The organism is Methylobacterium sp. Leaf102 (assembly GCF_001422425.1).
GTDB lineage: Bacteria > Pseudomonadota > Alphaproteobacteria > Rhizobiales > Beijerinckiaceae > Methylobacterium.
On record NZ_LMMX01000001.1, the window covers coordinates 228,039 to 282,700 of the forward strand.

Here is a 54,662-nt window from a genome sequence, read left to right on the forward strand (position 1 = left end):
GCCGGTATCGGCGTCAGGCGCCGCCGCGACGGCATTTCCCGTCGAGGTTCAGGTACTGGATACTCCGAAGTCCGGCTTCGAACCACGTCCCGGCGGACGTGGTGCCCTCGTATCCGTAAAGGAGGATGCGGATGGCATCGTCGGGCGAAACCAGATTCGGCGGGTCTCCCGCCTCGAAAGTCCAATTCCGTGACGGCTCGCTGTCCGCGCCAAAAGCGGTCCGCGTCCCGTCCGCCTCGATCTGGTTCACTTGGGCGAAGGCCGGAGCTTCGTTGGCGCGCGAGGTCGAGAAGGTGAACCCGACCTTCGGAGCGCGGCCGACGAAATTGTAGAATTCACAGTACAGCGTCGGCATCGCAGACGTCGTCGCGACGACACCGGGTGCTGGCTGGGGGTGGTCCAAGCCACGCAACAGGAGGGCGGCAAACCCGAAGGCCGCCAGGGCAGCCGCGCCCGATACGGCAAGGGTACGCTTCATGGCCTCGACCCCATCGCTGTGGGCGGAACCTACTCCGCCTCAGACGACGAAAGGGAGGATGGATACCCATCCTCCCCCATCCATGCCCCGACCGGCCGGAAGGCCGGGCGACCGAAAGAAAAGTTCGTTACTCGGCAGCTTCCTGCAGCGGCACGACGGTGACGAAGGCACGACCGCGCTTGGTCATGAACAGCACCCGGCCATCGGTCTTGGCGAACAGGGTATGATCCGTACCCATGCCCACATTGGTGCCGGGATGCCACTTGGTGCCGCGCTGGCGCACGATGATGTTGCCGGCGATGACGGCTTCCGAGCCGAACTTCTTCACGCCGAGGCGCTGGCCGGCGGAATCGCGGCCGTTGCGGGACGAGCCGCCTGCTTTTTTATGGGCCATTGTGGCTTACTCCGAAATCTCGAAAAACGATCCGACCGTCAGGCGCTGATGCCGGTGATGCGAACCACCGTGTGGTGCTGGCGGTGGCCCCGCTTGCGGCGCGAGTTCTGGCGGCGGCGCTTCTTGAAGGCGATGACCTTCGCGTCGCGGCCATGGCTGACGATCTCGCCGGTGACGCTGATGCCCGAGAGCAGCGGCGCGCCGATCTGAGTGGCGCCAGCGCCGTCGGCGAAAAGGAGCACGTCCCCGAAGGTCACGGTGGAGCCGGCTTCACCCTCGAGGGTGGCGATCGTGATGGTGTCGTTGGCGGCAACGCGATACTGCTTGCCGCCCGTCTTGATGACTGCGAACATCGTTCTCTTTCGTGTTCTCTGCCGGCCTCCCGCTCACCGTCAGGTGAACCTGGACCGTCTTCTTGTTCAGGTCATCCGCGACACCGGGTCGAGCCGGGCGCGAACGCGAAACGCGCGGACTTCGTCGAGGAAGCCGCGCATTGCGCTGGTGCATAGGCGCGATGGGGGTGATTTGTCAATGCGATGCCGGTTCGGGCAAGAGCCGCGTGCCACGAATTCAACGCTTGGTCAGCCCGCCCAGCACATTGCGAAGGATCGCATTCCCCACCTCCGTTCCAACCTTGCGCGCCATGGAACGGGCAGCGTTACCGATGACCTGTTCGGCGAGGGTTTGTGGAGGGCGGCGCCCCTTTGCAGCGGGTTTCGAGCCGAAGACGCTGCCGAGCAATCCACCGAGCATGCCCGTCAGACCGCCCTCGGCTTGCTGAGCCGCCTCTGCCGGCGCGGAATCTAAACCCTTGCGCTTGGCCAGGATCTCGTAGGCGCTCTCGTTGTCGACCGCCGCATCGTACTTCCCCCGCACGGGGCTGTTCGCCATGAGGCTCGCTCGCTCGGCCGGCGTGATGGGGCCGACGCGGCCCTGGGGCGGAGCGACGAGGGCCCGCTCGACGATGGAAGGCGTTCCCTTCGCTTCGAGGAAGCTCATCAAGGCCTCGCCGACGCCGAGTTCGGTGATGGCCTTGGCGACATCGAAACCCGGATTCTGGCGAAACGTCTCGGCCGCCGACTTCACCGCACGCTGGTCGCGCGGCGTGAAGGCACGCAATGCGTGCTGCACCCGGTTGCCGAGCTGACCGAGAACCGACTCGGGGACATCGAGGGGGTTCTGGGTGACGAAGTAGACGCCGACACCCTTGGAGCGGATCAGCCGCACCACCTGCTCGACGGCATCGAGAAGCGCTTTGGGCGCATCGTCGAACAGCAGGTGGGCCTCGTCGAAGAAGAAGACGAGCTTGGGCTTGTCGAGGTCTCCCACCTCGGGCAATTGCTCGAACAGCTCCGACAGCATCCACAACAGGAAGGCGGCGTAGAGCCGGGGCCGCTGCATGAGCTTGTCGGCGGCCAGGATGTTGACGATGCCGCGCCCTTCGCGGTCGGTCTTCATGAAATCGTTGAGGTCCAGGGCCGGCTCGCCGAAGAACTGGTCTGCACCCTGATTCTCCAGCATCAGCAGCTGACGCTGGATGGCCCCCACGCTCGCCGCCGAGACGTTGCCGTACTGGCCCGAGATCGCCTTCAGGTTCTCCGAGACGTAGAGCAGGAGGGCACGCAGATCCTTGAGGTCGAGGACTGGCCATTCGTTGTCGTCGGCAATCCGGAAGGCGATGTTGAGGACGCCCTCCTGGGTGTCGTTGAGTTCCAACAGGCGGGCGAGAACCAGGGGCCCCATCTCGATCACGGTCGCGCGGATCGGATGCCCCTGGTCGCCGAACAGATCCCAGAACACCACCGGGAAGCGGTCGGGCTCGTACGGAATACCAAGCTGCTCGGCACGTTCGACGAAATGAGGCTTCGCTTCCCCGGCGGCGGCGAGCCCGGACAAATCCCCCTTGATGTCGGCGGCGAAGACCGGGACCCCGGCATTCGAAAAGCCCTCGGCCATCACTTGCAGGGTCACGGTCTTGCCGGTGCCGGTGGCGCCCGCCACGAGGCCATGGCGGTTGGCGAGCCGCAGGGTGAGTGCCTCCGGCTTGGTGCCGCCCCCCTTCAGGAGACTCTTGCCCACGAGGATTGTGCCGTCGCCCTGCATGATCGCCCACTCCCCGATGCTGAGAAGCGGCGTGCCGCCTCGCTCAGGTGGGTTATGCGGCCTGGGCGCGGCATTTTCCAGCAACAGAGGCCTGACGCGGCTGCCACCCTTGATTTACCCGCGGCAAGGCCGGACAGACAAAATCCCGAATGCTCTGGAGCGACCCGAGATGGAAGAGTTGATTGCCCGCGTCACCACCGTGACGGGGCTGGACGCCGCGACCGCCCAGACGGCCATCGGCCACATCCTGGCCTTCCTCCAGAAGGAAGGGCCCGCCACCGAAGTCAGCCAGCTCCTCGCCACCCTTCCCGGTTCTGAGACCACCATTGCGGAGTCCAATGCGGGCGAAGGCGGCGGCGGTCTGATGGGCATGCTCGGTGGCATGATGGGCGGCGGCGTGATGGCGCTGGGTCAGAAACTCATGGCGGCCGGTGTCCCCATGGGCCAGATGCAGCCGCTCGGCCGGGAGCTGTTCGCCTACGGCCGCGAGAAGGCCGGCGAGGACGTCATGGGGCCCATCGTCGGCTCGATCCCTGGCCTGAACCAGTTCGTCTGACCATCCATTCGATCCACTTCGGCGGCTACGCACGTGCGGGCTGCCGGAGAGGTGTCGGCTAAGCGCCTCAACTCCCTCTCGCACTTGGCTAATCCGTGTCATAAAAGCGTGTGCGCCGCATGGTGTTGTGGCGTCCCGAAGGCGTGAGGTTCAGGGCTCCGGGGTGAGCCCGTCTCGCGATCCCGACAGGCGGATTCGACCATGGTTCCGAACTTCGCGCGAGAGGCATCCGCGGCGTGGCTCACCGGTTGGGAGACGCACGTTCATGCGCCCTTCACCCGAATGAAGCGCAAGCGCAGCGAAGCAGGCCTTTTGGGAGTGCCCACCCCACACGGGCGGGCGCTCATCCCGCCCGGTTCCGTACCGATCAAGTTCACGCCGCGCCTGAAGAAGCCGTTCCCGGCCCCAGGCCTCGATCCGAGCCTCGGACGCATCGGCAATCTCGAGGTTCGGCTGGCGACTTCCGTGTCCGAGATTCGCCGGGCGCAGCGCCTGCGCTACCGGGTGTTCTTCGAGGAGATGCAGGCGGTGGCCACCGGCCTGTCCCTGCTTTCGCGCCGGGATATCGATGCCTACGACACGGTCTGCGACCACCTCCTCGTCATCGATCACGCAGCCACGGACGAGACCCCGTTCCGGCGCCCCCGCCCGAAGGTGGTGGGCACCTACCGCCTCCTGCGCCAGGAGACGGCCGACCGGCATTTCGGCTTCTACACGGAGGCCGAGTACGACATCGCGCCCCTCCTCGCCGCGCATCCGGGCGAGCGCTTCCTCGAACTCGGCCGCTCCTGTGTCCTCAAGCCCTACCGGACCAAGCGCACGGTGGAACTGCTCTGGGCCGGAATCTGGGCCTACGTCCAACACCACCGCATCGATGCCATGCTCGGCTGCGCCAGCCTGGAGGGCATCGATCCGGACCGCCTCGCCCTCCCCTTGAGCTTCCTCCATCATCACGCCCGCGCGCCAGAAGGCTGGGGCGCCACGGCCCTGCCCGCACGTTACGTCGCCATGGACCGCCTCGCCCGCGAAGCCGTGGACCCGAAAGCCGCCCTTCAATCCCTGCCGCCCCTGATCAAGGGCTACCTCCGGGTCGGCGCGACCTTCGGCGACGGGGCCGTGGTCGATCATCAGTTCGGCACCACCGACGTATTCGTGGTCCTGCCGGTCTCGGCCATCGCCGCGCGCTACATCGATCATTTCGGCCCCACCGCGAACCGCAAGGCCGCGTAACGCGGCTTGCGGGAACCGCATCCCTCCGGCAACCCGGTCCCGCGGGCCGGAGGGGCGGGACGGATGCGGGGCTATCGATACGAGGCGCTCGACGGTGTGCGGGGTCTCGCCGCGCAGGCGGTGGTGCTCACCCACGCGGTGGAGATGGCGTTCCTGCCCACCCATGGGACAGGAGCGGCCATCACCGGCTGGATCGGCCGAGTCTCGGTGATGACCTTCTTCGCCCTCAGCGGTTTCGTCATCGCGACGAGTCTCGGCCGGATAGCCGGGCGGGATGGCCGCTTCCTCGTGCCCTACGCGGTCCACCGGGTGGCCCGCATCGCGCCCCCCTTGATCTTCGCCATCGCCCTCACCTTCGCGGTGGGCATCCTCGGCCGGGCCGGCCTCCCCCTCCTGACCCGGACGGGGGAGCCTTACACCATGGGCGTCCTCGCCTTCCTGCGGGGCATCACCCTGACGTTCGCCCCCAGCGACGCGACCTTCGTCATCGACAATCCGCTCTGGTCCCTGCGCCAGGAGGTCTACCTCTACGCGGTCGCCGCCTTCGCCACCCTGGCCATCGTCGGGCGTGGAGCCTGGCGCGCCACGGGGATCGTCCTCGCTTCGGGGCTCGTTCTCGTGACGGCCAATCGGTTCTTCTACCTGCAATCCCTGGCCCTGTTCGGGGCGGGCGTGGGCGCGGCCCGGCTCGGGGGACATCCCGGTCTACGCCGGCTGGCGGCGACACCGGTCGTTCTCCCCATCGCGGGGCTCGCGCTCGGCGCACCCCTGGCCTTCGCGGCGAACCCCGGCTTCGTCGATGCCATGAGCGCGTGGGGGCCGTTCCTCGCCTACCAGGCTGCACTGGGACTGCCCCTGGCCGTCGCTCTGCTCGGTCTGGCGACGAACGAGGCGCCCGCCGCACGGACTTTCGCGCGCTGGGAAGGCGCAGCCTCGTTCTCCTACACCCTCTACGTGGTGCACATGCCGATCCTGGTCCTGGTGTTCTCCGTTCGCGCCCACTTCGGCTGGGCGTCGGGTCGGACCGGCGATGTTGCGACCTTCGCGGCGGCGTGGCTCGTGGCCCAGGCTGTTGCGATCGCCGCCGCCCGTGCCGTGGAGCGTCCGAAGCCGGCACGGGCGGCCCTCTTCGGTGCTCTGTCGCGGCTCGGATGGGCGCAGCCCACCCAGGGCCGGGCCTGAAGTCTAAGGCGCGCGCGCATCCGCCACGAGGGCGGCCAGTCCCTCGCGGTAGGTCGGATAGGCGAGATCGACGCCGAGTTCCTCGCGGATCAGCCGGTTCCGCACGCGCTTGTTCTCGCCGTAGAAGCTGCGCGCCATCGGACTGAGATCCGCGGTCTCGAAATCGATCTCCGGCGGCAGGGGCAGGCCCGCGAGGCTGGCTGCGTGCTCGGTCACCACCTGTGGCGGGGTCGGTGCGTCGTCCGTGACGTTGTAGACCGCCCCGGCCCGGGGCCGGTCGAGGGAGGCGAGCAGCGTGGTCGCGATATCGTCCACATGGATGCGGTTGAACACCTGCCCGGCCTTGATGATCCGCTGCGACTTGCCCTCGCGCAACTTGACGATCGGGTTTCGGCCAGGCCCGTAGATGCCGGCCAGGCGGAACACCTGAACGGCCTTGTTGGACTCGCGCCCAAGGGTGAGCCAGGCCGCTTCCACGGCGAGGCGCCCGTGTGAGCGCTGGCTCGTCGGACGCGGCTCCGTCGTCTCGTCGATCCACGCACCCTGCTGGTCACCGTAGACGCCGATGGTCGAGAGGTAACCGATCCAGCCGATGCGACTCCTGCGAATGGCATCGCCGTAGCCAGCCAGAACCGTGTCGCCCTCCCGCCCGGGGGGAGCCGAGACGAGGAGCACATCGGTATCGGCGAGATCGGCGGCGATGCGGTCGTCGTCGCCGTCCGGCCCGAACGTCCGAAGTGCCACGCCGGCGAGGCCGGCCCCGGGCCGCGACGGATCGGTCACCGTGGCACGGACCTCGGCGAAGCGGCCCGAGGCCCGTTCGACGAACCGGCGAGCCGTGAAGCCGAGGCCGAAGACGAAGAGGTTCATGAGTCTCGTAGTTCCTGCGCGATCGATCCCGACGGGCCATTCTGAGTCAGGCCGTTCTGCCATTCAGCCCGGACCGCGTCATCCGTTTCCTGCCGACCGTGCTCCTCGAATGCGGCCCGCAGGGCGTCCGCGTCGAAGAGGCGGGTGGCGGCCCAGACCGCCATGCCGCGCACCAGGGGCGCGGGATCGCTGAGGCAGCGTACCACCTCGGGTGCGAGCGCGGCCGATCCGGAATTGCCGATGGCGATGAGGACGTTCCGCAGGAATCGGTCTCGGCCCGTGCGCTTGATCGGGGTCCCGGCGAACCGCGTCCTGAACCCTGCGTCGTCGAGCCGGGCCAGATCGGCGAGGGGGGGAGCCACTAGGTCGGCCCGCGCGGCGAGCCGCCCTTCCCCCGCGATCGCCGCGAACTTGTTCCAGGGACAGACCGCGAGGCAGTCGTCGCAGCCGAAGATGCGATTGCCGATGGCGGCGCGAAACGCGCGGGGAATCGGACCCTCATGCTCGATGGTAAGGTAGGAGATGCAGCGTCTGGCATCGAGCTGGTAGGGCGCCGGAAACGCGTTGGTCGGACAGATATCGAGGCAGCGCCGGCACGAGCCGCAATGGTCGGTCTCGGGCGCGTCCGCCGCGAGATCGGCCGAGGTGTAGATCGCTCCGAGCAGGAGCCAGTTGCCGTGGGCGCGCGAGACGAGGACCGTGTGCTTGCCCTGCCAGCCGAGGCCGGCGGCCTCGGCCAGGGGCTTCTCCATCACCGGCGCGGTGTCCACGAACACCTTCACGCGCACGTCGCCCTTGGCCGAGAGGTAGCCCCCGAGTTCCTTGAGCTTGCCCTTCATCACCTCGTGATAATCGCGCCGCTGCGCGTAGGCCGCGATGGTGCCCCTGTCGCGCCGGTCCAACGCCGCGAGGGGATTTTCCTCCGGCCCGTAGCTCATGCCGAGCATGATCACGCTGCGCACCCCCGGCCACAGGGTCGCCGGGTCGGCGCGCTGGTCGGCCCGGTCCACCATCCAGGCCATGTCGCCGTGATGGCCGGCGGCGAGCCATGTCGTCAGGCGCTCGACCAGGGCCGGCACCGCATCGGGCCGGGTCACGCGCACATCGTCGAAGCCGAGGTGCCGGGCGCGGGTCTCCACGGCCCGGCGCAGGTCGTCCCCCGCCAGAATCTTGCGCGGTGGACGGACTTTCGTCGGGCCGTCGGTCAGAAGTCCAGGTCCGCGTAGTGGTCGGCCGGCGCCATGCCCGGCACCCGGTCGGCCAGGAGCGTGCGGAAGCACGGGCGCGACTTCACCCGTGCGTACCAGTCCCGCGCCGTCTCGTCCTCGTCCCATGGTACGTCGCCGAGGTAATCCACGCAGGAAAGGTGGGCGGCCGCCGCCAAATCCGCATAGGTCAGATGGTCGCCCGCAATCCATTTGCGGCGGGACATGAGGTAGCCGATGTACTTCAGGTGATAGCGCACATTGGTGCGCGCCGCCCGGATGGCGTTCATGTCCGGGGGCCCGCCACCCGCGGCACTGTTCATGAAGCGCTTGAAGATCTTTTCCGTGACGAGGTAGCCCGTCACCTCCGCATCGAACTTGACCAGGAACCAGTCGAGGAGCCGGCGGACCTCGACGCGGGCCGCCGTGGTCTCGGGCAAGAGGCGCCGGCCGCTGAGGCCGAGCCCCCGCGTCTCGTCGAGATACTCGGCGATGATGCCGGCTCCCGGAATCGCCAGCCCCGATTGCTCCACCAGCACCGGCGTCGTGCCGGCCGGGTTGATGATCAGGAAGGCGTCGCGCCGCTCCCACGGGCGTTCCTCCAGCAGGGAGGGCTCCATCCCCATCTCGGCAAGCACGAGGCGGATGAAGCGCGAATGGGGGCAGAAGGGGGAGTGGTGAAGCGTCGCCATCGAGGCCGTTCGGACGGGGGAAGCTGCCGGGGACGAGCCGTATCGGGCCCCTCGCAGAGGGTCGCCCCTCCAGACATATTGCTCGATCGTTGCCGCCTCATTAACACGCTCGGCCAAAGGCGGTAACCATCCGTCAACCGTCATGGTCGATGGCTCGGATTAAATCCGAGGCCGTGCCCGGCGCGTGACCTGCGTGGCCACGCCGCGACACAATGCTCTACAACTTGAAGCGAGGCGATACGATGATGGATGCGATGAGCATCGCGAAGGCGGTCGTCCTCGCCGTGGTGGAAGGCGCGACGGAATTCATCCCCGTCTCGTCCACCGGGCACCAGCTCCTGGTCGGCCACTTCATCGGCTTCCAGTCGCCCAACAACACCTTCGAGGTGCTGATCCAGCTCGGTGCGATCCTGGCGATCCTGGCGGTCTATTTCGGGCGTCTGCTCGGCATCGCCAAAGCTCTCCCGAGCGATCCCAACGCCCGCCGCTTCGTGTTCGGCATCCTCCTCGCGTTCCTGCCGGCGGCCATCGTCGGCGGCCTTTTCTCCAAGTACATCAAGTACTACCTCTTCAATCCGTGGATCGTGTGCGCGACCCTCGTGGCGGGCGGCCTCGTCCTCCTCGTGCTCGACGAGACGGATCTCGAGGTGAAGAAGCGCGACGTGTTCGACTTCTCCCTGCCGATGGATTTCAAGATCGGCCTGTTCCAGTGCATCGCGATGATTCCCGGTGTGTCGCGCTCCGGCGCCACCATCGTGGGTGCGATGCTCATGGGTGCCGACAAGCGCTCCGCGACGGAATTCTCGTTCTACCTCGCGATCCCCACCATGGCCGGTGCCTTCGCCAAGGACCTGCTCGACAACTACAAGAACCTCTCCCGCGACGACACCGGCCTCATCGTCGTCGGCTTCATCGTCGCGTTCTTCTCCGCCCTGTTCGTGGTCCGTACGGTGCTCGACTACGTCTCCGCCCACGGCTTTCGCCTGTTCGCATGGTGGCGCATCATCGTCGGGTCCCTCGGCTTCTTCGGGTTGATCGTCTTCGGTTGAGGCGCGCCACGCCGGCGAGGACCGGAGGGCAATTCCGAGACCGGGCCGGCGTATTCGATATCCGGGATCGGGGGCGATTGCTTCGGCGTGCGCCACCGTGCAAGGGCTTTTCCGGACATTGATGCTGTGACCGGCCCTCTGCGGCCGGTGCCCCGATCGAAGGCCCGAACGATGGAAGACCGTCCCCTCGCCGACCTGTTTCCGCCTGCGACCCGCGAGCGCTGGCTCGGCCTCGTCGACGGCGTGCTGAAAGGCGGGGATTTCGAGAAGCGCCTCGTCTCGAAGACCGCCGACGGCATCCGGGTCGAACCCCTCTACGAACCGGCAGCCCCCGTAGCCCAGCCCATGCGGGCGCCCGGGCCCTGGCGCATCGCGCAACGGGTCGATCACCCGCAGGCGGAGCCTGCCCAGGCGCTGGCGCTCGCCGATCTCGAAGGCGGCGCCGATGCCCTGACCCTCGTCTTTTCAGGTGCCCCCTCGGCCAGGGGCTACGGACTGAGCGCCGCCACCGTCGAGGAACTGGACGCGGCGCTCGCCAGCGTGATGCTGCCCCTCATCGCCATTCGCCTCGATGCGGGCGGCCGGGGTGTCGAGGCCGCGACCCTGCTGAAGGGGGTGGCCGAGCGGCGGGGCGAGGCCCTGGCCGGCCTCGACCTCGATCTCGGTCTCGATCCCATCGGCACTTTCGCGGCGACGGGCCGCCTCGGCGCGGACTTCGCCAAGGACCTGTCGGATACGCTCGCGCGCTTCGACGAAGCGGGTTTCGACGGCCGGGTGGGCCTCGCCGATGGGCGCCCCTACCACGAGGCCGGCGCCAGCGAGGCGGTGGAACTCGCAGCCAGCCTCGCCACGGCGGTCGCCTACCTGCGCGCGCTCGAAACCGGCAGCCACGATCTCGCCCGTGCCCGCGACGCCATCGCGATCCTGTTGGTGGCCGATGCCGACGAGTTCCTGACCATCGCCAAATTCCGGGCCATGCGCCGGCTCTGGGCCCGGGTCGAGGCGGCCTGCGGGCTCGACCCCAAGCCCTTACGGCTGCACGCGGAAACGGCGTGGCGGATGATGAACCGCAACGATCCGTTCGTGAACATCCTCCGCACCTCCATGGCGGCGGGGTCGGCCGGCCTCGGCGGCGCCGACAGCGTCACCGCCCTGCCCTACACGGCGGCCCTCGGGCTCGCCGACGCCTTCGCGCGCCGGGTGGTGCGCAACAGCCAGATCGTCCTGATCGAGGAATCCAACCTCGCCCGGGTCGCCGATCCGGCGGCGGGGGCCGGCAGCTTCGAGACCCTGACGGACGAGCTGACCCGGACCGCCTGGAGCGCGTTCCAGGCCATCGAGGCCGAGGGCGGCATCGTCGCGAGCCTTCGCGCCGGCACCCTCCAGGCCCGGATCGCCGAGACCGCCGAGACCCGTACGCGGAACGTCGCCACCCGGCGTGAAGCCCTGACCGGGGCAAGCGAATTCCCGTTCCTGGCCGAGAAGCCGGTGACCGTTCTGGACGTCGCACCAGTGCCCGGAGAGGCCGTTCCGTTCGGCGCGGGCGAGACACTCACCTGCGCGCCCCTGCCCTCGCGCCGTCTGGCCGAGCCCTACGAGGCGCTTCGCGATGCGTCCGATGCGCACCTCGCCGCGACCGGCAAGCGACCGCGGGTGTTCCTCGCCAATCTCGGCGCGGTGGCGGTGTTCAATGCCCGTTCGACGTTTGCCGCCAATGCGTTCGCGGCCGGCGGCATCGAGGCGGTGAACGAGGACGGGTTCGAGGAGGCCGAGGCCGCGGCGCAGGCGTTCACGAAATCGGGGGCCCGCATCGCCTGCCTGTGCTCGTCGGACGCGGTCTACGCCGCCAGGGCGGTGGCGGTGGCGCAGGCCCTGAAGGCGGCCGGCGCCGAGCGGATCTACCTCGCGGGCAAGCCCGGGGAGCTGAACGACGCGCTGAAGGCGGCCGGCGTCCACGACTTCCTGTTCGCCGGCTGCGACCTGCTGGCCCTGCTCACGGAGGCGCAAGCTGCGGCACGCTGAAGACCAAGCTGTGGCGCGCTGACGACCAGACCGCGGTACGCCGAAGCCGCAACCGAACCGGCATCCGGGGCGTTCTACGAGCGTTGCCGTACTATCTCCGGAGCGGAAAACCATGCGCCTTCAACTTCTTACCGCTGCCCTACTGGTTCTGACGGGACCTGCGACGGCCGCCACCAAGAAGGTCCAGGTGCCGCATCGGTACGATGGCGCGTGGAGCATCGAGGTGGTCACCCTCGACGGGCCGTGCGACCGCGCCTACCGCTACGGCGTCCAGATCCGCCGGGGCGAGGCGACCTATGCGGGCGGCGAGTTCAGCATCAACGGCCGGGTCTCGGGCAACGGCTCCGTGCGTGCCGTGATCAGCCGGGGTTCGGACAAGGCCGACGTGGTGGGGCGGCTCGGGCGCCAGGGCACCGGTGGCGGAACCTGGAACACCACGGGTCTCATCGGCTGCAGCGGACGCTGGAACGCCGAGCGGCGCAGCTGACGCAGCGTGGAACGGCGCATCCCGCCCTGCGCCGGCGCGCGGACCGGTCCACCCCTGTGATGCGCCGGTCACACGACGGGCGCAAACCGCGCTGATCGGCATCCCGGCCCTGTTCCCGCCGAAATTCCCACGGAATACTCGTTCGGATTCGAAGCAGGGTTCGATCGGGGCGTGGCGCGATGAAGACTGGCTTGCTCGGGACGATTCGGCTGTTGGGCGCCATCGCGGTCCTGACGGGCTTCGGGTCCGAGGCCGGGGCCGCCCCCCGGAATCCGGCCCGACCGCACGCGGTGATGTCCCCCCTCGAAACCGCCGCGACGGCGTGCTTCGCCGAGACCATCCTGGCGAATCCCACCGCGATGAAGCATGCGCGGGCGGGGCGCTGGTACGAGGCCGCCGGGGTCATCGGCTTCCTGTGCCGGCCGGAGGTCGACGCCATGGTGCGGGCGCATGACGGACTCTACGGCCGCGGCAGCGGCGAGCGGTTCTTCCGCACCGCCTACACCCGCCACCTCGGCGAGCAGCTCGCCGGCCAACTCCAGCCGGTGCTGACGCGCCAGGATGTCGCCAGCGCCGAACCCGCCTTCGAGCGGGCGGAGGCCGCCCTGGATACGGCCGACATCCTCGCCGTGAGCCGGACGGCCGAATAGGACGCGGACCGGGGTTTTTCCTTCAGGTTCGTGCGATAGGGTACGGCATCGGTGCAGCGTTGCACGGATGGAGCGACCCTTCATGTTCGTGGCACGGTGGTCCGAACCGGATTTTCCCTCGGAGCCGATCCCGGCGGGGCCGTGGGGCGTATCCTCCACGGCGGCGGACCCCCTCGTCGGCCTGCTCGACACCCTGCGGGGTGCGGTGGGGGTCGCGTGCGCGGAGGTCCGCCTCGCCGGCGGGGTTCTGGTGCGCAGTGGGACCGGTCGGGCCGAGCCGCGACGGCTCGTGGACATTCCCCTCGGACCCGACGGGGACCTCGGCACCCTGAGCCTGTTCGATCCCAGCCTGCCCGGTCTGTCCGAGGCCCAGGGCGCGTGCCTGTCGGGCTACGCCCTCGCGGTGGCGCTCACCCTCGCGCGGCGGCAGGACACGGCGGCCCTGGCGCGGGTGAAGTCCGAGTGCGCCCTTCTCACCGCCATCGTCCGCGACCAGGGCGCGGCCCTGGCCGAATCGCGAAACACCTTCGAGGGCGCGGCGCGGGGCGCCCGGATCGGCGTGTGGGAGTGCCGCCTGTCCGACGAGCGCCTGACCTGGACGGACGGCGTCTACGACCTCTTCGAGATTCCGCGCGGCGACCGTCTCGACCGCGACGCCACCCTACGGTGCTACCCGCCGGGGTCCCTCGCGACGATGCAGGCGCTGCGGAGCCGGGCCATCGCCGAGGGCGGCGGCTTCCATCTCGACACCGAGATCGTCACGGCGCGGGGCCGGCGGCGCTGGATGCGCCTCACCGCCACGGTGGAGTGCGTGGACGGCGTGCCCGTGCGAATCTTCGGCATGAAGCAGGACATCACCGAGGAGAAGCGCGAGGCGGACCGCACCCGGCACCGCGCCGAGTTCGACGACCTGACCGGGCTTCCCAACCGCAGCGTGTTCCAGGCCGGCCTCGCCGCCCTCGACGGGCCCGGTACCGACGCGGTTGCCTTCGCGGCCCTGCTGCTCATCGACCTCGACGGGTTCAAGGCCGTCAACGACACCTTCGGGCACGCGCGGGGCGACACCTGTCTGACGGAGGCGGCCGCGCGCCTGCACGACGCCTGCCGGCCCGGCGACCTCGTGGCCCGGATCGGCGGCGACGAGTTCGCGGTCCTGCTCCACGGGCCCCTAGAAGCCGAGGGGTCCGAGGCCTGCGCCGACCGGATCATCGCCGCCCTCGGCACCCGGATCGAGGGCAACGGCCGCGTCGTCCACCTCGGGGCCTCCATCGGCATCGCCCGGACCGGCAGCTGCGGCGCGGCCGAACTGTTCGACCGGGCCGACGGGGCGCTCTACGCCGCCAAGGCCACGGGTGGGAACGCCCACCGGAGTTTTTTTCCACGGATGTCGGAGTCGGTCCCCGCCGGCTGACACCTCGGCGACGGGGCGGCCGTGGCGGTGCCATCGATCACGCGGATCGCCGGAAGGTGAGAGGCGGGGCCGGCTCCCCGGGGCACGCCGTCGAAGCCCGTCGGTCTCGCCCCGGAAGCCGTACATCAAGGAAGCCGCGGGGGACGTTCATCTCGGATCCGCCGACGGCCGGGCGGATTCTTGTCCCACCAGTTCGAGGACGGCATCGACCAACGGGTTGTGATGCGCCGTCGACCAGACCAGAGCGCTCGCCAGGCGCCCGTGCTCGCTCCTGGCGCAACGCTGGCTCTTGGCGCAGTGGCGGCTCAGGGGCAGCCTGCTCGCCGCCTTCTCGGTCCGGCTGATGTCCGAGGCGCGACGGGACGCGTCGGCCGAGCGACGACGCACGGAAACCCGCGCCACCCGGCCCCGATGCCCGGGGCGGGTGGCGCGGCGAAATTCCCTCGGGCACCCCCGAGGGGGTGGCGCCGGGCGGTCAGGCGTCGTCAGCGTCGAGGATGGTTTCGAGGTCGCCCGTCAGGGCTTCGAGCTGCTCGGGCGTGGCCACGATCTTGAACTTGGTGCCGTCCTCGGCCTCGACGGCGATCTCGACATGGTCGTCGACCTTGGCGGCGATGGCCTGCTTGAGCGTGTAGACTGCGGCTTTCTCGGTGGCGGCCATGTGATCTCCAGCTGGCGGGTGCGGGTGCGTGATTGGGTTCGCAGCAGGCAACGCGGCGGACACGGCGAGGAGCCTGCGACAGAACCTCCCGCGCCGTCACGGGAGGGCCGGACCGGCCTCCGACCCGATGGCCTCGGGACCGAGGACCGCCACGATCGTCCGGCAGGCCGGGTGGTCGGGTCCGGATGCGGCCAGGGGCGGCGCCGCCTGTTGCCAGACGAGGAAGTCGGTGCCGGTCCGGCTGCCGCCCATGGCGTAGAGGGCGGAGCGCCCGGCCCGCGCCCGCCGGCCCGCCACCACCACCTGCATCCGGTAGTATTGGCGCGGCGAGGGCACCGGCCCGGAGACCTGCGGGAGCGAGCGCAGCGCCGACGGCTTCACCGTCCCGATCAGGGCCGCGAGATCGAAGCGCCCGCCCTCGTTGTAGACCGTGAGGACGGGGGCCAGGGTCGCGGCGATCTCGGGCGTCATGGAGGGCAGGCGCTCGATCTCGTCGGGGCTGGCGAAGGGGGCGTTCTTCGGGCCTCGCGCCAGGCCGCGGGCGCGGTACTGCGGCGCCTCCGCTCCGCCGTTCGGCTCGGGCACGTCGTCGGCATCGCGGTAGTCGACGATCTCGGCGGCGAGGGCGAGCACCGTGGCGTCGGGGATTCCGAGGAGGCGGAAGGCCTCCTCCATGGCCGGGCGCGGCGTGGTGTTCACGTCGATGAGCCGGCCCTGGTCCTGCAGCGACAGCCACGCCGTCCGCCCCGGCGCGAGCCGGCAGACCACGACGGTCCCGTCCTCGGGCAGCGCCAGCCCGGCGGCCCGGTAGGTCCGCTGCATGGCGAGATCGTAGGCGAGGAACCGGGCGATCCCGTCGGCCACGCCCTGCAGGCGAAGGCTCGCCGCCCGCGCCTGGGTCAACGCCGTGCCGGAGCGGGCCTGCAGGATCGCGGTGGTGAGGATCGCGCTGACCACCGCGAGGAGAACCAGCACCGAGACGAGCACGAAGCCCGCCCGTCCGCCTTCGGCCCCGGAGCCGGCTCGCCGGACCTCCGCCGCTTCGCGCCGCGCCGTCACGGCCGGTCCCCGAACGCGACGAGGAGGAGCGGCCACCGGCGCCGGTCCCCCGGCGGGAACGCCACCGAGATCTCCATGAGGGTGGGCTGGCGCTCGTTCGGCCGCCAGGTCGCGTGCCAGGACGGGCGGGTTCCCTCGGCCTGGGCGCCGAAGTAGCGGATCTCGAAGCCGGCGACGCGCTCCAGCAGAACCTCCGTGCGGGCGCCGGCGCCGGGCGCGGCCTCCGACGGCGCGCGGGTTTCCACGAGATCGACGGTGCCGTCCGCGCGCGGACGCCCGCTCAGGGACACGGCGATCTCCTCGATCCGCTCCAGGGACGCGTCGGCGCCGATCACCGCGGTGAGCCCGTCGGGGCCGCCGCGCAGGGGGGGGCGACGGCCGTCGACGCGGCGCCGGGCAAGGCCCCCGAACGTCCGGCGCAGGTGATCGCGGACGGATTGCACGTCCTCGGCCCGGGCGGCCGTCGCGGCGGCGACGGAGGCCGAGCCGGCGATCCGCATGGTGTTGATCAGGAGAACGCCGATCAGCGACGCGAGGGCGAGGCAGACGATCATCTCGACCAGGGTGAAGCCGGCCCGGCGCGCATCGACCCATGCATCGGCGCTCTCGTCGGCGCGGGCGTCCGCGTCCATGTCAGCCATCGGGATCCCCCGTGACCACCGTCGCGAAGACCGGCTCGCCGTCGGGGCCGCCCCGGGTGACCCGGATGCGCCAGAGCGGCGGCGCGCGCACGAGGCCGAGGGCCGGGCGGGCATCGCTCACCGCGAGGGTCCAGGGTGCACCGTTGGAGAAGGCCCCCTGCGTCAGGCCGGGCGCGAGGCGCCCCTGCGACAGCCGCCGCAGGACGACGCCCTCGGCCTCGTCCACGGCGACCCGCACCGCATCGACGCGGCGGAGTCCCGCGACCAGCCCGGCCCCGGTCTCGAGGGCGACGAGGGTGGCGAGGGCCGTGACCGCGAAGGCGACGAGCACCTCCACGATGGTGAAGCCGGCCGCGTCCGCGTCGGCCTCGGGGCGATCGCCCGGCCGAGGCGTCCCGGTCGTCATCGGACCTCGTCGCGGCGCACGCGGCCGGTCAGGGCGCTGACCGTGACGACGAGGCGGGCGGCCCCGGTGTCGAGGACGATGCGGCCGCCCGTCGAGCTGCCGTCGGGCAGGAAGCGGATCTCGCCCGGCACCGCACGGTCCGGCCCGTCGGCCTCCACGCTCACCCGCAGGGCGGCGGCGCCGATGGGCGCCATGCCGGCCCGGGAGCTGAGGAAGCGGCCGGTCGGCGGTTCGAACACCAGGCGCCCGCTGCGGCCGGAGCGCAGGGCATCGGCCCGCAGCCGGCCGATCTCGGCCGCGATGGCGTCGGCGACGTGGAGGGCGCGCCGGTCGGCGCCGCCGCCCATGGAGCGGGCGGCCATGGTCACGGCGATGCCCATGATCGCGAGGATCACCAGCATCTCCACGAGGGTGAAGCCGTCCGTGCCCCGCGCCATGCCCCTCCCCTCGGTTTCCGCCCCGGTTCTCGCCCGTCGCGAACACGCGAACACGCGGACAGGGACGCCGTCCGGTGGACTGCGTCCCTGTCGATGATGATCCGACCCCGCCCGCCGGACCATCGTCGGGTCCGGCGGGCGGGGCAAGGCGGGCGCGGCCCGTTACTGGGTCACGGCCGTCGTGGCGAAGGTCTGGTTGCCCGCGCCGGTGCAGGCCCACAGGCCCGTGGTGGCGCCGACCTGCGTCGTCGCGCCGAGGACATCGAGGCAAAGATTCGCCGCGACCGACAGGTAGGCGCTCCCGTTCCCCTGTGCCCGCGTCGCCCAGGTCTGGTTCGCACCGCCGTGGCAACCCCACTGGTAGACCCGGCTGCCGTTGGCGAGGGGTGTCGCGAGGCTCGCATCGAGACACTTGCCGGTGGCGGCGTTGACGAGGGCCGACCCGCCGTTGACGGCTCTCGGCCTCCAGCTCTGCTCGGCCTTGCCGGAGCAGGGCTGCTGCGAGACGACGGCGCCGTCGCTCACATCCCCGGCCGGCACCGCGAGGCACAGGCCGGAATTGGCGACCCTCAGGGCACCGCCGCTGGTCTGGGTCCCGGTGGTCGGCGTGCCGCCTCCGGTCGTGCCACCGCCCGTCGTGCCGCCCGTCGCGGTCGTGGGACTGGTGAAGGTCTGGTTGCCGCCGCCGTTGCACGCCCACACCACCGTTCCGGCACCGGCCTGCGTGGTGGCGCCGAAGACGTCGAGGCAGAGGTTGGCCGCCACCGAGACGTAGGCGTTGCCGCCGCCCTGGGCCCGCGGGGTCCACGCCTGGTTCGTGCCGCCGTGGCAACCCCACTGGTGGACCCGGCTGCCGTTGACGAGGGGTGTCGACAGGCTCGCATCGAGGCACTTGCCGGTGGCGGCGTTGACGAATGCGGACCCGCCGTTGACGGCCTGGATCTTCCAGGTCTGCTCGGCCTTGCCGGAGCAGGGCTGCTGGGTGATGGGCGCGCCGTCACTGGCGTCACCGGCCGGGATGGCGAGACACAGGCCGGAATTCGCCGCCTTGAGCGGGCCGCCCCCACCGGTGCCGAGGCCCCCGGTTCCCCCGCCGGTGTCGGTGCCCGGATTGGCACCGGTGCCGCCGGTGCCGGTGCCAGTCCCCGTGCCGCCCCCGCCGGCCGTGGTGCCGCCGCCGGCCGTGCCGGTTCCCCCGGCGGTCGCCGGGGTGCCGACGATGGGTGCCGCGGATTGCGGCGGTGCGGCGACGGCGCCGAGGGCGACGATCACGCCCGGCGAGGGCACGCCCTTCTCGTCGATGGCGACGAGCTGATAGTAGCCCGGCGGCGCGATCGCCGTGTTGGGGGGTGTCTGCAGGGTGACGGTCCCGTTGGTCTGAGTGAAGCTCGCCGGGTAGCGGCGCTGCGTGGTGTTGAAGCTGTGCGTGACCTGGCTCAGGCCGATCAGCACCACCTGCGCGACCCCGTTCGGCGAGGCGAGTTCGAACTGCATCGCCTGGCCGTGCTGCAGGCGGTTGGTGCTCAGGCTGATGATCTGCGGCCGCGGCGCGAGGGCCGCCCGGCCGCCGACCGTGGTGAACAGGTAGGGCGGATAGAAGAATTCCGCGTTCTGGTTGTCGACGGGGCCCGGAGCGCCGCCGCCGGCGATGAGCAGGGCGCCGTTCTGCATCAGGATCGCGGTGGAGTGGTATCCGCGATAGACCGCCCCGGACGCGCCCACCGACCAGCGGCCGGTCTTCGGGTCCCAGAACTCGGAGGCCAGAACCACGTCGCCGCCGCCGCGGTCGTTCCACTTGCTGCCGCCCGTCACGGCCACGATCCCGTTGGGCAGGATCGTCGCGTTGGCCCAGGCGCGCCCGGTGCTCATGGGCGCAGCGTCGGTGGCCACGGGAGCCGCCCCGTTGATATCGATGAGGGAGGCGCGGCTGCTCGCGAGGAACCCGTTGCCGTTGTCGTAGCTGTTGCCGCCGACCTGGAGGATCTTGCCGGGCTCGTACATCACCGCCGTCGAGGAGGGGCCGACGTTCGGCGCATCCGCCGCCGTGCCGGCGTTCCGCTGCGCTTCGCGGAACGGCATGGTGGTGACGGCCCCGTTCCCCGCCGGATCGAGGGTCCACATCCGCTCGGAAGAGATGCCGAAGATCCGCCCGTTGGGGGCGACCCAGGCACGCGGATACCAGAAGCGGCCGAAATCGGGGCCGAACGCCTCGCGGCTCGTGGCGCCGAACAGGCTGCGCCAGGCCCCTCCATCGTAGACCTCCGGGGTCATGCCGGTCATCCAGCCGCGGTCGATGCTCCCCTGCGGATCGGCGTAACCGCCGAGATACGGGTACGAACCGCCCATGATGATCTGCTGCCCGTTCGGCAGGGTCAGCATGGTGGAATAGTAGCGATCGTTGGCGAGCCGCGCCCCGGCGGCCGTCACGGTGTTGGCCGTGATGTTGAGGATGGCGCTGCCCTTGTCGTTGCCGGCCTCGAAGATGCCGCCCGAGATCAGGAGCGAGCCGTCGGCCTGGAAGGCATCAGTGGCGCAGAAGCTGTTGACGCCGCCCGGCCCCCGCAGGGTGAGGTGGCTCTCCCGCGCGAGGCCGCGGTAGGGGTCCCAGATGTCGAAGGTCCGGCCGTCCTGCACGCCGGGATTGCCGCCGGCGGTGCCGAAGGAGACGACCTTGCCGCTCGGCAGCAGGCCGAGGTGGATCGCGTTCATCGGCCAGTCGCGCACGCCCGACCACATCCCGGCGGTCGGTGCGTTGTCGGGGATCGCCAGGCCGGCGAGGAGCGGGTCCGCCACCGGGTTGACGACGACGCCGAAGCGGGCCGCCTGCGCCGGTTGCAGCACGAAGCTCGCCAGGATGGTGGCGGAAAGGAGCGAGGTCCTGCGGGCGCAGGCCCGGTCTCGAACCGCGTCCAGGGTCGGTGTCGTCACGAAGATCTCCTCGGCAGGTTGGATGACGATGGGCGCCGGTCCCCGTCGCGGGGACCGGTGTCGCATCGGGGGGAACCGAACGGGCAGGACCCCGGCGCGCCGGGGCGGGAGCCGATCAGAAGGGGGCGGCGTCGGGGGCGACGCGCGGCGGGCGGCCGATGCCGTCCGCGAAGGTGTCGAGCAGGGCCGCATCGCGCAGGAGGCGGTCCCCGTCGACGCTGTCCCCCGCGTAGGTCATGGCGATCCGGCCGCGCCGGTCGAAGGCGAGGATCGTCGGGGGCGGTTCGGGCAGGGACGCGGCCGGGTAGTGCAGCCGGGCTGCCAGCGCCGCCGTTCCGGCCGCGTCGCCCGTGCGGAAGCGCAAGGGGGTTTCCCGGCCGACGAGGCCGTCCGCGAAGGCGCGCAGGCGTCCGGCGTCGTCGCCGGCCGGATCGGTGCCGATGGCCAGGAAGGCGACGCGGGTCCGCAGGGCCTCGGGGAGCGCGCGGGCGGCCTTGTCGAAGTCGCGGGTTCGGACGACGCACCCGATGGTGCAGCCGGCGCTGACGAAGGACACGAACACCACTCGGTCGTGCAGCGGGTTCTCGCCGTCGCGCGCGGTCCCCCGGGGCGGCAGATCGGCGGACCAGTTCAGCAGGGTCTCGAGGTCGCTGGGCGCGGGCTCGGCGCGAACGGAGCCGAGCGGCGTCGCCAGCGCAAGGGCGGCCAGGGCCGCCAGGACTCGAGCCGCCAGGACTCGGGCGTTCCGGACGCCCGCTCCGCGCGTCCGTCTGCTTTGGTCGCGCGCAGCGACGAAGTCGACGCCCGGCCGTCGAGTCGATGTTCCCAACCCTGCGGTGCGCGAGACATGGCCCAAGTCAGCGCAGTCGACGGCGGTGTTCGTGTGAACTCTAGTTGTGCGGAAAATCGAAACCATCGTTGCCTGCACCGAATAACGTGTCGCTCGTTCTCCTCTTAATTGACGGAGAGAAATGAAAAAACCGTGCCCCGCCTTGCTTGATCAAATGTAAAGACGCTCTTCCGCGTGGCTAGCGCACCCCATAGCTAACGCAACAAGTACAGGCCGACGCAGATCAGGGGGCTGTACGGGGGCTGTACGGGATCGAACGACGGGTGGGACGAAGCCGGCCCCGGCCAAACGAAAAGGGCCGGGGAAACCCCCAGCCCTTCCGGTCGATCGCTCTTAGAGAAAGGCCCGGACCGAACGGCGCTTCGCCCTTCGGTCCGAACCTGCGCCGATGTTACTGGCGCGGGCCCTGGGTGTTTCCGGCCGCACCGAGGCCAACGCCGGTGTTGGAGCTCGCACCGGTGCCGCCACCCATGTTGCCGGCGCCGCCCGCAGCCCCCGGGGCACCGCCGACGGTGCCGGTGGTGTCGCCCGTGGCCGAGCCCGTCGCGCGCTCGTTCATCTTCTCTCCGTTGCTCTTCACGCTCCCGGGATTGTTCATGTTGCCGGTGGCGCTTCCGCCGCCGGCCGGGGTCTGAGCGAACGCCGCTCCGGTGAGCGACAGGGCGAGGGTGGCGGCGAGGGCGAGTGTCGTCGTGCGCATGGTGCGTTCCATCCAATGTGTTCGTCTTGGATTGGCAACGCAGTCGGCGCAATGTCGTTCAATACGCCAAAAAAATAGTCTGCCGCTGCCAGTGTTCTGTGCGACCGGCAAACGTCTTTCTCGGTGAAAGATCGCGTTATGCGTGAGGAAACCTCGTTCCGCACGCACCGAACCGGCCACCCATCGCAGGGTCGCACCGGCGAAAGCTTGGCCGTACTGCTCCGCGCTCGGGGGAGCGGACGATGGTCAGACATCGGCCGGTTCCGGGAGCCTGGCCTCGACCGGCACGACGAGCCCGCCGACCACCGGCCCGAGCAGGGTCTCGACGGCGCCGTCGATCCGCGCCGCGATGCCGTCCGCCTGGAGGGCCGCCCGCACCAGGGCGCGGGCCTTCTGGAACGGAAGGTCGTGCACGAGCGCGACCCCGTCGGCCACGGCCTCGGCGGTCTCAGCATACCGCGCCAGTTCGGCGTGGAGGGGCAGGCGCGCGTCGAAGAGCGGGATCGGCAGGGTGAACATGAGCTTGTCGAAATCGCGGGCGCCCTGCTCGCCCCGGCTCTGGAGATGCGCGATCCGCCGACGCACCGCCTCGCTGTTGAGCAGGGCGAGGAGGTAGAGGCCCTCGGCCCGGCTCTCCACGGCCGCCCAGTAGAGCTTGTGATCGATGATCTCGTCACCGTCGAGGAGGCAGGCCGCCGGGCGGGTGCCGGCCTTCGCGAAGACCACCCGCAGGGGGGCGATGGGAAACTGGACGGTGAGCTTTCGGTTATGGTCCCATTGCTGCTTGAGGGTCATGGTGCCGGCGCTCTTCCCGGTCCATGCCGCTTCGGCCTCGCGCAGCCAGGCGGCGGCGCGCGGCGCGCCCGCTCCGGCCGCCTGACGCGCATCGAGGAGGACGCCGTCCGCCACCGGGATCACGCCCTCGGCCGGGTCCAGGGCGCGGAACGGGGCGATGGTCGCCCCGAGGTGGACGCGGCGGAGGTAGCGCGCCTCGATGGCGCCCTGCTGTCCCGGATGGTCGCGCCAGGGCATCTTTTCCAGGGACGAGCGGCGGCTCCGCACCAGGGGCGCGCCCGGATTGGCGCCGAGCCGGCCCACGGGCACGCGCTCGACGAGGCAGAGCACACGGGGGACCAGGGAAGCCCCCTGGCGGAAGCGGTCGCGGTAGGGCGAGACGGCGGCGAAGTTCGCCGCTTCCGGCGCCGGTGCGTCGCGCAGGACGAGGTGGCGGTCGGCCAGGGCCTCGGGCGCATCCTTCGACGGCAGGCGGCCGGCGAAGGCGGTGACCCGCGCCGGCGTCGCCCGGGCCCGGCCGTTGGTGACCTCGGCGAACAGCACGCAGGTGGGGACTCGGAAGACCGGCGCGACCGCCTGGTTGTCGAGCACCCAACCCTCCGTGAAGGCGACGGTGAGGCCGGTCCAGTCCCCGGTGCGGAAGGCGCGAAACTGGCCCCGGCTCAGGGCCGCCAGGGGCAGAACCATGGCGACGCGCCCGCCGGCCCGGTGTCCCGCCGGGCGGCGGGCATAGAGCTCGGCGGCGCGGGCGAAGAACAGGCCGGAGAGATCGGTCTGGGTGACGAGGCGGGCCTCGTCGGGCCCGACCCAGAGACCGAGGCGCCGGGCGGTGTCGCGGAACAGGCACTGCATCGGCCGGGCCATGTACCGATAGGACAGCCAGGGCGGGTTGCCGATGACCACGTCCACCCGCGCGCCGTCCGAGAGCGCCACGGGCCGGCTGAGGTTGCGCGCGACGAACCCCCAGACGTGGTCGCGCCCGGCCCGGCGCAGGCGGTCGTAGGTGACGTAGGTCGCCCGCAGGGTCTCGACCTGCCCGGGCGGCACGCCGAGGCCGGGCAGGCTCGCCACGAAGGCCTCGACCCGCCAGCCGGCCTCGCTCGCCGCGTGCAGGGCGGTGACCACCCGGTCGAACAGGGCCGGGTCGGCACACAGATCGAGGGGAAAGCGCAGGAGCGGCGCCCCCTTGCGGCCCTCGCGGGGATCGCGCGGCACCTCGACGACGAGGTCGCGCATCAGGCCGTCGCGGGTGACGTTCCATTGCAGGGCGTCGCCGAGATAGACCGGGAGCGAGATGTCGCCGGACCGGGCCGGCAGGGCCTCGCCGAGGGCCAGGAGATAGGTCACCCGGGCGAAGATCACCGCGACGGGATGGACGTCGAACCCCGTCACCGAAGCGCAGCAGCGTGCCGCCACGGCGCCGGGCTCGACGCCCGCGGCCAGCAGGGCCTCGCGCTTGAGGCGCACGGCGTGGAACAGGAAGCTGCCCGAGCCGCAGGCCGGATCGAGGCAGCTCTGGTCCGCCGGCGCGTCGAGGGCGCGGCGCACGACCTTCCGGGCGAGCCAGTCGGGTGTGTAGTATTCGCCGAGATCGTGGCGCTGCTCGGGATCGATGAGGGATTCGTAGAGAACCTTGAGGAGATCGACGTCGACGCTGCCGAGATCGAACCGGGCGGCATGGGCCGCAAGGCCCGCCACGATGGCCTCGCCCCCCGGCGCGTCGAGGACCCAGCCGAAGAAGTCGGTCTCGACGGCGCCGTGGACGCCGGCTTCCCGGAACTGCCGCCCGGAGAGGAGATCGGCCGGGGTGTAGCGGCCCGACCCCATAGTGCCGGCCGCGATGGCTTTGGCGAGAATCACCAGGTAGGTGTGCTGGAGCCACAGGGTGCTGTCGTCGATGGTTCGGCCGTAGACGATCCCGAGGTGGCGCGACCACAGCTGGCGCTTGAGCACGGCCTCCGGGTGGCGCTCCAGGGCGTCCCAGGCCGCGGCGAGGAGGCCGAGGGTCCGCGCGAAGGCGGCGCTCTCGCGCCCGAGCTCGCCGGTGATGCCGATGGCGTCGGCGGGCAGCCAGTCGCGCACGGCGATGACGCCCTCGAGCCAGGCGACGAGGCGGGCCGCCTCGGCCACGCGCACGTCGTGGCCGGTGAGCGCCACCAGGACGCCGTCGCGCATCTCGTAGGCGGTGAAGGTGGCGCCGTCCGTGGCGAGGCCGACGTAGCGCTGGCCCGTCGCCCGCTCGCGCTCGGGCAGGTAGCGGGCGAGCTGCGCCTCCGCGGCGGGCCGCTCCCGGCGCAGGTCCGCCTTGATCTCGATGATCGTACGCCCGAGGAGGGCGTCCACGCGCCCGTTGACCTCAGGTATCTTTCGCTCGAACGCGATCTGCTCGCTGCGAGCGCCGAGCGCATCGGTGAGGAGCCGGTGCAGGAGGGCCCGAACCTTCTCGTGACCCGGGCGGCTCGTCAGTTCCGCCACGATGGCGGCGAGGATGTCTGCGTCGATCGGCATCGGCTGTCCCGCTGAAGGCACGGGGCAGTATCGTTACCTCAGGTTGTTTTTCCAAGAGGCCATTCGGGGAAGAGCGGCGCCGATCGCAGCGAATGCACCGTTGTTTTCGAAGCCACCGACGGGGCGGCCGGGGTGTTCGCGGACCTCGTGGGGCGCCACGTCGGGATCGGCCGGATCGGCGACCTCATCCGCACCCTCGCGGGCCGGACCGACCTGGTGAGGCTGACCATCGCCATCGCGGCGGCGCGGGCGGGGAAGCCGGGCGCGGCCTCTGCATGGTGGCGGGCGAAATGAAGGTCCTGTCGACCCGGGCGAGCCAGGCCGGCGCCGAGATCGCGGGGCGGATCGATCACCTGCGCCCGGGTGCTACCCGCGCGCCGGAATGCCTGTCGCGGGATGCGGGCTGAGATCGTGACGGTGCAGGACACGGCAAGCGACCTCCTGCTGGTGAGCGGCGCGCACCAGATGGCCACCGGCCGGATTGCCGCCGGGGTCGGCCAAGTCCCCGCCCCCCGGGGTGCGGCGACGCAGCACCGCGACTCGGTGCGGACCACCACGGACGCGGCCTTGGCCCAGCCGCATGCTCTCTGGGGAACTTGGGGGCAATTGTGGGATCAGGAGCGGGCGCTGGGCGAGGCGATGCGGGCGCTTGGCGGGACGACGGGATAAGGGACAGCGCACGACCCTCGTGATGGCGCGCCTTCAACGCCGCATCCGAGACATATTCATTAAGTTCATCGAGATCGACGCCCTACCCCAGCCACGCCAGACGGCCATCGCGTTCTTGCACACGAAGCAGAGGGGGACGCGAATGCAAGGGACCAGGACTGCGCTACGCCTGTTCAGTGAACGAAGCATCGAGATCGGAGCAAAGCTCAATCATGCCGCCACCGGCCAACATTTTGATCATGTTTATATCGTCGAGCACGGCCATGATTGGTCTTGCGCCAGTGACCGTCCAGGCTCGAAACATCGATCTCGATTTCTACCGATTGACTCCCGGAATGGAGGCGAAGGACGTCAGCGCAATTCTTGGAGAACCGCTGCCGAAAAGCTGTCATGCCAAAGGCAACGAACTGGCATTCGAAAGCGAGAGAGGAGCCTATAAGATCTATTTGGATTCGCATGGTCATTTTTTTAGAATGACTTGGCAGCAGAAGCGCCCAGCCCCCCTCATGACTGAGGATGCGTTCCGCACCCTGGCCGAGTTGCATAAATGCGGTGCCGGAAAGTCATTCGAGATCGAAAAGAACACCGGGATGTTCAGGAGCGGAACAGACCCCATGACTCCGGAAAAGACGCACGAAGGGTTTACCGCGAAATTTCAGGGACATGACCACATACAGCTAATCTTATCACTCAGTCGTCATAGCAAAAATGAATATCACCTTTCGTGTTTTAGACTTAAGAAAGCCAGCAGAGCCAGATTCGAAGATTCTTGCAACCGCGACATGATGCCCTGCCCATCGCCTTCACCTTTTCAATTTCTCAGGGGATTGCGATTCTAGATAATTCTTTCGGAGTGTCGTGTCCGCGTTTCGCGACGAGGCAGAACACGGGAACCGGACATTCGGACCTTCCAAAAATTCGATATCGGCAGAGGGGCTGGATTGCACGCCTCCGGCACAGCCCTCCGGGTTGGGGTTCGCTCAGCGCCCCCCGGAATGGCAACGCCACCGACCGACACCGATCCGCTTCCGGTAGGAGGGGAAACCTGCGCCAGAGCAAGAGCGGCCCCTGCCTACAGCGTGGACGAGCCCGGATGGATGCGGACCGGAGAGGAAAGCTTCAATCGTCCATCTTCAAAGCCGCGATGAACGCCTCCTGCGGAATCTCGACCTTGCCGAACTGGCGCATCTTCTTCTTGCCCTCCTTCTGCTTGTCGAGGAGCTTGCGCTTGCGCGAGATGTCGCCGCCGTAGCACTTGGCCGTCACGTCCTTGGACAGGGCCTTGATGGTCTCGCGGGCGATGATCTTGCCCCCCAACGCCGCCTGGACCGGGATCTGGAACAGGTGGCGGGGGATGAGGTCCTTCAGCTTCTCGCACATGGCCCGGCCGCGATGCTCGGCGCGGGTGCGGTGGACCAGCATCGAGAGGGCGTCGACGGGCTCGGCGTTGACCAGGATCGACATCTTCACCAGATCCCCCTCGCGGTAGTCGGAGATGTGGTAGTCGAACGAGGCGTAGCCCTTCGAGATCGACTTCAGTCGATCGTAGAAGTCGAACACCACCTCGTTGAGCGGCAGATCGTACACCACCATGGCGCGCTTGCCGACGTAGTTGAGGTCGACCTGGGCGCCGCGCCGGTCCTGGCACAGCTTCAGCACGCCGCCGAGATGCTCGTCGGGCGTGAGGATGGTGGCGCGGATCCACGGCTCCTCGATGGCGGTGATCTTCATCACGTCCGGCATGTCGGCCGGGTTGTGCAGCTCCTTGATCGACCCGTCCGTCATCTGCAGGCGGTAGACCACGGAGGGCGCCGTGGAGATGAGGTCGAGGTTGAACTCGCGTTCCAGGCGCTCCTGGATGATCTCGAGGTGGAGCAGGCCGAGGAAGCCGCAGCGGAAGCCGAAGCCGAGCGCCGCGCTCGTCTCCATTTCATACGAGAAGGACGCATCGTTGAGGCGCAGCTTGCTCATGGCGCTGCGCAGGGTCTCGAACTCGGCGGCGTCCACGGGGAACAGACCGCAGAACACCACCGACTGCACGTCCTTGAAGCCCGCCAGCATCTCCTTGCAGGGGCGCTTGTCCTCGGTGAGCGTGTCGCCCACGCGGGTGTCTGCGACCTCCTTGATCGACCCGGTGAAGAACCCGACCTCGCCGGGGCCGAGCTCGCCGATATCGGCCATCTTGGGCCGGAACACCCCGATCTTGTCGACGCCGTGCACGGCGTCGGCCCGCATCATGCGGATGTTCATGCCCTTCTTCAGCACGCCGTCGACGATGCGGACCAACACCACGACGCCGAGATAGACGTCGTACCAGCTGTCCACCAGGAGCGCCTTCAGGGGCGCGTCGCGGTCGCCCTTGGGCGGCGGCAGGCGGGTGACGATCGCCTCCAGCACCGCCTCGATGTTCAGCCCGCTCTTGGCCGAGATCGCCACCGCCTCGGAGGCGTCGATGCCGATCACCTCCTCGATCTGGGCGCGGATGCGCTCGGGCTCGGCGGCCGGCAGGTCGATCTTGTTGAGGACGGGGACGATCTCGTGGTTGGCGTCCAGCGCCTGGTAGACGTTGGCGAGGGTCTGCGCCTCGACGCCCTGGGACGCGTCCACCACCAGCAGCGAGCCCTCGCAGGCGGCCAACGATCTTGAGACCTCGTACGCGAAATCCACGTGGCCGGGGGTGTCCATCAGGTTGAGGATGTAGGTCTTGCCGTCCTGGGCCTTGTATTCGAGGCGCACGGTCTGCGCCTTGATGGTGATGCCGCGCTCCTTCTCGATGTCCATGGAGTCGAGCATCTGCTCGCTCATGTCGCGCAGGGCCACGGTGCCGGTGGTCTGGATCAGCCGGTCGGCCAGCGTCGACTTGCCGTGGTCGATATGCGCCACGATGGAGAAGTTGCGGATGTTGTCGATGGGGGACGTGGTCATCGAGGGTGCGATCTCCGGCGCGGCGCGGCGCGTCGTCTGAGGACGAACCCGGCGCACGGTCATAAGGGCTGAGAAAACTGGAACGCCGCAGATAGCAGTGCGGGCCCCTTGCGCCAAGCGCGGGGGAGCGGCCGCGATGGATCGGGCGGCCGGGGGCCGCGGCCTTTCGCACCCCTGCCGCGAGGGCGAGCCACCGCAAACGGGACGCGCGCGACCCGACCTTGCGGCCGAGCTTGATTTCCCGATGCTCCCGGTGTCACGCCCATCCCCGGCGTCTCGTCGGGCGCTCCCGATCCGCGCAGCCGAGGCCGAAGGAGGATCCCGATGGACAGCGCCGGTTCCCTCCCCGACGCAGGTCACGTCCTCCTCGTCGAGGACGATGACGGCATGCGCCTGCTGGTGACCCGCTGCCTGCGCGAGAGCGGCTACCGCGTCACCGGCTGCCGGAGCGGCGCCGAGATGTGGCTGCTGCTGCCGGAGGGGGGCGTCGACCTGATTCTCCTGGACGTGATGCTGCCCGGCGCCTCGGGCCTCGATCTCCTGCGCGCGCTGCGCTCCCGCTCTCGGGTGCCCGTGATCATGGTCAGCGCGCGGGGCGAGGAGGCCGACCGCGTCCTGGGCCTGGAACTCGGCGCCGACGACTACATCGCCAAGCCGTTCGGGCGCCCCGAGCTTCTCGCCCGGGTCCGGGCCGTGCTGCGGCGCTCCGTTCTGGCACCGGCTCCCTCTGCCGCACGCGCCAGCGAGATCCTCACCTTCGCGGGTTGGCGGCTCGATCTGCGCAGCCGGGCGCTCGTCGATCCGGAGGGCGCCGGCGTCGACCTCTCGGGCGCGGAATACGACCTCCTCCTGGTGTTCCTCGACCATCCCGGGCGCGTCCTCGGCCGCGAGCAGATCCTCGAACTCTCGCGTGCCCGCCTCGGCTCGCCGTCCGACCGCAGCGTCGACACCCTGGTCAGCCGGCTCCGGCGAAAGCTCGATCCACCCGAGGGCGGCGTGCCGGTGATCAAGACGGTGCGGGGCTCGGGTTACATGCTGGCGGCGCAGGTCGCGCGCGCATGAGGCGCTGGCGCGTCCTGGCGCGAAGCCTGGAGGTCCGGACGGTCGCCGTCCTGCTCGTGGCCATCCTGGCGGTCCATGGCGGTGCCGTGCTGCTCTACCGCCAGTCGGCCGCGGCGGCGGCGGACGAGGCCTTCGCGAGCCAGACCGCCACGCATCTCGCCCTGGCCCGCGAGGCCGTGATGCGACGGCCGCCCGCCGAGCGGGACGCCGAGGCGAAGGCCCTGTCCAATCTGCATTTCGAGATCGGGTGGTCACAAGCCACCGCGCCGGCCGGGGCGCGGAACGATCCGGCCCTCTTCGCCCTGAGCGAGCGCCTGCGGGCGTTCGACCCGAGCCTCGGCCCCGGCCTCTCCCTGGCGATGGAGGGCGGCGACCCGCTGCACGCGAACGATCTCGCCGGCAGCCTCGTGTTGCCGGACGGAACGACGCTGACCTTCCGGTCCGCCCATGCGCCGAGCCTGGCCCTGCGGAATCCCTGGGCGTTCCTCGCGACCGCCATGGCCATCCTCGTCGGGCTCGCGGCGGTGATCCTGATGCACGGGATCGCCGGTCCGCTTCGCACGCTGACGCGCCTGACCGGGCTGATCGGTCACGGGCAAGTGGTTGCCGTGCCCGAGGCGGGCCCCGACGAAACCCGCGCGATCGCGCGCGCCCTCAACGGCATGCAGGGGCGGATTCAAGGCCTCCTCACCGAGCGGACCCAGGCGCTCGCCGCCGTCTCCCACGACCTGCGCACGCCGATCGGGCGCTTGCGCCTTCGCCTCGACGGCCTCGCCGACGCCGCCGAACGCCGGGCGATGGCGTCCGACCTCGACGACATGCTGGCGATGATCGACTCGACCCTGGCCTATCTGCGCGGCGACGCCGACCCGGAGGCGCGCCGCGTCACCAACGTCGCCAGCCTCCTGATGAGCATCGCCGATGCGGGACAGGATGCCGGGCACGCCGTCCGCTACGACGGGCCGGGCCGCGCCCTCGCGGTCGTCCGCCCGGTCGCGCTGCGGCGGGCTCTGGACAACGTCGTCGACAACGCCGTGCGCTACGGAGGTCGGGCCGACCTTCGTCTCGCCCTGGAGGCCGCGACCCTCGTCCTGTGGGTCGAGGACGAGGGCCCCGGCATCGCGCCCGAAGCGGTCGGCCTCGCCTTCGCGCCCTTCACCCGCCTGGAGAACTCCCGGAATCGGAACACCGGGGGGACCGGGCTTGGGCTCACCATCGCCCGGCGCGTGATCGAGGGCGAGGCCGGGAGCATCGACCTCGAAAACCGGGCCGGCGGCGGCCTACGGGTTTGCATCCGCCTGCCCCGCCCGGCGGGTTGACCGGGCCGGACTCCTCGGGCGCGGGCATCGCGAAGGGATCGCACGGACCGGGTCCGGCACACTTCGTCACGAAGCCGGCATCCGGCAGTCGAACAGCCTCGCTATCTCCATCCTCGACGCGGCCGATGGGGCTGCGAGACACGAGGACAACGGCATGACACGCACCACGCTCAGCTTGCTCTCCCTGGCCATCATGGCCGCGCTCGCCGGCCCGGCCTCCGCCATCGACGGCCACGGCAACGCCGCCAACCCGTCGCAGGCCGTCCCGAACACCGGCAGCGTCTCGGGCGGCCCGGCCCACCGCGACGACCCGCACGTTAGCGAGAACCGCGAGGTGACCCGCGACGGCAAGCCGGTGCATTCCGCCAATGACGGGCACGCCCACGGCCACACCCGCGACAAGAAGTAGGCCACCGGAGCGGCATCTGCGCGGCGAGCCCCGACGCGCAGATGCCTTCGGACTTACGCTCCTGCGAATCGGTCCGGAGCCGCGCTCACTCGGTCTTGGGGGCCGCCCCCGCGCGCGCCTCGGCCGCCATGGTGACCAGGATCTTGCGCAGGCCCCCCATCTCACGGATGGGCGCCGGGAACAGGACCCGTGCGGTCCGGTCTCCCGTCAGCAGGTCCATGCCCTCGGGATCGAGGCCCGTGAGGCGCCAGGGCCCGGGCTCGGCGCCGGTGCCGGTGGCGTAGAGCGCCAGGGCGTCGGCATGGTCGGCGTTCATGTGCTCGACGGCGCCGGCCTCGCCCGCCACCAGGCCGTCGGCGCCCGTGAGGTCGAGGCGCAGTTCGCCCGCCGTCAGCACCGCCGCCTTGGCGAACCCGCCGTTGAGGTGGCCGGCCTTCGGCTCCAGAGCGAAAAATCCGAAATCGGGGAAATCCGCGTAGAGCTTCGCCTTCGGGTGCCGGGCGATGAAACGGGCGCGGGCCCGCGGCTCGGCCGTCTGCGCCACCCGCCCGGTCACCGTGAGGCGCGGATGGGCCAGGGGGTCGCCCTTGCCGCCGGCGCTGAACAGCAGGGAGGCGCGCGGATCGGCCAGCAGGTTGCGGGTGTGGGCCGAGAGCCGCGACAGCAGCATCAGGGGCGTGCCGTCCACGTCGGTGGCGATGGTCACCAGGGAGACGAACGGCGTGCCGTCCTCCGGATCGAGGGTGGCGAGGGCCCCCGATCGGATCGTGCGCAGCAGGTGGCGGGCGAGACCGATGGCGTCGAACGGCGCCTCCGCGGCCGGCAGCGGCACCGCCGGCCCACGCCGCGCGGGCGTGTTGTCCCCGGTCTTCTCGCCAGCGTCCGCCATGGTCTCGTCCCCGTCTCGGCTCTCGTTCAGACACGCGATGATAGCGGTGGCACGGTCCGGTTTGCGAGGTGGAGAGAGTGCGGCCCGTTGGCCTCAGTCAAGCGCCAATCCAACACGGCTCGCTTTTTCGGAAGGGAGCCTTTACACAGCCTGACTCTCCGCGCGAATGCGGCCTCGCCCCTCGGGGCCCGGCCGCCAGCGCGTTTTTCGCCGGCTCCGGTGTGTTCGGGGTGGGATGCGGGGATGCGGGCGAACCTTCGGCCGCGAGGACCGCATCCGAGCAGTAGGGAACGCGCATGCCCACCATCGCCCTCGTGGACGACGACAGAAACATCCTCACCTCCGTCTCCATCGCGTTGGAGACCGAGGGCTACCGCATCCAGACCTACACGGATGGCGCCTCGGCGCTGGACGGCCTGAAGCATTCCCCGCCCGATCTCGCGATCTTCGACATCAAGATGCCGCGTATGGACGGGATGGAGCTTCTCAGGCGTCTGCGGCAGAAATCCGACCTTCCGGTGATCTTCCTCACCTCGAAGGACGAGGAGATCGACGAATTGTTCGGCCTCAAGATGGGCGCCGACGACTTCATCCATAAGCCGTTCTCGCAGCGCCTCCTCGTCGAGCGCGTGAAAGCGGTCCTGCGCCGCTTCGCCCCGAAGGACGGCCCCGGTGCCGCCGCCCGCGAGGCCGACGCCGCCGCCCGCTCCCTCGAGCGCGGCCTCCTGATGATGGACCCGGAGCGCCACACCTGCACGTGGAAGGGCGAGCCCGTGACCCTGACGGTCACCGAATTCCTCATCCTGCAGGCGCTGGCCCACCGCCCCGGCGTCGTGAAGAGCCGCAACGCCCTCATGGACGCCGCCTACGACGACCAGGTCTACGTCGACGACCGCACCATCGACAGCCACATCAAGCGCCTGCGCAAGAAGTTCAAGGTCACCGACACAAGCTTCGACATGATCGAGACGCTCTACGGCGTCGGCTACCGCTTCAAGGAAGGCTGAGACCGGCCCGGCACCGGGCGGCTCGCCGCCCCCCTTCCGCAATCCCACCGAACCGGACAGACGTGGCCACCACAGATCAAGCCGAAGACCGTCCCCTCCGTCTGGTGGAGTGGCCCCGCGCCCTGTGGAACGCCATCGGCCAGAGGGCCTCGTCGAGCCTGACGCGACGGATCGTCGTGCTCAACCTCGTGGGGCTCTTCGCCCTCCTGTTCGGCTTCCTCTACCTCAACCAGTTCCGCCAGGGGCTGATCCAGGCGCGGGTGCAGAGCCTGCTGATCCAGGGGGAGATCATCGCCGGCGCCATCGCGGCCTCGGCCTCGGCCTCCGGGGATACGGGCGCGATCCGCATCGACCCCGACAAGCTCCTGGAACTCCAGGCCGGCGAGGCGGAGGAGGCCCCCTCGCCCCTGGCCTTCTCCCTGAACCCGGAGCGCGTGGCCCCGCTCCTGCGCCGCCTCATCACCCCGACGGGCAACCGCGCCAGGGTCTACGACGGCGACGGCGGCCTGCTGTTCGATTCCCGCACCCTGTCGGCAAGGGGTGAGATCGGGCGGGGCGAGATCGGGCGCGGCGAGTCCGTCCTGCGCGAGAGCAAGCGCACCACCCTGGAACAGGCGTTCGACTTCGTTCAGACCCGCATCCTCGGCGGGCAACGCGCGGTGCCGGCCGAGGAGGTCGGCCCCACCAGCGGGCACGGCCTCAAAGAGGTGCAGGTGGCGCTGGGCGGCTCGCGCGGCACCATCGTGCGCCGCAACGAGGTCGGAGAGACCATCGTGTCCGTGGCGGTGCCGATCCAGCGCGGCACGTCCGTGCGCGGCGCCCTGCTGCTCTCGACGCAAGGGGGCGACATCGACCGCGTCATCGCCTCGGAGCGCTTCGGCCTGCTTCAGGTGTTCCTGGTGGCGGCGGCCGTGATGCTGGTCCTGTCGATCCTGCTCGCCGGCGCCATCGCGGGGCCGGTGCGCCGCCTCGCCGACGCCGCCGAGAAGGTGCGCCTCGGCATCAAGTCGCGCGAGGAAATCCCCGACTTCACCGGGCGCACGGACGAGATCGGCCACCTCTCGGGTGCCTTGCGCGACATGACCCAGGCCCTCTACCGGCGCATCGACGCCATCGAGAGCTTCGCGGCCGACGTCTCCCACGAGTTGAAGAACCCCCTGACCTCGCTGCGCAGCGCCGTCGAGACCCTGCCGCTGGCCAAATCCGACGAGTCCAAGGCGCGCCTGCTCCAGATCATCCAGCACGACGTGAAGCGCCTCGACCGGCTGATCTCCGACATCTCCGACGCCTCGCGCCTCGACGCCGAGCTCGCCCGCGCCGAGGCCCGCAAGGTCGACATGCACAAGCTCATGACCACCGTGGTCTCGGTGGCCAACGAGCGCCGACGCCCGAAGGACGCGGTGATCCTGTTCGACGTCGCCGTGCCGCCCGGCGAGGTCGAGGCGCCGTTCGCGATCTTCGGCCACGATTCGCGCCTGGGTCAGGTGGTGAACAACCTCCTCGACAACGCCCGCTCGTTCTCGCCCCCCGACGCCAAGGTGCGGGTGGCCCTGCGCCGGGTCCGGGCCGACGTGGAGCTGGTGGTGGAGGACGAGGGTCCGGGCATCCCCGAGCACGCCCTGGAGCGCATCTTCGAGCGCTTCTACACCGACCGGCCCGAGCAGGGCTTCGGCCAGAATTCGGGCCTCGGTCTCTCGATTTCGCGCCAGATCGTCCAGGCGCACCGGGGCACCATCCGGGCCGAGAACCGCCCCGGCCCGGCGGACGAGGACGGCGAGCCGACGGTGCGCGGCGCCCGCTTCATCGTGCGCCTGCCGGCGGTGCGCTGAGCCGCGCGTTGGACGGGGAGACGATCCACGCCACCGGCCTCGCCCTCCGGGGCGCGGGCGTGATCGTCCGGGGCGCGTCGGGATCGGGCAAATCGACCCTCGCCCTGCTGCTCCTCGACCGGGCGGCCGCCCTCACCCTGCCGGCGGCCCTCATCGGCGACGACCGCATCCGGCTCGCCCGCGACGGCGACACCCTCCTGGCCCGGCGGCATCCGGCGCTCGGCGACGGGATCGAGGTGCGGGGCCTCGGCCTGTGCCAGGCCGTGGCGGTGACGGAGGCCCCGGTCCGCCTCGTGGTCGACCTCGTGGCGCGCCAACCGCGCCTGCCGGAGCCCGCGGCCCCGGCCCGGCTCCTCGGCCTCGCGCTCCCGCGCCTGGTCCTCGACCGGCGGCACCTGCGCTCCGGCCTCGGCCCCCGCCTCGTCCTCGACGCCCTGGCGGAGCTCGGGATCGGAGCCCCCGGGGCGATCCTTCGGATGCCGAGGCCAAGCGAACCGTAGCGCGGGGGCCACCATCGTGGCATGATCATGACGTTCGGGCCTACAAAACGTCGCGATCACCTTGCGCTCGACCTTGCGCTGCACAAGATGGCGGCTCCGCTCACAGGGCGTTGGAATCCGCGTCGATGATTGGAATGGTGCTCGTCACCCACGGGCTGCTCGCGACGGAGTTCAAGGCTGCCCTTGAACACGTGGTCGGGCCGCAGAAGCAGATCGAGACCATCACGATCGGGCCCGAGGACGACATGGAATTGCGGCGGCTCGACATCATGACCGCCGTCGGCCGGGTGAACTCCGGCAAGGGCGTCGTCGTGCTCACGGACATGTTCGGCGGCACGCCCTCGAACCTCGCCCTGTCGTGTATGAACGGCGGTCAGGTCGAGGTGGTGGCGGGCATCAACCTGCCCATGCTGATCAAGCTCGCCAGCGTGCGCGACGCCGAACCCCTCGGCGACGCGGTGCTCCACGCCCAGGAGGCGGGCCGCAAGTACATCAATGTCGCCTCGCGGGTCCTGGCGGGCAAGTAGGCCGAGCACGGGTCGAGGCCGATTCGAACATCGGCTTGCCTTCCTAACGCCTTCACAAGGGCCTACAGGCCATCGTGACGGATCCGGTGCCGGCCAACGGGGCGCGGCGGATCGGGAATGGCGACCAAGCGCATGATCGACGACGAGGATTCCGACGCGGCCCTTCCCCCCGTCCCCGAGGGCGGCCTGCTGCGGGTGCTGCCCATCGTCAATCGGCGCGGCCTGCACGCCCGAGCCTCCGCGAAGTTCGTCCAGACCGTCGAGCGCTACGACGCCGTCGTCACCGTCACCCGCTCGGGCGAGACCGTGGGCGGGCGCTCCATCATGGGCCTGCTCACCCTCGGCGCCGCCCAGGGCACCACCATCGCGGTGGTGGTCTCCGGCCCGGACGCGGATGCCAGCCTCCAGGCCATCACCGACCTCCTGGCGAACAAGTTCGGCGAGGACGAGTAGGCGCCGCCGGCGCTTGGTCCTCACGAGTAGGCGCCTGCGGTGGCTTCCCCCTCAAGCCGACCGGTCGAGGCGCCCGCGCCCCGCCATGCCCTCGGCCGCGCGCCGCCAGACCACCGCCCGCGGGCCGGTTCCGAGGATCAGGCTGGCGGCGACGACTTGGCCGTCCCGGTGGGTGAGGTCGACGGCGCATTGACGGCGCTCGGCGAACAGGCGCGTCACCACCCGGACCAGGGTCGCCTCGCACGGGTCGCCGATGATCGGCGCCGCCGCATGGTCGGCATCGAGGCCCAAGAATTCTTCCACGGCGTCGCGGATGCGGTGCGGCTCGGCGATGCGCTCCCGCACCGACGCGCCGGCTCCGCCGACAGCGAGGATGTGGTGCGCCGGGATCCGCACGGCCTCCGCCACCGGCCGAAGGGCCGGACCGACGGTCGTCGGACCCGTGGAAGCGAGGTCGAGGCTGGCGCCGCGGCGCAGGGCCCCGAGGCGTTCCACCAACGCGGCGCGGATCACCCCGGCGAACCGGGGGTCGAGGGCCGGGGCGCCCGCGTGCCCGTGCGGCTGCCAGACGGCGAACCGCCCCTTGCCCCAGACCGGATGCGGCACCGTGAGGGGGATCGCGGCATGGAGCGTACGCCGCACGCCCTCCCCGGCCGAGACCAGGGCGACCGTCACCGTGCGTCCGTCGGAAAGGTGCCGGGCCGCGGTCAGGAGATAATCGGGATCGGAGAAGACCGGGTCCGCCGCGCCCGTCCGGGTCAGGAGGGCGCGCCAGCCCGCCACGGCCTCGGGCGCGACCTCTCCCGGCCGGCACAGATCGACCTGCCAGGGTCCGGCCTCGGGTGCCATGCCCGCCCCGCCCATGATCACCGTGAAGCGCCGTTTCACCATTTCGCACCGATCCCACGCGGCGTCCCGTTTCGGGACGAACCGGCACCCCGCAGGGCGCCCTTTGGTCGATCGCTCCAAGATCGATGCCGTGCGGATGTGCCCCGGATCGGGCCGCGGGGCCTCAGCCGCCCGGGATCGCCAGGGGGTTGTCGGTCAGCGCGGTCATGTCGGGCGCGTCGATGCGCGGGCGGCCGAGGAAGGCGTCCCACAGGCCGGTGACGAAGGCCGGGTCGAGGTCGCGCACGATGAGGACGAGGCGCGAGCGCCGGTCGTCGTCGGGCCAGGCGTCGAGGTGCACGGGGGCGTGGACGATGTGCTGCACGCCGTGCACCACCACGGGGTTGTCCGGCGCGTCGGAGAGGGCCACCAGCCCCTTGAGGCGCAGGAGCTTGGGGCCGTGGGCCGAGCGCACGAGGTCGAGGAACATCTCGAACCGGGCGCGCGGCACCGGCACGTCGTGGGTCAGGGTGAAGGCCCGGATCGCCGCGTCGTGCCGGTTCACGTCGTGATGACGATGGCCGTGCCCGTGGTCGTGCGCGTGATCATGGTGGTGGTGCGCCGCCACGGCCTCCACCCCGAGCCACGCGGCCACATCGGCGCTCTTGCCGGCGAGGCCGAAGAAGCCGCCGAGAAGGTCGGCCGGGGCGACGTCGGCGCCGTCGATGGGGGCGGCCGGGTTGAGGGCACGCAGGCGGGCGACGAGGGCGTCGGTGCCTCCCTCCGCCAGGTCCGCCTTGGTCAGCACCAGCCGGTCGGCCACCGCCGCCTGCCGGACGGCCTCCGGGTGCGCGTCGAGGGTCGCGTCGCCGTTGACCGCGTCCACCACCGTGACGACGCCCTGCAGGCGGTACCGGATCACCAGGTAGGGATGGTAGATCAGGGCGTGGAGGATCGGGGCCGGGTCGGCGAGGCCCGTGGTCTCGATGACCACGCGGCGGAACGGCGGGATGCGGCCGTTGTCGCGCTTGCGCAGCAGGTCTTCGAGGGTGGCGATGAGGTCGCCCCGCACGGTGCAGCACAGGCAGCCGGCGCCGAGGAGGATCATGTCCTCGTCCACCGTCTCGATGAGGAGATGGTCGAGGCCGATCTCGCCGAACTCGTTGACGATCACCACGGTGTCGGCGAGCGCGGGATCCCGCAGCATCCGATTGAGCAGGGTGGTCTTGCCGGCCCCGAGGAAGCCCGTGAGAACTGTCAGGGGGATCGGCGCGGGCGCGCGCGGATCGGTGGGCGAGAGGACGGAAGCGGGGGATGCAGTCATGGGGATGGCCTAACCCGGCGCGCGCCGGGGCTCAATCGCCCCGATACCGAGGCTCGACCGCTCCGATGCCGGGGCTTGGCCCCAGCCGTGGGGGAAGCCCCCGGCGTTACTCGTCGTCGCCGGCCTTCGCCGGGCGGGCCGCCTGCTTCGGCTTGACGACCGGCTTGGTCGCTGGCTTGGCGACCGGCTTGATCTCGACCTTCGCCTCGGGCTTGCCCCCCTTCGGCGCCGTCTTCCCGGCGGGGGTGGTCACCTTGAGCTTCGGCGCGCCCTCCAAGATCGGCGTCGACTCGACGGGGGCGTAGGCGCTCGCCGTCGACGGGACGGTGGACTTGCCGCGCGCCAAGGCCTTCTTCGATTCGGGCGTCTTGCCGTTGACCTTCTTGGCATCGGGGTGCTTCGGGTCCGATTTCGCTTGCGCCTGACGGGCCTCCTTCGCCGCCTCGCGGCGGGCCGCGAGGGTGTCGAGGCGGGCCTTGCGGGCGGCGGACTGCGTCTGGGCGCGCTCGGCCTTGTCGGCTTCCGCCTGGGCGTTGAGGACGATGGCGCCCTCGGCCGGATTGCGGCCGATCCACACGGGAATAGGCTGGAGCGGGGCGCGGGCCGGCAGGGCGCGGCCCCGCATGGCGCCGTTGTTGAGGGTGGCGAGGGCCAGGGCCGAACCGGGGAGCGCCGCCGCGGCGAGGATCTGGGCGTTGGAGCTGTCGGTGTTGCCCGCGATGGCGCCCGGGCCCTCGTCCACCGGCATGGGCTTCTTCCGGTCGCAGATGTAGGGGCGCAGGTCCGGCGGCTCGGCGATGGCGGAGGTCGGCAGGGCATCGAGGGTCTGGGCCGTCCAGCCGGCGGACTGGCCGAAGCCGTAATCGAACAGGTCGGAGGCCTTGAGGTCGCGCTCGCGGGCGCTCGGCTGGCCCATGACCACGGTGATGAGGCGGCGCCCGTTGCGGGTGGCGCTCGACACCACGTTGAACCCACCCGCGCAGATGAAGCCGGTCTTCATGCCGTCGGCCCCGGCGTAGCGCCCGAGCAGGCCGTTGTGGTTGGCCATGATCGACTTGCCGAACTGGATCGCCGAGATGGAGAACAGACCGCGATTGTCGGGAAAGTCGCGGATGAGCGCGCGACCGAGGATCGCCATGTCGCGGGCCGTGGTCCATTGCCGGGCGTCGGGCAGGCCGTTGGGGTTGGTCCACCGGCTCTCGCGCATGCCGATGCGCTGGGCGGTCTCGTTCATCATCGCGGAGAAGCCGTCGATGGAGCCGCCGAGATTCTCGCCGATGGCCCAGGCGACGTCGTTGGCCGACTTCACCATGATGATCTTCAGGGCGTTGTCGAGGGTGAGCTGCGTGCCCGGCCGGAAGCCCATCTTCGAGGGCGGCTCGGCGGCGGCGGCGGGCGAGATGGTGAGGAGCGAATCCAGCGAGACCTTGCCCTGGCGCACGAGGTCGAGGGCGACGTAGACGGTCATCAGCTTGGTGATGGAGGCGGGAAACCACGGGTCGGTGGCACCCTGCGCGTAGATCACCTTGCCGGAATCCACCTCGACGACGAGGATCGGCGCGGTCACCGCGCCGGCGGAACTCGCACCGAGCAGTCCCACGCACGCCGTGAAACCAAAGGCGAGACGCCTCAACAACGGGTTCGACATCGGGCCTGTCTCGGAAAGGTCCAGTCCGGCTCGATGGACATCGAACCCGGCGGACATGTTGGGGGCAACGGCAAAGCTCGGGCGAGGGTCCCCGCCATTCGGATGCCACCAACCCGGCCTCCGTGGCGAGAGCATGGCGAAGGGTTTCGCAGCGCACAGGCCAGCCGCGCTCGCGTGGATGGGCTGGGTGTTTTCCATGAAGCAGGCGCAGCGATCGTGAGGCCGACGGCCGGCCCGTCTTCCCGCGATACGGCATCCGCGCGGTTCGGTGTGGCCTCGCGGGCGCGGCGGGCCTATGTGCAGGGCCTCATTCGGGAACATCGGGCGCGGCGCTTGGCGAGGGGCGCCCCGGAACAGCATGGCTTACGCGGTCAAGGAACTCTTCCACACCCTCCAGGGCGAAGGCGCGCAGGCGGGCCGGGCGGCGGTGTTCTGCCGGTTCACCGGCTGCAACCTGTGGTCCGGCCGCGAGCAGGACCGCGCCGATGCGGCCTGCCGGTTCTGCGACACCGATTTCCTCGGCATGGACGGCGAGGGCGGCGGACGCTTCGCCACGCCGGACGCCCTCGCGGACGCCATCGCGACGACCTGGACCGGCGGGCCGCACCATCGCTACGTGGTGTTCACGGGCGGCGAGCCCCTGCTCCAGCTCGATCCCGCCCTCATCGCGGCGGTGCATGCCCGTGAGTTCGAGATCGCGGTCGAGACCAACGGCACCCTGGCCGCGCCCGAGGGGATCGACTGGATCTGCGTCAGCCCCAAGGCCGGCAATCCCCTGGTGCAGCGCACGGGCCACGAACTCAAGCTCGTCTATCCGCAGGCGGAGGCCGCGGCCGATCCGGCGCATTTCGCGGATCTTCCCTTCCGCCACCATTGGCTCCAGCCCATGGACGGGCCGGCGCGCCGCGCCAATATGCAGGCGGCCGTCGCGTACTGTCGGAGCGACGCGCGCTGGCGGCTCTCGCTCCAGACCCACAAGATCATCGGAATCCCCTAGCGAGCCGTGTAGATTGCGACCCATGAAGATCACCCAAGCCTTCACCTTCGAGGCGGCCCACCGCCTTCCGAACGTGCCCGAGACGCATCGCTGCCACCGCATGCACGGGCATTCCTACCGGGTTGAGCTGACGCTCACCGGCGCCGTCGATCCCGACACCGGCTGGGTGGTGGATTTCTTCGACGTGGAGCACGCCTTCGCCCCCGTGCTGCTGCAGCTCGACCATTACTGCCTCAACGACATCGAAGGCTTGGAGAATCCCACGGCCGAGCACATCGCCGCCTGGATCTGGGCCCGCACCAAGGCGGCCCTGCCGGCCCTGTCCTCGGTGAAGGTCTACGAGACGCCGATGTCCTGGGCGGAATACGAAGGCGAGACCCGGTGAGCCACGACGGCGCCCTGGTCCTGTTCTCGGGCGGCCAGGATTCGGCCACCTGCCTCGCCTGGGCCCTCGACCGCTTCCCCCACGTCGAGACCCTGGGCTTCGACTACGGCCAGCGCCACCGGATCGAACTCGACGGCCGGGCCGCCCTGCGGGACGGCATGACGGCCCTGAACCCGGGCTGGGCGTCCCGCCTCGGCGACGACCACACCCTCGACCTCGCGGCGCTCGGCGCCGTCTCCGACACGGCGCTCACCCGCGACACCGCGATCGCCCTGGCGGCGGACGGCCTGCCCAACACCTTCGTGCCGGGCCGCAATCTGCTGTTCCTCACCTTCGCGGCGGCTTTGGCCTACCGGCGGGGCCTGCGCCACATCGTCGGCGGCATGTGCGAGACGGATTATTCCGGCTACCCCGATTGCCGCGACGACACGATCAAGGCCCTGCAGGTGGCCCTCAACCTCGGCATGGACCGCCGCTTCGTCCTCCACACGCCCCTCATGTGGATCGACAAGGCCGCGACCTGGGCCCTGGCCGAAACCCTCGGGGGCCGGCCCCTGGTCGACCTCGTCGTGGAGGAGAGCCACACCTGCTACCTCGGCGAGCGGGGCGCGCGGCATGATTGGGGCTACGGGTGCGGGACCTGCCCGGCCTGCGACCTGCGGGCGAAGGGGTATCGGGCGTTCGTCGCGGAGCGTGCGTGAGGTTCGCCGGCAGACACGAGGCGACGACGCCTGCCTGCACCTTGTACGCAAGTTGCGTAGGGCATAGGATGTGTCGTGGCGTGTGACGTCGGGATCGTCGTCGATCACGCCAACAGCGACGACCCGATTTTCACGGTCGCGGTGCAGACCCCGCGTGGATCCCTCGACGTCATGGCCGAGGTGACGCTCCTGGGCCGAACTCTTGTGCTGACCGGCCTGCACATCGGTGGCGATCCGGCGGAGCAATGGGGCGCGGCTGCGCTACGGGACATCGTGCAGGGGGTCATGGAGCAGCTGGATGTCGACGAGATCCACATTGTTGGCGGTGTTCGGACCACGGGTGCAAATCCGGGACGAGCCCCCCGTCCGCGAAGGCTCCGCAGAGCGCCTCAGCCTCAAGCGGCGGCCGGACGCTGACCTGAACACGGTGGCGGCGGCCCGCGCCCTGATCCGTCGGCATCTCCCGGTGAAGGCCGCTCACGCGGTCATGACCGAACTCTTCGATACGGGCGAGGCCTATGTCGAGGTGCCGAAAGTCGAGAGCCTGAACCACCTGATCTCCGAACTGACGGCTTTGGGCATCGACGCGCGCAGGCATTGGCCTGACCAGATCTCGGTTCGGATCGTGCGGGAATCCCTGCATCTCTCGCAAGCTCAGTTCGCCCTGCGGTTCGGGCTGGAGGAAGCAACTGTCAAGAACTGGGAGCAGGGCAAGTCGAAGCCGAACGCGACGGCCATGACCCTCATCTGGACGATCTATCGCCACCCCGAGGCCGTCGTGGATGCCCTCGCCAGGGGCGGAACCGCGACCCTCGACGCCGCAGCGCCTGCGTTTCGATAGCGCGGAGGAACCGAGGCCGGAGAGGGGCCGGGGCCAAGCGGGAACGTTAGGCCCCCACGACCGCCAGAACAACCTCCCGCCGGTGCGGCCGGTCGCGGTGCTCGATGAGATAGATGCCCTGCCAGGTGCCCAGCGCGAGGCGGGCGTCCAGCACCGGCACGGCGAGGCTCGCATCCGTCACCAGGGTGCGGATATGGGCCGGCATGTCGTCCGGGCCTTCGCTGCCGTGCACGTAGGCGCCGTGGCGCGGGGCGAACCCGTCGAGGGCGGTCATGAGGTCGGTCTGCACGTCCGGGTCGGCGTTCTCCTGGATGGTCAGGGAGGCCGAGGTGTGCCGGCAGAACACCGTCAGCACGCCGTGCGCGACGCCGCTGCGGGCCACGAACGCGGCGACGCGTCCGGTGATGTTGGTGAAGCCGGGGCCCTCCGTCGCCACCACGAGGCGGGCGCTCGCCTGCCGGCTCACCGGGCCCACCCGGAAGCCGTCGCGTTCGCCGATGCGGGCGCCACGGGTCATGAGGGGATCTCCAGGGTGGCGCCCGGGGCGATCTCGCTCGTCCCCCGGGCCAGGATGGTTTCGAGGAGGGCGATGCGATCGGCCTCCGCCGCTGGCTTGTCCCAGCGGATGCGGTGCACGCGGGGGAAGCGGAGCGCGACGCCGGACTTGTGCCGGGTCGAGCGCTGCACGCCCTCGAAGGCGATCTCCAGCACCAGCCCCTCGTCGAGGCCGTACGCGACCTCGCGCACGGGGCCGAAGCGCTTGACCGTGTGGTTGCGGACGTAGCGGTCGAGCTTGGCCAGTTCCGCGTCGGTGAAGCCGTGATAGGCCTTGCCGACGGGCACCAGTTCGAGGCTGCCGTCCTGGCGGGGCCGCCAGACGCCGAAGGTGTAGTCCGAGTAGAACGACGAGCGCTTCCCGTGGCCGCGCTGGGCGTACATCATCACGGCGTCGACGAGGTGGGGCTCGCGCTTCCATTTCCACCACGGCCCCTTGGGGCGGCCGGGCAGGTAGGGGCTGTCGCGCAGCTTCAGCATCACGCCCTCGATGGCGTCGGCATCCTCCCCCGCCCCCACTGCGGCAGGATCGGCACGCGCTTCAGCCAGATCCTCCCAGGTGGCGAAGGGCACGAGGGGCGAGAGATCGATCCGGGCATGGTCGAGGGCGGCGACGAACGTCTCGAGCCGGGCGCGGCGCTCGGCGAAGGGCAGCGGGCGCAGGTCCGCGCCCTCCGCCGTGAGGAGGTCGTAGGCCCGGACATGGGCGGGGAATTCCTCCAGGAGCTTCGGGGTCACCGCCTTGCGGTTGAGGCGCTGCTGCAGGACGTTGAAGCTCTGGACGCGGGATGCCTTCAGGATCAGCAATTCGCCGTCCAGCGTGCCCGTGAAGGTGATGGCCTGCGCCAGATCCGGGAACGCGCCGGTGATGTCCTCGCCCGTGCGCGAATAGACCCGCGCGACTTGGCTTCCCGCCTCGTCGCGGCCGCCCGAGAGCTGGACGCGGATGCCGTCCCACTTCCACTCGCCCGAGAACGCCGCCGGGTCGAGTTTCTCGAAGTCCGTTTCCGCGTCGATGGGGTGCGACAGCATCGGCGGCCGGAACGGCGCCGGGTTGAGGGTGGTGGGGCGCTCGGCCTTCCCCTCGACCCAGGCGAACAGGCTCAGGTACGGCGGCACCATCCCGTGCCAGACCTCCTCCACCGCGTCGGCCTCGTGGCCGCCGAGCGCCCCTACGGCGGTCTTGGCCAGACGCGCCGAGACGCCGACGCGCAGGGCCCCGGTGATGAGCTTGAGCAGCGCCCAGCGCCCGGTCTCGTCCAGCGCGTCGAGCCACTCGGCGATGCGGGCCGGCAGGTCGGCCTTCTTCACGGTGGCGAGGGTCTCGACCACCTCCGCCAGGGTCGGGATGTGGGGCGGCGGGTTGTTGTGGCCGAGAGGCGGGGGCGCATCCCCACGCCCGGGCGTAAGGGCATCGAGGGAAGCCGTGACGTCAGGCGCCGGCCAGATCAGCGCCGTGGTCTCGGCGAGATCGCCGACGTAGTTGTGCGACAGGGCGAACAGCACCGGATCGACCCGCGCCTCCACCAGCCCGCGGATCATCGCGGGCTTCGCCTCGCGAAAGGTCAGGTTGCCGGTCATGGCCGCGAGGGCGAAGCCGCGCTCGGGATCGGGGGTCCGCGAAAAGTAATCCTGCAGCAGGCGCAGCTTGGCGTTGCGGCGCGGCTCGTAGGCGAGACGGTCGAGGAGTTGGGCGAAGTGGTTCACGCGGCGACCTCCGCGACGCCCGGCTCGGCCTCGCCGTCGTCGCCGTAGCCCAGCAGGTGCAGGGGCTTGGCCTTGATCCCTTGGGTCCCGCACCAATGCACCAGGGCGTCCTCCTGCCCGTGGGTCACCCAGACCTCCCCGGCCCCGGTCTCCCGGATCGTGCGGCAGAGGTCGGGCCAGTCGGAATGGTCGGAGATGCACAGGGGGAGTTCGGCGCCCTTCTGGCGGGCGCGGGCGCGCACCCGCATCCAGCCCGACGCGAAGGAGGCGACGGGATCGGGGAATTTGCGCGACCACACGTCCTGGATCGCGGAGGGCGGGCACAGCACGATGGCGCCGTGGAGCTTGCCCCGCTCGGCCGCGACGACCTTGGGGGTCTCGCCGAGCGGAATCCCCTCCTGCTTGTACAGCTCCGTCAGTTTCTCCATGGCGCCGTGGAGGTAGATCGGCCGGTCGTAGCCGGCCTCCCGCAGCAGGGCCATCACCCGCTGGGCCTTGCCGAGCGCGTAGGCGCCGACGATGTGGGCGCGCTCGGGGAACAGCGCCACGGAATCGAGGAGTTTTTGAACCTCGTCCCGGGTGTCGGGCATGCGGAACACCGGCAGGCCGAAGGTCGCCTCGGTGATGAACACGTCGCACGGCATGACCTCGAAGGGTAGGCAGGTCGGATCGGGCGCACGCTTGTAGTCACCCGAGACCACGACGCGCACGCCCCGCGCCTGAATCGCGATCTGGGCCGAGCCGAGGACGTGCCCGGCGGGGGCGAAGCGGACGGTGACGTCGCCGACGCGGATGTCCTCGCCGAGCTTGGCCTCCTGGCGGGTCTCGCAAAAATCCTCGCCGTAGCGCACGGCCATGATCCGCAGGGTCTGGCCCGTGGCGAGCACCTGCCCGTGGCCGGCGCGGGCGTGGTCGGCGTGGCCGTGGGTGATCAGGGCCCGGGGCACGGGCCAGGTCGGATCGACGTGGAAATCGCCGAGGGGGCAGTAGAGCCCCTCGCGGGTCAGGGTGAGGAGATCGCTGGCGCTGAAGGTCATCGGCGCGGCATATAGGGCGCCCGATCCCCGAGCGAAGCGGCCGCCCCCACCCAGCATGTCACGCCCCTCCGGTTCCGGCGAGTTCCTCGCCGACAGACGCTACGCCTACGCCGAGGGGTGCCTGGCCGAGGGCGATGCCCTTGGGGCCGCCGAGATGGCGGAGCAGACCCTGGAGATCGCCCCCCGCTACGCCCCGGCCTGGTTTCTCCTCGGCCGGGCGCGGGAGGCCCGCTACGTCACCCACGGCGACCTCCGCGACCACCACGCGGCGCTGCGGGCCTACGCGGCGGCCCTCGACCTCGACCCCGAGGACGTGCAGGGCGCCCGGCTCGCCCTGGCACAGATCGGCGCGGGCCGCCGAGAGGACGGCGACGGCGACGTTCTGGGGGCGATCTCCCCGGCCTACATCCGTGCCCTGTTCGACGCCTACGCCGCGCGGTTCGAGCGCCACCTCGTGGACGACCTCGCCTACCGGGCGCCGGAACTCATCGTCGCCGCCCTCGATCGCCTGCCGGACGCGCCGGCGGTCTACGACACCGTGCTCGACCTCGGCTGCGGCACCGGCCTCGTGGGCGCGGCCCTGGGTGACCGGGCGCGCCACCTCACGGGCATCGACCTCTCGCCCCTCATGCTGGCCGAGGCCGCGCGGGGGAAGCGCTACGCCCGCCTGGTGGAGGCCGACCTCGTGGCGGGCCTCGCGGCGGAACCGGACGCCGGGACCGACCTCGTCACCGCCGCCGACGTGATGATTTACGTGGGCGGACTCACGGACCTCCTAGCGGGGTCCGCGCGGGTGCTGCGGCCGGGCGGGTGCCTCGGCTTCAGCGTGCAATCCCATGCGGGCGACGGCCTCGTGCTCGGCCCGGACGCCCGCTACGCCCATGGCGATGTCCTGGTGGAACGGGCCGTGGCGCGGGCCGGCCTCGTCCTCGAATGCCTCGACCCCGCGACCCTCCGGCGCGAACGCGGCCTGCCCGTCCCGGGACGCATCGTCGTCGCCCGCCGGCCCGGCTGATCCGGTCCGGATCCCGGGCGAGTTCGGATCACGGGCGAGGGTGGGTCGCTGGCAAGCCGGATCACGCGAACGTCAGCCGATCATCCGGTCCCCGCGAGGCGGAACGGTGGACAGGTGCCGCACGGCACGCCATGGCCAGATTCGACAGCCTCCCGGAATCCCATTGCGCGCCCGGGCGCGTATGGGGACCGGCAATCCCGCGTCGTGGCGTCGTCCCCGCGTCGGGCCGTTTCCCTGCCCCTCCCCGGGGCCGATCCTCTGGAGATTCCATGGCAGACCCGCAGAGCAAGGCGTTTCCCGCCAGCGCGCGAACGCGCATCCCGTTCGCCCTCGCCCTCTCGGCCGTGGCGGGCTGCGCCGATTCCATCGGCTTCCTCGAATTCTCGCAGCTGTTCATGTCGTTCATGAGCGGGAACACCACGCGGTTCGGCGTGTCGGTCAGCCGGTTCGACTGGGAGAGCACCTCGCGCGTCGCCTCCGTCATCATCCTGTTCTGCTTCGGCGCCTTCGCGGGCACGCTCATCGCCGCCTGGGTCGGGCGCTGGCGCCTGTCCGTGCTGCTGCTGCTCCAGGCGGTGCTGCTCACCGTCGGGCTCATCGTGCCCCACGGCACCTTCGCATTCCCGCTCCACGCCTATCCCATCGTCATCGCGCTCGGCCTCCAGAACGCGACCCTGCAGGACGAGGGCGGCCGCAGCCTGGCGCTCACCTACGTCACCGGCGCCGTGGTGCGGTTCGGAACCGGGCTCGCCAACCTGCTCCTCGGCGTGGTCGCGCCGTCGTTCTGGATCCAGGCCCCCCTGTGGGCGGCGCTCAGCACCGGCGCGGTCATCGGCGGCGTGCTGCAGATGCATTACGGAGAGGACGCGTTCCTGTTCCCGGCGGCCCTGGCGGCCCTGCTCGCGGTCATCGCCCTGGTGCTCACCATCGCCAAGCCCGGCAGCCCCTACGTCAGCGGCGAGGTCGAGCACCATCCGCCGGACGGCACCGCCGCCCCGACGCCCTGAGGCGGGCGGGTGTCGGGGATCACCCGTCGCCCCGGTCCCCGCGCAGGCGCTTGGTGTCGGAGCGCTTCGACTTTTCGTCGAGGCGCCGCTTCTTCGAGGCCAGGGTCGGGCGCGTGGCCCGGCGCGGGGTCGGCGGCACGGCGGCCTCCGCCACCAGGGCGGCGAGGCGCTCGCGGGCATCGGCCCGGTTGCGGTCCTGGGTCCGGTGCTGCTGGGCCGAGATGACGATGATGCCGTCCAGCGTCAGGCGCCGGCCGGCGAGCCGCATCAGCCGCACCGCGACGGCGTTGGGCAGGGACGGCGAGCGCCGCGCATCGAAGCGCAGCTGCACCGCGGTGGACAGCTTGTTGACGTTCTGCCCGCCGGGGCCCGAGGCGCGCACGAAGCTTTCCTCCAGCTCCGCCTCGTCGATGCTGATCTGGGGCGTGCACTGAAGCGCCACGGCGACGGTCTCCGGCCCGTTCGATCAGGCGGCCTCGGCCGGCGTCCGCGCCCGAACCGCCAGGGCGTGCAGGCCGCGCTTGAACGCCGGATCGAGGGCGCCGTTGACGAGGCGGTGGCGCTCGACCCGGCTCTTGCCGTCGAAGGCCGCCGAGACGACATCCAGTCTGAAATGGGTCTCGCCCTCGGGCCGCGCCCCGGCATGGCCGGCGTGCAGGTGCGATTCGTCGATCACGTCGAGATGCGTCGGCGCGAGCGCGGATCGCAAGGTCTCGTCGATCCAGTCCCTCATGGTCGTCATGGTGCGGTCTCCTTCCGGGCGAATGATCTCGCGTTCGGGGCTCGCTCGTTCGGGGGCTTGGCCGCCGCTCCCGTCAACCCCCGATGGCCGCATGCGGCATCAGGCCCGGCGCTCTTGTGTCTGCGACCCGCCCTCTCATAATCGCCCCATCATGGATCTCAACTCGCCCCTGTTCGACAGCATCCGCATCAAGCGCACCTGCGACGAGCCCAAGAAGGCGTCGGCGCAGGGCTGCGACACGCCCGGCTGCCAGAACCCCGGGCTCTACCGCGCCCCCAAGGGCCGGAAGGCGGAGGGGCAGTACTGGCGCTTCTGCATGGACCACGTGAAGGCCTACAACGCCACGTACAACTACTTCGACGGCATGAACGACGCCGCCGTGCAGGCCTTCCAGAAGGACGCCATCATCGGCCATCGCCCGACCTGGGCCATGGGGGTGAACCCCGCCACCGCCGCGGCGAAGCCGAAGCCCGAGGCCACGCGCGACTGGGCCTATGTCGATCCCCTCGACATCCTGCGCGCCGAGGGCGTCGGCGAGACCGCCCGGCGCAAACGCGCGCCCGAGCCGCGCCGGCCGCGCCATTCCTCGGCCACCCTCAAGGCCCTCGACGTCCTCGGGCTCGACGAGAACGCCGATTCGGCGGCCATCAAGGCGCAGTACAAGGTGCTGGTGAAGCGCTTCCACCCCGACGCCAACGGCGGCGACCGCTCGTTCGAGGAGCGCCTGCGCGACATCATCCGCGCCCACGACGCCCTGCGCGCCGCCGGGTTGTGCTGAGCGCGGCACGAACCCTGCGTGGATTTTCGGGATCCGGTCGGATTTGCAGGTCTGGTCGGATTTGCAGGTCTGGTCGGCCCGGGCCGGGGCGGCAATCGGCGCGCAACGCCCTATATCGTGCCCGACCACGTCTCTTTCGTGTGGCATCCACCCTTGGCGTCCCCCGGCGCCGTCCCCTAGATGACGGGGCGAAAGCGGCTCCGCGCGCGTCGCGCCCCTCTCGCCCGACACAGCCCCCGCGTGTTCCGGTCCCGCCGGCGCCCGCTCCACGAGGTCCCGTATGCTCTCTGACGTCTCGCCCGCCTCGCTGCCCGACCGGACCGTCTCCGTGCGCGAGGCCTTCGGCATCGACCTCGACCTCATGGTTCCGGCCTTCACGAAGACCGACGAGCATGTGCCCGACCTCGACCCGGACTACATCTTCGACCGGGAGACCACCCTGGCGATCCTGGCGGGCTTCGCCCGCAACCGCCGCGTCATGGTCACGGGCTATCACGGCACCGGCAAGTCGACCCATATCGAGCAGGTCGCCGCCCGCCTGAACTGGCCCTGCATCCGGATCAACCTCGACAGCCACGTCTCGCGCATCGATCTCGTCGGCAAGGACGCCATCGTGCTGCAGGAGGGCAAGCAGATCACTGCTTTCCAGGACGGCATCCTGCCCTGGGCCCTGCAGAACAACGTGGCCCTGGTGTTCGACGAGTACGATGCCGGCCGGCCCGACGTGATGTTCGTGATCCAGCGCGTCCTCGAACTCTCCGGCCGCCTGACCCTGCTGGACCAGAAGCGGGTCATCCGCCCGCACCCGGCCTTCCGGCTGTTCGCCACCGCCAACACCGTGGGCCTCGGCGACACCTCGGGCCTCTATCACGGCACCCAGCAGATCAATCAGGGCCAGATGGACCGTTGGTCCATCGTCACCACCCTCAACTACCTGCCCCACGACCGCGAGGTCGACATCGTCCTGTCCAAGGCCCTGCACTACCAGCGCGACGGCGGCCGCGAGATCGTCAGCAAGATGGTGCGCGTGGCCGATCTGACCCGCAATGCGTTCATGAACGGCGACCTGTCGACGGTCATGAGCCCCCGCACGGTCATCACCTGGGCCGAGAACGCCGACATCTTCCAGGATATCGGCTTCGCCTTCCGGGTGACGTTCCTCAACAAGTGCGACGAGCTGGAGCGCACCCTCGTGGCGGAGTTCTACCAGCGCGCCTTCGGCAAGGACCTGCCCGAGAGCGCCTCGAACGTGGCCCTGAGCTAGGGAATCTTTGGCGGAGGACGCGATGGGCGAGCCGGCTGTGAAGGGCGGACCGCGTACGGGGGAGGTGGTCCCCGGCCGGACGCGCTACGAGGACGACCTTTACACCTGGGTGCAGGAGCAGGTCGCGCTTCTCCGTGCCGGGCGGGTCGATGCGCTCGATCTCGATCATATCGCCGAGGAGTTGGAGAGCTTGTCCGAGAGCGAGTTCGGCAAGCTTCAGAGCACCTTGCGCGTCCTCGTGATGCACATGCTCAAATGGGATCAGCAGCCCGAGCACCGTACGCCGAGCTGGATCTTCTCGATCCGCGAGCAGCGTCGCCGCTACGAGCGCATTCTGGCGAGCAACCCCGGTCTGAAGTCGCGCAACGACGAGGCTCTGGGCAACGCCTACCCGGACGCACGGGAGTGGGCGTCCGACGAGACGCACCTCCCGCCGGATGAGTTTCCCCCCGAATGCCCCTACGAATGGGACGACATCCTGAACCGGCCCTTCGATTTTGACTCGGTGAAGAAGCAGCGCCCGTGAGCATCTCCAACCGCAAAGCCGGCGAACGCCGCGAGCCCGTCGCCGAACCGCTGAAGCGCTCGGTGGCCGGTTGCCTGCGCGCCATCGCCAAGCGGGCCGAGGTCGAGGTGGTCTATGCCAGCGACCGGCCGGCGCTGACCGGCGACAAGGCGCGCCTGCCCGAACCGCCGCGCAAGCTGACGCCCGGCGACGTGGCGATCCTGCGCGGCAACGCCGATTCCATGGCGCTTCGGCTCGGCTGCCACGATGTGGCCGTCCATCGCCGTCTGGCGCCCGAGAATTCCGGCGCGCGGGCGGTGTTCGACGCCGTCGAGCAGGCCCGGGTCGAGGCCATCGGCGCGCGGCGGATGTCGGGCGTCGCCTCGAACCTCTCCGCCATGCTGGAGGACCGCTACCATCGCGGCGGCAAGTACGAGGCGATCACCGACCGGGCCGACGCCCCCATGGAGGACGCCGTCGCCCTCATGGTGCGCGAGCGCCTCACCGGCCAGGCGCCCCCGCCGGCGGCGCAGAAGATCGTCGACCTCTGGCGCGCCCATATCGAGGACAAGGCTGGGCCGAACCTCGACGGGCTCATCGGCGCACTCGAGAACCAGCGCGCCTTCGCCCGCTCCGTGCGCGACCTCCTCAGCTCCCTCGACATGGCCGACGAGACGCCGTTCGACCCCGAGGACGACGACAACGACGACGACGAGGGCGAGTCCCAGGACGACGAGCAGACCCCGAGCGAGGGCGAGGCCGAGGAGCAGTCGCAGGGCGACCGCGCCGAGATGGAGGTGTCGGAAGAGGCCTCCGACGACCTCCAGGAGGGCGCCACCGAATCGGCCGACGCCCCGTCCGGCGAACTGCCGGAGGAGGCCGAGAACGCCGAATCGGAGGAGGCCTCGGAGGCTTGGCGGCCGCCTTCGTCTCGGGGCAACGAGGCCCGCGGCCCCGACTACAAGGTGTTCAATCCCCGCTTCGACGAGGTGATCCACGCCGAGGACCTTTGCGACGCCGAGGAGTTGGCCCGCCTGCGGACCTACCTCGACAAGCAGCTCGCCCACCTGCAGGGCGTGGTCGGGCGCCTCGCCAACCGGCTCCAGCGCCGGCTCCTGGCCCAGCAGAACCGCGCCTGGGATTTCGACCTCGAGGAGGGCCAGCTCGACCCCGCCCGCCTCGTGCGGGTGGTGACGGACCCGTTCCAGCCACTCTCCTTCAAGCAGGAGAAGGACACGAACTTCCGCGACACCGTCGTGACCCTGCTGCTCGACAATTCCGGCTCCATGCGCGGCCGGCCCATCACCGTGGCGGCCACCTGCGCCGACATCCTGGCGCGGACCCTGGAACGCTGCGGCGTCAAGGTGGAGATCCTGGGCTTCACCACCCGGGCGTGGAAGGGTGGGCAATCGCGCGAGGCGTGGCTCGCCGCGTCGAAGCCGAACGCGCCCGGTCGCCTCAACGACCTGCGCCACATCGTCTACAAGAGCGCCGACGCTCCCTGGCGCCGGGCGCGAAAGAACCTCGGGCTGATGATGCGCGAGGGGCTGCTGAAGGAGAACATCGACGGCGAAGCCCTCGATTGGGCGCACAAGCGCCTCATCGCCCGGCCGGAGCAGCGCAAGATCCTCATGGTGATCTCAGACGGCGCGCCGGTGGACGATTCGACCCTGTCGGTCAATCCGGGCAACTACCTCGAGCGCCACCTGCGCTGGATGATCGAGGACATCGAGACCCGCTCCCCCGTCGAGCTCCTCGCCATCGGCATCGGCCACGACGTGACCCGCTACTACCGCCGCGCCGTGACCATCATCGACGCCGAGGAACTCGGCGGCGCGATGACGGAGAAGCTGGCGGAGCTGTTCGAGGAGGATGCGGGCAACGGCGGGCGCAAAGCCTCACGCGCGGGCGGGCGGCGCTAGGCCCCCGACGGCGGTTTCATCGCCGCCCGGCTGCACGCGGGCGTTGAGATATCGCTTGTCGTCTGTGAAACGCGATGCTCGAGAGGCAGGCATCCAAACCGACCCGGATCCCGCGATGACGTGGCACCTGCACTGGCTCGAAGCCTCGGGCGATCTCAGCCCCTGGCGCGACGCGATCACCGCGGAGGTGGAAATCGCCCGCCGCGCCATCGTCGGCCTGGTACCGGTGCGCCCCCTCGACATCCTCGTGCAGCGCGACGCCGACGGGGTCCTACCTGAGACCGGAACCGGTGGACGGGCCTACGCTTCGACTCTGTTTTCCCTGACCATCGACCCGGACAATCCCAATTTCGCAGGCGTGCTGGCGGACGGGGACATCCGCCGGACCGTGGTGCACGAAGCGCATCACTGCCTGCGCATGGCCGGGCCCGGCTACGGCTGGACCCTCGGCGAAGCCCTGGTCAGCGAAGGCCTGGCGGGCCGGTTCGTGGAGCGCCTGTTCG

At 70.4% G+C, this 54,662-nt stretch carries 57 protein-coding genes (1 of these 57 only partly in view); 31 read left to right on the forward strand and 26 right to left on the reverse strand.

From position 1 onward, the window contains the following. Nucleotides 1–13: 13 nt before the first annotated feature. From ASF27_RS01000 to ASF27_RS01015, 4 genes are all read right to left on the reverse strand, one after another. Complete coding sequence (locus tag ASF27_RS01000; protein ID WP_056171858.1) at nucleotides 14–478, reverse strand: hypothetical protein; 465 nt, start codon at nucleotides 476–478, stop codon at nucleotides 14–16. A gap of 127 nt (nucleotides 479–605) precedes the next feature. After that, nucleotides 606–872 carry a 50S ribosomal protein L27 gene (gene rpmA, locus ASF27_RS01005; protein ID WP_056302722.1) on the reverse strand — a complete coding sequence of 89 codons (267 nt, stop codon included), beginning with the start codon at nucleotides 870–872 and terminating at the stop codon, nucleotides 606–608. 38 nt (nucleotides 873–910) lie between these two features. Further along, nucleotides 911–1,225 (reverse strand): 50S ribosomal protein L21, encoded by a 315-nt coding sequence (rplU, locus tag ASF27_RS01010; protein ID WP_056087079.1) that lies wholly within the window; start codon nucleotides 1,223–1,225, stop codon nucleotides 911–913. A gap of 217 nt (nucleotides 1,226–1,442) precedes the next feature. Then, complete coding sequence (locus ASF27_RS01015; protein ID WP_056302724.1) at nucleotides 1,443–2,975, reverse strand: helicase HerA-like domain-containing protein; 1,533 nt, start codon at nucleotides 2,973–2,975, stop codon at nucleotides 1,443–1,445. A gap of 169 nt (nucleotides 2,976–3,144) precedes the next feature. On the opposite strand from ASF27_RS01015, the gene ASF27_RS01020 reads away from it, so the two are divergent. The 3 genes from ASF27_RS01020 (at nucleotide 3,145) to ASF27_RS01030 (ending at nucleotide 5,943) form a co-directional block, all read left to right on the forward strand. Further along, a complete protein-coding gene (locus ASF27_RS01020) occupies nucleotides 3,145–3,531 on the forward strand; it encodes a hypothetical protein (RefSeq protein WP_056171863.1) in 387 nt (128 codons plus the stop codon). A gap of 201 nt (nucleotides 3,532–3,732) precedes the next feature. Beyond that, nucleotides 3,733–4,761 (forward strand): GNAT family N-acetyltransferase, encoded by a 1,029-nt coding sequence (locus ASF27_RS01025; protein WP_056357068.1) that lies wholly within the window; start codon nucleotides 3,733–3,735, stop codon nucleotides 4,759–4,761. A gap of 63 nt (nucleotides 4,762–4,824) precedes the next feature. Next, nucleotides 4,825–5,943 carry an acyltransferase gene (locus tag ASF27_RS01030; RefSeq protein ID WP_056302726.1) on the forward strand — a complete coding sequence of 373 codons (1,119 nt, stop codon included), beginning with the start codon at nucleotides 4,825–4,827 and terminating at the stop codon, nucleotides 5,941–5,943. A gap of 3 nt (nucleotides 5,944–5,946) precedes the next feature. Here the strand turns inward: ASF27_RS01030 and ASF27_RS01035 are convergent, their stop codons facing one another. The 3 genes from ASF27_RS01035 to ASF27_RS01045 form a co-directional block, all read right to left on the reverse strand. Next, complete coding sequence (locus ASF27_RS01035; protein WP_056302728.1) at nucleotides 5,947–6,813, reverse strand: SDR family oxidoreductase; 867 nt, start codon at nucleotides 6,811–6,813, stop codon at nucleotides 5,947–5,949. Beyond that, complete coding sequence (gene queG / locus ASF27_RS01040) at nucleotides 6,810–7,952, reverse strand: tRNA epoxyqueuosine(34) reductase QueG (RefSeq protein ID WP_277996058.1); 1,143 nt, start codon at nucleotides 7,950–7,952, stop codon at nucleotides 6,810–6,812. Before queG ends, ASF27_RS01035 begins: the two co-directional genes overlap by 4 nt. A gap of 65 nt (nucleotides 7,953–8,017) precedes the next feature. Next, nucleotides 8,018–8,710, reverse strand: a complete 693-nt coding sequence (locus tag ASF27_RS01045; protein WP_056171871.1) for a glutathione S-transferase family protein — start codon at nucleotides 8,708–8,710, stop codon at nucleotides 8,018–8,020. Nucleotides 8,711–8,955: 245 nt separating this feature from the next. Between ASF27_RS01045 and ASF27_RS01050 the strand changes: the two genes are divergently transcribed. The 5 genes from ASF27_RS01050 to ASF27_RS01070 all read left to right on the forward strand — a co-directional run bounded on the left by ASF27_RS01050 (nucleotide 8,956) and on the right by ASF27_RS01070 (nucleotide 14,329). Next, nucleotides 8,956–9,759 carry an undecaprenyl-diphosphate phosphatase gene (locus ASF27_RS01050; RefSeq protein WP_056302730.1) on the forward strand — a complete coding sequence of 268 codons (804 nt, stop codon included), beginning with the start codon at nucleotides 8,956–8,958 and terminating at the stop codon, nucleotides 9,757–9,759. Nucleotides 9,760–9,930: 171 nt separating this feature from the next. Next, nucleotides 9,931–11,781: a methylmalonyl-CoA mutase subunit beta gene (locus ASF27_RS01055; protein ID WP_056357071.1), complete on the forward strand. Its 1,851-nt coding sequence runs from the start codon at nucleotides 9,931–9,933 to the stop codon at nucleotides 11,779–11,781. A gap of 112 nt (nucleotides 11,782–11,893) precedes the next feature. Further along, nucleotides 11,894–12,268: a hypothetical protein gene (locus tag ASF27_RS01060; protein ID WP_056171877.1), complete on the forward strand. Its 375-nt coding sequence runs from the start codon at nucleotides 11,894–11,896 to the stop codon at nucleotides 12,266–12,268. A 179-nt stretch (nucleotides 12,269–12,447) separates the two neighbouring features. Continuing rightward, nucleotides 12,448–12,918 (forward strand): hypothetical protein, encoded by a 471-nt coding sequence (locus ASF27_RS01065; RefSeq protein WP_056171879.1) that lies wholly within the window; start codon nucleotides 12,448–12,450, stop codon nucleotides 12,916–12,918. Nucleotides 12,919–13,000: 82 nt separating this feature from the next. Beyond that, nucleotides 13,001–14,329, forward strand: a complete 1,329-nt coding sequence (locus ASF27_RS01070) for a diguanylate cyclase (protein ID WP_082478786.1) — start codon at nucleotides 13,001–13,003, stop codon at nucleotides 14,327–14,329. Between the two features lie 475 nt (nucleotides 14,330–14,804). Here the strand turns inward: ASF27_RS01070 and ASF27_RS01075 are convergent, their stop codons facing one another. The 9 genes from ASF27_RS01075 to ASF27_RS01115 all read right to left on the reverse strand — a co-directional run bounded on the left by ASF27_RS01075 (nucleotide 14,805) and on the right by ASF27_RS01115 (nucleotide 25,314). Beyond that, nucleotides 14,805–14,990 (reverse strand): hypothetical protein, encoded by a 186-nt coding sequence (locus tag ASF27_RS01075; protein ID WP_056171881.1) that lies wholly within the window; start codon nucleotides 14,988–14,990, stop codon nucleotides 14,805–14,807. 96 nt (nucleotides 14,991–15,086) lie between these two features. Next, nucleotides 15,087–16,049, reverse strand: a complete 963-nt coding sequence (locus ASF27_RS21960; RefSeq protein ID WP_056357073.1) for a type II secretion system protein GspK — start codon at nucleotides 16,047–16,049, stop codon at nucleotides 15,087–15,089. Then, on the reverse strand, nucleotides 16,046–16,690 hold the full coding sequence (locus tag ASF27_RS21965; RefSeq protein WP_162238628.1) for a prepilin-type N-terminal cleavage/methylation domain-containing protein: 645 nt from the start codon (nucleotides 16,688–16,690) through the stop codon (nucleotides 16,046–16,048). Before ASF27_RS21965 ends, ASF27_RS21960 begins: the two co-directional genes overlap by 4 nt. Continuing rightward, the gene (locus tag ASF27_RS22545) at nucleotides 16,683–17,096 is read right to left on the reverse strand and encodes a prepilin-type N-terminal cleavage/methylation domain-containing protein (protein WP_056171885.1); all 414 of its coding nucleotides are present in this window, start codon (nucleotides 17,094–17,096) and stop codon (nucleotides 16,683–16,685) included. The genes ASF27_RS21965 and ASF27_RS22545 overlap by 8 nt, the downstream gene beginning before the upstream one ends. After that, nucleotides 17,093–17,533, reverse strand: a complete 441-nt coding sequence (locus ASF27_RS01095) for a prepilin-type N-terminal cleavage/methylation domain-containing protein (protein ID WP_056171887.1) — start codon at nucleotides 17,531–17,533, stop codon at nucleotides 17,093–17,095. Before ASF27_RS01095 ends, ASF27_RS22545 begins: the two co-directional genes overlap by 4 nt. A gap of 162 nt (nucleotides 17,534–17,695) precedes the next feature. Further along, on the reverse strand, nucleotides 17,696–20,461 hold the full coding sequence (locus tag ASF27_RS01100) for an RICIN domain-containing protein (RefSeq protein ID WP_056357076.1): 2,766 nt from the start codon (nucleotides 20,459–20,461) through the stop codon (nucleotides 17,696–17,698). Nucleotides 20,462–20,576: 115 nt separating this feature from the next. Then, on the reverse strand, nucleotides 20,577–21,290 hold the full coding sequence (locus ASF27_RS01105; protein ID WP_156467416.1) for a hypothetical protein: 714 nt from the start codon (nucleotides 21,288–21,290) through the stop codon (nucleotides 20,577–20,579). A 412-nt stretch (nucleotides 21,291–21,702) separates the two neighbouring features. Then, complete coding sequence (locus ASF27_RS01110) at nucleotides 21,703–22,011, reverse strand: hypothetical protein (protein WP_056357814.1); 309 nt, start codon at nucleotides 22,009–22,011, stop codon at nucleotides 21,703–21,705. A gap of 246 nt (nucleotides 22,012–22,257) precedes the next feature. Next, nucleotides 22,258–25,314 (reverse strand): N-6 DNA methylase, encoded by a 3,057-nt coding sequence (locus tag ASF27_RS01115; RefSeq protein WP_056357082.1) that lies wholly within the window; start codon nucleotides 25,312–25,314, stop codon nucleotides 22,258–22,260. Between the two features lie 132 nt (nucleotides 25,315–25,446). Between ASF27_RS01115 and ASF27_RS21970 the strand changes: the two genes are divergently transcribed. From ASF27_RS21970 to ASF27_RS21975, 3 genes are all read left to right on the forward strand, one after another. Further along, on the forward strand, nucleotides 25,447–25,608 hold the full coding sequence (locus ASF27_RS21970) for a hypothetical protein (RefSeq protein WP_156398752.1): 162 nt from the start codon (nucleotides 25,447–25,449) through the stop codon (nucleotides 25,606–25,608). Between the two features lie 102 nt (nucleotides 25,609–25,710). Continuing rightward, nucleotides 25,711–25,983, forward strand: coding sequence for a hypothetical protein (locus tag ASF27_RS01120; protein ID WP_056171895.1), 273 nt, complete (start codon nucleotides 25,711–25,713; stop codon nucleotides 25,981–25,983). A gap of 212 nt (nucleotides 25,984–26,195) precedes the next feature. Then, nucleotides 26,196–26,822, forward strand: coding sequence for a hypothetical protein (locus ASF27_RS21975; RefSeq protein ID WP_156467417.1), 627 nt, complete (start codon nucleotides 26,196–26,198; stop codon nucleotides 26,820–26,822). Nucleotides 26,823–27,102: 280 nt separating this feature from the next. Here ASF27_RS21975 and lepA read toward each other — a convergent pair whose 3' ends face one another. After that, nucleotides 27,103–28,908, reverse strand: a complete 1,806-nt coding sequence (gene lepA, locus ASF27_RS01125; protein ID WP_056357085.1) for a translation elongation factor 4 — start codon at nucleotides 28,906–28,908, stop codon at nucleotides 27,103–27,105. A gap of 324 nt (nucleotides 28,909–29,232) precedes the next feature. On the opposite strand from lepA, the gene ASF27_RS01130 reads away from it, so the two are divergent. From ASF27_RS01130 to ASF27_RS01140, 3 genes are all read left to right on the forward strand, one after another. Beyond that, on the forward strand, nucleotides 29,233–29,970 hold the full coding sequence (locus ASF27_RS01130) for a response regulator transcription factor (protein ID WP_056357089.1): 738 nt from the start codon (nucleotides 29,233–29,235) through the stop codon (nucleotides 29,968–29,970). Continuing rightward, a complete protein-coding gene (locus ASF27_RS01135; protein ID WP_056357093.1) occupies nucleotides 29,967–31,289 on the forward strand; it encodes an ATP-binding protein in 1,323 nt (440 codons plus the stop codon). Before ASF27_RS01130 ends, ASF27_RS01135 begins: the two co-directional genes overlap by 4 nt. Nucleotides 31,290–31,443: 154 nt before the next feature. After that, entirely contained in the window at nucleotides 31,444–31,698 is a 255-nt protein-coding gene (locus ASF27_RS01140; protein WP_056266110.1) for a hypothetical protein, read from the forward strand. Nucleotides 31,699–31,783: 85 nt separating this feature from the next. Here the strand turns inward: ASF27_RS01140 and ASF27_RS01145 are convergent, their stop codons facing one another. Next, nucleotides 31,784–32,587, reverse strand: a complete 804-nt coding sequence (locus ASF27_RS01145; RefSeq protein WP_056357096.1) for a DUF2470 domain-containing protein — start codon at nucleotides 32,585–32,587, stop codon at nucleotides 31,784–31,786. A gap of 296 nt (nucleotides 32,588–32,883) precedes the next feature. Between ASF27_RS01145 and ASF27_RS01150 the strand changes: the two genes are divergently transcribed. From ASF27_RS01150 to ASF27_RS01170, 5 genes are all read left to right on the forward strand, one after another. After that, complete coding sequence (locus ASF27_RS01150; protein ID WP_056171906.1) at nucleotides 32,884–33,594, forward strand: response regulator transcription factor; 711 nt, start codon at nucleotides 32,884–32,886, stop codon at nucleotides 33,592–33,594. Nucleotides 33,595–33,698: 104 nt separating this feature from the next. After that, entirely contained in the window at nucleotides 33,699–35,423 is a 1,725-nt protein-coding gene (locus ASF27_RS01155; protein ID WP_244472878.1) for a sensor histidine kinase, read from the forward strand. A gap of 8 nt (nucleotides 35,424–35,431) precedes the next feature. Beyond that, nucleotides 35,432–35,923 carry a hypothetical protein gene (locus tag ASF27_RS01160; protein WP_156467418.1) on the forward strand — a complete coding sequence of 164 codons (492 nt, stop codon included), beginning with the start codon at nucleotides 35,432–35,434 and terminating at the stop codon, nucleotides 35,921–35,923. A 125-nt stretch (nucleotides 35,924–36,048) separates the two neighbouring features. After that, the gene (locus ASF27_RS01165; RefSeq protein ID WP_056087142.1) at nucleotides 36,049–36,450 is read left to right on the forward strand and encodes a PTS sugar transporter subunit IIA; all 402 of its coding nucleotides are present in this window, start codon (nucleotides 36,049–36,051) and stop codon (nucleotides 36,448–36,450) included. Nucleotides 36,451–36,582: 132 nt separating this feature from the next. Then, the gene (locus ASF27_RS01170) at nucleotides 36,583–36,903 is read left to right on the forward strand and encodes an HPr family phosphocarrier protein (protein ID WP_056172198.1); all 321 of its coding nucleotides are present in this window, start codon (nucleotides 36,583–36,585) and stop codon (nucleotides 36,901–36,903) included. 51 nt (nucleotides 36,904–36,954) lie between these two features. Here the strand turns inward: ASF27_RS01170 and ASF27_RS01175 are convergent, their stop codons facing one another. The 3 genes from ASF27_RS01175 to ASF27_RS01185 form a co-directional block, all read right to left on the reverse strand. Beyond that, a complete protein-coding gene (locus tag ASF27_RS01175; protein ID WP_056357099.1) occupies nucleotides 36,955–37,794 on the reverse strand; it encodes a hypothetical protein in 840 nt (279 codons plus the stop codon). 121 nt (nucleotides 37,795–37,915) lie between these two features. Further along, nucleotides 37,916–39,055, reverse strand: coding sequence for a GTP-binding protein (locus ASF27_RS01180; RefSeq protein WP_056266120.1), 1,140 nt, complete (start codon nucleotides 39,053–39,055; stop codon nucleotides 37,916–37,918). Between the two features lie 106 nt (nucleotides 39,056–39,161). Beyond that, nucleotides 39,162–40,703 (reverse strand): D-alanyl-D-alanine carboxypeptidase family protein, encoded by a 1,542-nt coding sequence (locus ASF27_RS01185; RefSeq protein ID WP_056357102.1) that lies wholly within the window; start codon nucleotides 40,701–40,703, stop codon nucleotides 39,162–39,164. 358 nt (nucleotides 40,704–41,061) lie between these two features. Between ASF27_RS01185 and queE the strand changes: the two genes are divergently transcribed. From queE to ASF27_RS01210, 5 genes are all read left to right on the forward strand, one after another. Further along, entirely contained in the window at nucleotides 41,062–41,700 is a 639-nt protein-coding gene (gene queE, locus ASF27_RS01190) for a 7-carboxy-7-deazaguanine synthase (protein ID WP_056357104.1), read from the forward strand. Between the two features lie 22 nt (nucleotides 41,701–41,722). Further along, nucleotides 41,723–42,085, forward strand: a complete 363-nt coding sequence (queD, locus tag ASF27_RS01195) for a 6-carboxytetrahydropterin synthase QueD (protein ID WP_056171917.1) — start codon at nucleotides 41,723–41,725, stop codon at nucleotides 42,083–42,085. Beyond that, the gene (queC, locus tag ASF27_RS01200; protein ID WP_082478731.1) at nucleotides 42,082–42,786 is read left to right on the forward strand and encodes a 7-cyano-7-deazaguanine synthase QueC; all 705 of its coding nucleotides are present in this window, start codon (nucleotides 42,082–42,084) and stop codon (nucleotides 42,784–42,786) included. The genes queD and queC overlap by 4 nt, the downstream gene beginning before the upstream one ends. Nucleotides 42,787–42,861: 75 nt before the next feature. Beyond that, the gene (locus tag ASF27_RS22800; RefSeq protein WP_056357112.1) at nucleotides 42,862–43,203 is read left to right on the forward strand and encodes a hypothetical protein; all 342 of its coding nucleotides are present in this window, start codon (nucleotides 42,862–42,864) and stop codon (nucleotides 43,201–43,203) included. Nucleotides 43,204–43,213: 10 nt separating this feature from the next. Then, complete coding sequence (locus tag ASF27_RS01210; protein WP_056357115.1) at nucleotides 43,214–43,627, forward strand: type II toxin-antitoxin system MqsA family antitoxin; 414 nt, start codon at nucleotides 43,214–43,216, stop codon at nucleotides 43,625–43,627. Nucleotides 43,628–43,673: 46 nt separating this feature from the next. On the opposite strand, the gene ASF27_RS01215 is transcribed toward ASF27_RS01210, so the two are convergent. The 3 genes from ASF27_RS01215 to ASF27_RS01225 are packed head-to-tail and all read right to left on the reverse strand — an operon-like array spanning nucleotide 43,674 to nucleotide 46,926. Further along, the gene (locus tag ASF27_RS01215) at nucleotides 43,674–44,144 is read right to left on the reverse strand and encodes a secondary thiamine-phosphate synthase enzyme YjbQ (RefSeq protein ID WP_056357116.1); all 471 of its coding nucleotides are present in this window, start codon (nucleotides 44,142–44,144) and stop codon (nucleotides 43,674–43,676) included. Beyond that, the gene (locus ASF27_RS01220; RefSeq protein ID WP_056357120.1) at nucleotides 44,141–45,889 is read right to left on the reverse strand and encodes a cisplatin damage response ATP-dependent DNA ligase; all 1,749 of its coding nucleotides are present in this window, start codon (nucleotides 45,887–45,889) and stop codon (nucleotides 44,141–44,143) included. The genes ASF27_RS01215 and ASF27_RS01220 overlap by 4 nt, the downstream gene beginning before the upstream one ends. Then, nucleotides 45,886–46,926, reverse strand: a complete 1,041-nt coding sequence (locus ASF27_RS01225; RefSeq protein WP_056357819.1) for a ligase-associated DNA damage response exonuclease — start codon at nucleotides 46,924–46,926, stop codon at nucleotides 45,886–45,888. Before ASF27_RS01225 ends, ASF27_RS01220 begins: the two co-directional genes overlap by 4 nt. 55 nt (nucleotides 46,927–46,981) lie before the next feature. Here ASF27_RS01225 and ASF27_RS01230 point away from each other — a divergent pair, with 55 nt between their 5' ends. Both ASF27_RS01230 and ASF27_RS01235 read left to right on the forward strand, forming a co-directional pair. Further along, nucleotides 46,982–47,941: a methyltransferase domain-containing protein gene (locus ASF27_RS01230; protein ID WP_056357123.1), complete on the forward strand. Its 960-nt coding sequence runs from the start codon at nucleotides 46,982–46,984 to the stop codon at nucleotides 47,939–47,941. 269 nt (nucleotides 47,942–48,210) lie between these two features. After that, complete coding sequence (locus tag ASF27_RS01235) at nucleotides 48,211–48,948, forward strand: YoaK family protein (RefSeq protein WP_056171930.1); 738 nt, start codon at nucleotides 48,211–48,213, stop codon at nucleotides 48,946–48,948. Between the two features lie 19 nt (nucleotides 48,949–48,967). On the opposite strand, the gene arfB is transcribed toward ASF27_RS01235, so the two are convergent. Beyond that, on the reverse strand, nucleotides 48,968–49,390 hold the full coding sequence (gene arfB / locus ASF27_RS01240; RefSeq protein ID WP_056171932.1) for an alternative ribosome rescue aminoacyl-tRNA hydrolase ArfB: 423 nt from the start codon (nucleotides 49,388–49,390) through the stop codon (nucleotides 48,968–48,970). Between the two features lie 24 nt (nucleotides 49,391–49,414). Continuing rightward, nucleotides 49,415–49,690 carry a BolA family protein gene (locus ASF27_RS01245; protein WP_056171935.1) on the reverse strand — a complete coding sequence of 92 codons (276 nt, stop codon included), beginning with the start codon at nucleotides 49,688–49,690 and terminating at the stop codon, nucleotides 49,415–49,417. Between the two features lie 151 nt (nucleotides 49,691–49,841). Between ASF27_RS01245 and ASF27_RS01250 the strand changes: the two genes are divergently transcribed. The 5 genes from ASF27_RS01250 to ASF27_RS01270 form a co-directional block, all read left to right on the forward strand. After that, on the forward strand, nucleotides 49,842–50,468 hold the full coding sequence (locus ASF27_RS01250; RefSeq protein ID WP_056263650.1) for a DnaJ domain-containing protein: 627 nt from the start codon (nucleotides 49,842–49,844) through the stop codon (nucleotides 50,466–50,468). A gap of 280 nt (nucleotides 50,469–50,748) precedes the next feature. After that, on the forward strand, nucleotides 50,749–51,732 hold the full coding sequence (gene cobS, locus ASF27_RS01255) for a cobaltochelatase subunit CobS (protein WP_056171938.1): 984 nt from the start codon (nucleotides 50,749–50,751) through the stop codon (nucleotides 51,730–51,732). 22 nt (nucleotides 51,733–51,754) lie between these two features. Further along, nucleotides 51,755–52,258, forward strand: coding sequence for a DUF29 domain-containing protein (locus ASF27_RS01260; RefSeq protein WP_056357126.1), 504 nt, complete (start codon nucleotides 51,755–51,757; stop codon nucleotides 52,256–52,258). Next, the gene (gene cobT / locus ASF27_RS01265) at nucleotides 52,255–54,159 is read left to right on the forward strand and encodes a cobaltochelatase subunit CobT (RefSeq protein ID WP_056302782.1); all 1,905 of its coding nucleotides are present in this window, start codon (nucleotides 52,255–52,257) and stop codon (nucleotides 54,157–54,159) included. The genes ASF27_RS01260 and cobT overlap by 4 nt, the downstream gene beginning before the upstream one ends. Nucleotides 54,160–54,274: 115 nt before the next feature. Next, on the forward strand, nucleotides 54,275–54,662 hold the 5' portion of the coding sequence (locus ASF27_RS01270) for a DUF2268 domain-containing putative Zn-dependent protease (protein ID WP_056357128.1). The gene runs 275 nt beyond the window's last position; only the first 388 of its 663 coding nucleotides appear in the window; it begins with the start codon at nucleotides 54,275–54,277; its stop codon lies off the right edge, out of view.

Excerpts from the sequence above, each read along its gene's own strand:
- ASF27_RS01235 (WP_056171930.1), top strand. The coding sequence starts at position 48,211 with ATGGCAGACCCGCAGAGCAAGGCGTTTCCCGCCAGCGCGCGAACGCGC.
- queD (WP_056171917.1), top strand. The coding sequence starts at position 41,723 with ATGAAGATCACCCAAGCCTTCACCTTCGAGGCGGCCCACCGCCTTCCG.
- ASF27_RS01120 (WP_056171895.1), top strand. The coding sequence starts at position 25,711 with ATGCGGGCTGAGATCGTGACGGTGCAGGACACGGCAAGCGACCTCCTG.
- ASF27_RS01180 (WP_056266120.1), bottom strand. The coding sequence starts at position 39,055 with ATGACTGCATCCCCCGCTTCCGTCCTCTCGCCCACCGATCCGCGCGCG.
- ASF27_RS01015 (WP_056302724.1), bottom strand. The coding sequence starts at position 2,975 with ATGCAGGGCGACGGCACAATCCTCGTGGGCAAGAGTCTCCTGAAGGGG.
- ASF27_RS01150 (WP_056171906.1), top strand. The coding sequence starts at position 32,884 with ATGCCCACCATCGCCCTCGTGGACGACGACAGAAACATCCTCACCTCC.
- queE (WP_056357104.1), top strand. The coding sequence starts at position 41,062 with ATGGCTTACGCGGTCAAGGAACTCTTCCACACCCTCCAGGGCGAAGGC.
- ASF27_RS01055 (WP_056357071.1), top strand. The coding sequence starts at position 9,931 with ATGGAAGACCGTCCCCTCGCCGACCTGTTTCCGCCTGCGACCCGCGAG.
- ASF27_RS01165 (WP_056087142.1), top strand. The coding sequence starts at position 36,049 with ATGATTGGAATGGTGCTCGTCACCCACGGGCTGCTCGCGACGGAGTTC.
- ASF27_RS01050 (WP_056302730.1), top strand. The coding sequence starts at position 8,956 with ATGGATGCGATGAGCATCGCGAAGGCGGTCGTCCTCGCCGTGGTGGAA.
- ASF27_RS01130 (WP_056357089.1), top strand. The coding sequence starts at position 29,233 with ATGGACAGCGCCGGTTCCCTCCCCGACGCAGGTCACGTCCTCCTCGTC.
- ASF27_RS01170 (WP_056172198.1), top strand. The coding sequence starts at position 36,583 with ATGATCGACGACGAGGATTCCGACGCGGCCCTTCCCCCCGTCCCCGAG.
- ASF27_RS01185 (WP_056357102.1), bottom strand. The coding sequence starts at position 40,703 with ATGTCGAACCCGTTGTTGAGGCGTCTCGCCTTTGGTTTCACGGCGTGC.
- ASF27_RS01260 (WP_056357126.1), top strand. The coding sequence starts at position 51,755 with ATGGGCGAGCCGGCTGTGAAGGGCGGACCGCGTACGGGGGAGGTGGTC.
- rpmA (WP_056302722.1), bottom strand. The coding sequence starts at position 872 with ATGGCCCATAAAAAAGCAGGCGGCTCGTCCCGCAACGGCCGCGATTCC.
- ASF27_RS01140 (WP_056266110.1), top strand. The coding sequence starts at position 31,444 with ATGACACGCACCACGCTCAGCTTGCTCTCCCTGGCCATCATGGCCGCG.
- ASF27_RS01030 (WP_056302726.1), top strand. The coding sequence starts at position 4,825 with ATGCGGGGCTATCGATACGAGGCGCTCGACGGTGTGCGGGGTCTCGCC.
- ASF27_RS21975 (WP_156467417.1), top strand. The coding sequence starts at position 26,196 with ATGCCGCCACCGGCCAACATTTTGATCATGTTTATATCGTCGAGCACG.
- ASF27_RS01025 (WP_056357068.1), top strand. The coding sequence starts at position 3,733 with ATGGTTCCGAACTTCGCGCGAGAGGCATCCGCGGCGTGGCTCACCGGT.
- ASF27_RS01095 (WP_056171887.1), bottom strand. The coding sequence starts at position 17,533 with ATGGCGCGGGGCACGGACGGCTTCACCCTCGTGGAGATGCTGGTGATC.
- ASF27_RS01000 (WP_056171858.1), bottom strand. The coding sequence starts at position 478 with ATGAAGCGTACCCTTGCCGTATCGGGCGCGGCTGCCCTGGCGGCCTTC.
- ASF27_RS01110 (WP_056357814.1), bottom strand. The coding sequence starts at position 22,011 with ATGCGCACGACGACACTCGCCCTCGCCGCCACCCTCGCCCTGTCGCTC.
- lepA (WP_056357085.1), bottom strand. The coding sequence starts at position 28,908 with ATGACCACGTCCCCCATCGACAACATCCGCAACTTCTCCATCGTGGCG.
- ASF27_RS21965 (WP_162238628.1), bottom strand. The coding sequence starts at position 16,690 with ATGGCTGACATGGACGCGGACGCCCGCGCCGACGAGAGCGCCGATGCA.
- ASF27_RS01245 (WP_056171935.1), bottom strand. The coding sequence starts at position 49,690 with ATGACGACCATGAGGGACTGGATCGACGAGACCTTGCGATCCGCGCTC.
- ASF27_RS01045 (WP_056171871.1), bottom strand. The coding sequence starts at position 8,710 with ATGGCGACGCTTCACCACTCCCCCTTCTGCCCCCATTCGCGCTTCATC.
- cobS (WP_056171938.1), top strand. The coding sequence starts at position 50,749 with ATGCTCTCTGACGTCTCGCCCGCCTCGCTGCCCGACCGGACCGTCTCC.
- rplU (WP_056087079.1), bottom strand. The coding sequence starts at position 1,225 with ATGTTCGCAGTCATCAAGACGGGCGGCAAGCAGTATCGCGTTGCCGCC.
- ASF27_RS01225 (WP_056357819.1), bottom strand. The coding sequence starts at position 46,926 with ATGACCTTCAGCGCCAGCGATCTCCTCACCCTGACCCGCGAGGGGCTC.
- ASF27_RS01145 (WP_056357096.1), bottom strand. The coding sequence starts at position 32,587 with ATGGCGGACGCTGGCGAGAAGACCGGGGACAACACGCCCGCGCGGCGT.
- ASF27_RS01115 (WP_056357082.1), bottom strand. The coding sequence starts at position 25,314 with ATGCCGATCGACGCAGACATCCTCGCCGCCATCGTGGCGGAACTGACG.
- ASF27_RS01065 (WP_056171879.1), top strand. The coding sequence starts at position 12,448 with ATGAAGACTGGCTTGCTCGGGACGATTCGGCTGTTGGGCGCCATCGCG.
- ASF27_RS01175 (WP_056357099.1), bottom strand. The coding sequence starts at position 37,794 with ATGGTGAAACGGCGCTTCACGGTGATCATGGGCGGGGCGGGCATGGCA.
- ASF27_RS01035 (WP_056302728.1), bottom strand. The coding sequence starts at position 6,813 with ATGAACCTCTTCGTCTTCGGCCTCGGCTTCACGGCTCGCCGGTTCGTC.
- ASF27_RS01020 (WP_056171863.1), top strand. The coding sequence starts at position 3,145 with ATGGAAGAGTTGATTGCCCGCGTCACCACCGTGACGGGGCTGGACGCC.
- ASF27_RS01230 (WP_056357123.1), top strand. The coding sequence starts at position 46,982 with ATGTCACGCCCCTCCGGTTCCGGCGAGTTCCTCGCCGACAGACGCTAC.
- ASF27_RS01060 (WP_056171877.1), top strand. The coding sequence starts at position 11,894 with ATGCGCCTTCAACTTCTTACCGCTGCCCTACTGGTTCTGACGGGACCT.
- ASF27_RS01215 (WP_056357116.1), bottom strand. The coding sequence starts at position 44,144 with ATGACCCGTGGCGCCCGCATCGGCGAACGCGACGGCTTCCGGGTGGGC.
- ASF27_RS22545 (WP_056171885.1), bottom strand. The coding sequence starts at position 17,096 with ATGACGACCGGGACGCCTCGGCCGGGCGATCGCCCCGAGGCCGACGCG.
- ASF27_RS01070 (WP_082478786.1), top strand. The coding sequence starts at position 13,001 with ATGTTCGTGGCACGGTGGTCCGAACCGGATTTTCCCTCGGAGCCGATC.
- ASF27_RS01250 (WP_056263650.1), top strand. The coding sequence starts at position 49,842 with ATGGATCTCAACTCGCCCCTGTTCGACAGCATCCGCATCAAGCGCACC.
- ASF27_RS01135 (WP_056357093.1), top strand. The coding sequence starts at position 29,967 with ATGAGGCGCTGGCGCGTCCTGGCGCGAAGCCTGGAGGTCCGGACGGTC.
- ASF27_RS01075 (WP_056171881.1), bottom strand. The coding sequence starts at position 14,990 with ATGGCCGCCACCGAGAAAGCCGCAGTCTACACGCTCAAGCAGGCCATC.